The following is a 56,024-nucleotide window of genomic DNA, read 5'->3' as shown; positions in this document are numbered from 1 at the left end:
ACGGCGTGCCCTTCGCCGCGGTGCGCACCATTTCCGATCGCGCCGACGATGCGGCGCATGGCGACTTCACGCGCTTCGTCTCGGCGGTCGCGAGCCGCTACAGCCTGGCGCTGGTCGATGCCTGGCTGGCGACGCTGCCGCCGCCATAAGAACCAGGCCCGCCCAGGCCACTTTGTTCGGGGCACCCGCGGAACCGGCTCTGCCGGGCCGCTGGGTGCGCCCCTTGAGGGGGAGGCGGCTACACGAAGTGAGCAGGCAACGGGGTGGTCACTTCAACCAGCCGCGCCGGCGGAAGTACCACATCGGGACCAGCGCGCTGGCGATCATCAGCACGATCGCGAAGCCGTAGCCATAGCCCCAGTCGAGCTCGGGCATGAACTTGAAGTTCATGCCGTACACGCTCGCGATCAGGGTCGGCGGCAGCAGCGCCACGCTGGCGACCGAGAAGATCTTGATGGTCTTGTTCTGGTTGATGTTGATGAAGCCGACGGTCGCGGCCATCAGGAAGTTGATCTTCTCGAACAGGAAGGCCGTGTGGTTGTCGAGCGACTCGATGTCGCGCAGGATCTGCCGCGCCTCCTCGAACTGCTCGGCATTCAGCATGCGGCTGCGCATCATGAAGCTGACGGCACGGCGCGTGTCCATCACGTTGCGGCGGATGCGCCCGTTCAAGTCCTCCTGGCGCGCGATCAGGCCGAGCACCTCGCCGGCCAGCTCGTCGCTGACGTTGCCCGACAGCACCTTCTTGCCTGCGGATTCGAGCTCGTCATAGATGTTCTCGAGCGTGTCGGCCGAGTACTCGGCATCGGCGTCGAACAGCTTCAGCAGGACTTCCTTGGCGTCTTCGATCAGCCCCGGCGCCCGCCGCGCGCGCATGCGCAGCAGGCGGAACACCGGCACGTCCTCGTCGTGGATCGAGAACAGCACGCCGCAGCTGCGCAGCTCGGCGTTGTGCTGGTTGAGGATGAAGGCCACGCGCACCGAGCGCGGGTTCTCGTCGTCGTCGATCAGGAAGTCGCTGCGGATGTGCAGTTCGCCGTTGTCTTCCTCGTAGAAGCGAGCCGATTCCTCGATGTCCTCGTCCATCGCGTCTTCGGGGATCGACAGGCCGTAGTACTGCTTGATCCAGCGCTTTTCCTCGACCGTGGGCGATTCGAGATCGACCCAGATCGGCTGGAACTTGGAAAGCTCTTCGAGGGCCTCGATCTCTTCCTGGACGAGGCGGCCGTTGGCAAGCGTGAAGATGTTGAGCATGGGCTCACTCCCGTGAAATGTCTGGCGGTTGGGCGAGGGGTGTGGGCGCTTTCAATTCCCTCGCCGACGACGCGTCAGAGGGGAAGTGAAAGCTGCCGAGACGGGTCGATTTCCATGCGGGAGTCTCCGGTTGCAGCGAGGCGCGATTATGTCATCCGGGCCGTGACGGCGCCGCCCTGAGGCTGGACGGACATACAGTACAGTTGCGGCGATGCAGCGCGTTGAGACACCCACTTCCCCCGGCGCCACGAGCCAGGCCGAACGGCTCGCGGAGGCGCTCGCGAAGCTCAACGACGCGCAGCGCGCCGCGGTGCTGCACGGCGTCGACGCCGCGCTCGACCCCGCGCAGCAGGACCCGCGGCCGCTGCTCGTGATCGCCGGCGCGGGCTCGGGCAAGACCAGCACGCTCGCGCACCGCGTGGCGCACTTGATCGCCGGCGGCGCCGACCCGCAGCGCATCCTGCTCCTGACCTTCTCGCGCCGCGCCGCGCAGGAGATGGAGCGCCGCGCGGGCCAGGTTCTGATGCGCGTGCTGGGGCTGGCTTCGCAGACGCCGCCGGCGCTGCCCTGGGCCGGCACTTTCCACGGCATCGGCGCACGGCTGCTGCGCGAGTACGCGGCGCAGATCGGCCTCGGCGAGAACTTCACCATCCACGACCGCGGCGATGCCGAGGACCTGATGGGGCTGGTGCGCCACGACATCGGCCTGTCCTCCATGGCCCGGCGCTTTCCGCAGAAGGGAACCTGCCTCTCGATCTATTCGCGCACCGTCAACACCTGTGCGCCGCTGGCCCGGGTGCTGAAGGAAGCCTTTCCCTGGTGCGCCGAATGGGAGGGCGAACTGAAGAATCTGTTCGGCGCCTATGTAGCGGCCAAGCAGCAGCAGCAGGTGCTCGACTACGACGACCTGCTGCTGTACTGGGAAGGCATGGTGGCCGAGCCCGCGCTGGCCGCCCAGATCGGCGCGCGCTTCGACCACGTGTTGGTCGACGAATACCAGGACACCAACCTGTTGCAAGCCGCCATCCTGCGCGCTCTCAAGCCCGATGGCCGCGGCCTGACGGTGGTGGGTGACGACGCCCAGTCGATCTATTCCTTCCGCGGCGCGACGGTTCGCAATATCCTCGATTTCCCGCAGCAGTTCGACCGGCCCGCGCGCGTCGTCACGCTGGAGCGCAACTACCGCTCGACGCAGCCGATCCTCGATGTGTCGAACGCCGTGATCGCGGCCGCCGCCGAACGCCATGCCAAGACCCTCTGGACCGACAAGCCCTCGGCCGGACGGCCGCAGCTGGTGCTGGTGCCCGACGAGGCCCAGCAGGCGCGCTTCGTCGCCGAACGCGTGCTCGCGCACCGCGAAGGCGGCCTGGCGCTGAAGTCGCAGGCGGTGCTGTTCCGCACCTCGAGCCACAGCGCCGCGCTCGAGCTGGAACTGGCGCGGCGCAACATTCCTTTCGTGAAGTACGGCGGCCTCAAGTTCCTCGAGGCCGCCCACGTGAAGGACCTGCTCGCGGTGCTGCGCTTCGCGCAGAACCCGCGTGGCCGAATGGCCGGCTTTCGCGTCACGCAGATGATCCCGGGTATCGGCCCGGTCACCTCGACGCGCCTGCTCGATGCGATGGCCGAGGCCGCCGATCCCGGCGCTGCGGTGCAGGCCTTCGTGCCGCCGGCCGCGGCGCAGGTCGAATGGGCCCGCTTCGCAGCCATCTACGCCGCCCTGCGCGATCCCGCGCTCGCTTGGCCGGCCGACATGGATCTCGCGCTGCAGTGGTATGTCCCGCATCTGGAGCGCCTGCACGACGATGCCGGCCTGCGCCGCGGCGATGTCGAGCAACTCGCGCGGCTGGCCGCCGGCTATGCCTCGCGCGAGCGCTTCCTGACCGAACTCACGCTGGATCCGCCCGAGGCCACCAGCGACCGGCCCGGACCGCCGCTGCTCGACGAGGACTACCTGATCCTCTCGACCATCCATTCGGCCAAGGGGCAGGAGTGGAGCTCGGTCCACGTGCTGAACGTGGTCGACGGCTGCATCCCGGCCGACGTGGCGCAGGGCGCCCTCGAACTCGAGGAGGAGCGCCGGCTGCTCTATGTCGCGATGACCCGCGCCCGCGACCACCTGCACCTGCTGGTGCCGCAGCGCTTCTACGTCACGCAGCAGGCGGTGCGCGGCGACCGCCACCTCTATGCCGGCCGCACGCGCTTCATCACCGCGGCCGATGCCGAGCTTTTCGAACGCCAGACCTGGCCGCCGCCGCCCGAGCGCGCGCCGCACGTGCCGCCGCCGGCCGCCACGATCGACCTCCTGAGCCGGATGCGGGCCAGCTGGCGCTGACCGGAAGCCCTTCAACTCGCGGGGTCGCTGGCGTTTGGGGCGGACCTGGGTTTGCTTCCAGTCGATCGGCTGCGGCTGCGTGCCCCGGGGCTTGCAAGCTATCAAATCGATAGCGTCTGACAAAGTTCCCTTGATCTGGCGCAGAGCCCTGGCACAGAGGGATTGCAATTCGATGACAGCATGGGCATAGTGAACCGAACCCTCTCGCTTCCCCCCTCTTTTCTTCTCGTCCCTTCCCCTCATCCCCCTCTCGTTTCCCCCGGCTACGCCTTTGTTTCCAGAGGCGCGGCTATTTCCCCCAACCGTCAATTCCAGGAGGTCATTCATGAATCTGACGATCAGCGGTCATCACCTCGACGTCACACCTGCTTTGCGCAACTACGTTACGAGCAAGCTGGACCGGATCACCCGGCATTTCGACCAGGTGGTCGATGTCAAGGTGATTCTCACGGTGGAAAAGCAGAAGGAAAAGGAGCGCCGGCAACGGGCCGAGTGCAATATCCACGTCAAGGGCAACGACATGTTCGCGGAATCGAGCCACGCTGATCTCTATGCTGCCGTCGACGACCTGGTCGACAAGCTCGACCGGCAGGTCGTGCGCCACAAGGATCGCCTGCAGGATCACCACCACGAAGCACCCAAGCGCGTGATGTAGTTCCGCTGTTCGGGCAAATACTCTTGCGGGCCGCCTTCGGGCGGCCCTTTGCTTTTTGTGGGGTGGGTGCATAATCGCCCCCGCCCCAACATGAACCGACTCGCGTCCATCCTGCCGCCCGCTCAAGTGCTCGTGAGCGTCGACGCCACTAGCAAGAAGCGTGCTTTCGAAGAAGCAGGGCTCCTGTTCGAGAACCTGCACGGTCTCGGGCGCGCCCTGATTACCGACAGCCTGTTTGCGCGCGAGCGCCTGGGCTCCACCGGCCTCGGCCACGGCGTGGCCATCCCGCACGGCCGCATCAAGGGCCTCAAGTCGCCGATGGCCGCGGTGTTCCAGCTCGCCAACCCGATCGGCTTCGATGCCCCGGACGAACAACCCGTGGTGCTCCTCATCTTCCTGCTCGTGCCGGAAGCTGCGACCCAGAAGCATCTGGAGATACTGTCGGAAATCGCCGAACTGCTCAGCGATGCTGGCCTGCGCGAGCAGATCAAGTCGAGCACGGATGCGGCGGCCCTGCACGCCCTGATCGCCGGATGGCAATCCGCACAGGTGGCCTGAAGCTCATCGGCGCCGGGCGGTTTCGGAGATGAAGCCGACCGTCATCAGCGCCGATGCGATGTTCGAGGAATTCCGCGGCTCGCTGCGCTGGGAGTGGCTCGCGGGCCTGGGGGCCTCGGAGCGGCAGTTCGACCCCGACGTCATCAGCCGGGCCCAGTCGGCCGCCGACCTGGTCGGCTATCTCAACTACATCCATCCCTACCGCGTGCAGATCCTGGGCGCCCGCGAGGTTGCCTACCTGATGCGCGGTACGCCGCAGGATTGCGCCCGGCGCATCGCGCGGATCGTCACGCTGGAGCCGCCGATGCTGGTGCTGGCCGACGGCCAGGTGGCACCCGACGAGCTGCTGTCGATCTGCGAGCGGGCCCAGCTGCCGCTGTTCGCCACCCGCGAATCCTCGGCCTTCGTGATCGACCTGCTGCGTGCTTACCTTTCGAAGCACTTCGCCGAGCGGACCTCGATGCACGGCGTCTTCATGGACATCCTGGGCCTGGGCGTGATGATCACGGGCGAATCAGGGCTCGGCAAGAGCGAGCTCGGCCTGGAGCTGATCTCGCGCGGCAACGGCCTGGTGGCCGACGACGCGGTCGACCTCTACCGCATCAACCAGACCACGCTGGAAGGCCGCTGCCCCGAACTGCTGCAGAACCTGCTCGAAGTGCGCGGCATCGGCTTGCTCGACATCCGGGCGATCTTCGGCGAGACCGCGGTGCGCCGGAAGATGCGGCTCAAGCTGATCGTGCACCTGGTGCGGCGCGACAGTTTCGAACGCGACTACGAGCGCATGCCTTCGGCGCCGCTGACGCAGGACGTGCTGGGCATCCCGGTGCGCAAGGTGATCATCCAGGTGGTCGCCGGCCGCAACATCGCGGTGCTGGTCGAGGCTGCGGTGCGCAACTCGATCCTGCAGCTGCGCGGCATCGACACCTATGCCGATTTCGTGGCGCGCCACCACAAGGCCATGGAAAGCGCAAGAGACGATTAGCTCGCCCCCAGGTCGGGCTCACTTCGTTTAGCCCTCCCACCCCCTACCGGGGGCAACACCAGCGGCCCGGCGAAGCCGGTTCCGCGGTGTTTCACCAACGGGCCTGGCTGCGCCGGCCGGGGAAAGAAGAAGAGGCGCGGTGCTTGTTCTGCGGCGGCGCGAAGCGCACGCCTGTTCGTGGGCAGTCGCGGAACCGGCTTCGCCGGGCCGCTGACTGCGCCCCCAGCAGGGGGGTGGGCGCCCGGACACGAAGTGCCGGGCAACCTGGGGGGTTACCTCTTGTTCACGCAGGCGGCGCAGAGGCCGTAGAGGGACATTGCGTGGTCCTGCAGGATCCAGCCCTTGTCCTTGGCGATCATCTGCTGGCGGCGTTCGATCTCGGCGTCGTAGAACTCCTCGACCTTGCCGCAGGAGGTGCACACCAGGTGGTCGTGGTGCTTGCCCTCGTTGAGTTCGTAGACCGCCTTGCCGCTCTCGAAGTGGCTGCGCTCGAGGATGCCGGCCTGCTCGAACTGCGTCAGCACGCGGTACACGGTGGCCAGGCCGATGTCGGAATGGTCGTTCAGCAGCACGCGGAAGACGTCTTCCGCCGTCATGTGGCGCTGGCTGCCGTTCTGGAAGATCTCGAGGATCTTCAGACGCGGCAGGGTGGCCTTGAGGCCGGTGTTCTTCAATTCGTCGATGTTGCCCATGGGTCGTTCCTCCGCCGGCCTGGCGGGAGAGGCCCGCCGGGGGCCAGCCGCTACAATGATTCGATCATATCGCCCAACCCTTTCCCCATGCCTGCCATTCCACAACGCCGCCATTGGCTGCTCGTTGGCGCCGTCGCAGTGACCTTCGGTCTCGGCGCCTGCAGCAGCGTCGGTGACAGTGCGCGCGGCGCCCTCACCGCCGTGACACCCTACAAGGTCGAGGTGGTCCAGGGCAATTTCGTGTCCAAGGAGCAGGTCGCGGCGCTCAAGCCCGGCATGTCGCGCCAGCAGGTGCGCGAAGTCCTGGGTACCTCGCTGCTGACCGACGTTTTCCATTCCAATCGCTGGGATTACGTGTTCACGATCCGGCGCCAGGGCGTCGAGGCCCAGCAGCGCCGCCTGACCCTGTATTTCAACGGCGAGGTGCTCGAGCGCTTCGAAGGCGACCCGATGCCGAGCGAGGAAGAGTTCGTCGCCCAACTCGACAGCCGCAAGCGCCACGGCTCGGTGCCGGCGCTCGAGGCGACCGAAGACCAGCTCAAGAAATTCGACCCGCCCAAGGAAAAACCGGTGGACGGCGAACCGGCCGCCGCGACGCAGCCGCTGCCGCCGCTGCCGGCTGCCTACCCGCCGCTCGAATCGACGCGCTGAACGGGCGCCCCGGCCGGAACGTCCGGCCCGCTCGTTCTTTCCCGTTTTCCCGCATTCCCAGAGGCTGAAACGCGTGACCGACTCCTCCGTTCCTACTCCCCCCCTGCGGCGCATCGCGATCGCGGGCGCTTCCGGACGCATGGGCCACATCCTGATCGAGGCCGTGCGCGAGGCCCAGGACTGCCGGTTGGCTGGCGCGCTCGATGTCGCCGGCAGCGATGCGATCGGCCGCGACGCGGCCGCCTTCCTCGGCTTCACGAGCGGTGTGCCGATCGTGTCCGAACTGCGCACGGGCCTGGCGGATGCGCAGGTGCTGATCGACTTCACGCGGCCCGAAGGCACCCTGGCGCACCTGGCCGTCTGCCGTGAACTCGGCGTGCAGATGGTGATCGGCACCACCGGCTTCAGCGATGCGCAGAAGGCCGAGATCGCCGACGCCGCCCGCGACATCGCGATCATGATGGCGCCCAACATGAGCGTCGGCGTCAACGTCACCTTCAAGTTGCTCGAAATGGCGGCCAAGGCGCTGTCCACCGGCTACGACATCGAGATCATCGAGGCCCACCACCGCCACAAGGTCGATGCGCCTTCGGGCACGGCGCTCAAGATGGGCGAAGTGATCGCCGACGCGCTGGGCCGCGACCTCAAGGCATGCGCGGTCTTTGCCCGCGAAGGCATCACCGGCGAGCGCGACCCGTCGACCATCGGCTTCTCCGCCATCCGCGGCGGCGACATCGTGGGCGACCACACGGTGCTCTTTGCCGGCACCGGCGAGCGCATCGAGATCACCCACAAGTCGGCCAGCCGCGTGACCTACGCGCAGGGCAGCCTGCGCGCGGTGCGCTTCCTGGCCGGGCAGCAAGCCGGCCTGTTCGACATGTTCGACGTGCTGGGCCTGCGCTGACGCCCTCGAAATGAGCGTCCTGGCGCTGCTCACGCACGGCGACGGCGTCAGTCGCTCGGTCGCGGCCCTGCTGTTCGCCATGTCGGTGTCGAGCTGGGTCGTGATCCTCTGGAAAGCCTGGCTGCTGCGCGGCGGTACGCGCGACGTGGTGCGCGGCATCGCGGCCTTCTGGCAGTCGGCCTCGCTCCAGGATGCGGAAGCGCGCCTGCAGCCCTTCGATCGCGCCGCGCTGGTGCTGCCGGCGGTGCGTGCGGTCAACAAGCTGGCCCTGCAGGCCGAAAGTTCGACGCTGGGCGGCAAGGTCGACCGTACGCAGCGTCTCACGCGGGTGCTGCGCGACGCGCTCCATGCGGCGTTGCGGCGGCTGCAGGCCGGCCAGATCCTGCTGGCCACGGTCGGCGCCACCGCCCCCTTCGTCGGGCTGCTCGGCACGGTCTGGGGCATCTACGGCGCGCTGGTGGGCATCGCGGCCGAAACGGGCGGTTTCACCATCGACAAGGTCGCCGGCCCGGTCGGCGAGGCGCTGATCATGACCGCCTTCGGCCTGGCGGTCGCCATTCCCGCCGTGCTGGCCTACAACGTCTTCGGCCGCGTGGTCGGCCGCATCGAGGCCGAACTCGAGGGTTTCGCCCACGACCTGCTCGGCATGCTCGGCGAGCCCGCACCGCGCGAGGCGCCGCTGCCGCCGGCGCGGCCGATGCCTGCGTAGCGCCGGAGCCCGGCATGGCCTTCGGTCGCACCTCGCTCGGAAGCACCGCCAGCGGAGGGCGCTCGACCGGCGCCGGCGGCCAGCGTCCGCTGTCCGACATCAACGTCACGCCGCTGGTCGACGTGATGCTGGTGCTGCTGGTGATCTTCATCATCACCGCGCCGCTGATGGCGAGCTCGATCAAGCTCGACCTGCCGCGCACCGACGCCGGCCAGGCCAACGACACGTCCAGGTTCGTCAGCCTCGTGGTCGATGCGGCGGGCAAGGTCTACCTGAACGACCAGCCGGTCACGAACGACGAACTCGCCGCCGCCCTGTCGAAGGCCGCCGCCGACAGCCGAGACACCGAGGTCCAGTTGCGCGCCGACCAGAGCGTGCCTTACGGCCGCGTGGTCGAGCTGATGGGCATCGCGAACAAGGCCGGCCTCAGCCGCATCGGCTTCGTCACGGAGGCACCCCCTTCGGGCTCAGATCCCGGCCGGCGATAGCCGGGCCCTCTCGTGGAACACCGCGGAACCGGCTCCGCCGGGCCGCTGGTGTTGCCCCCGGTAGGGGGTGGGCGGGCTACACGAAGTGAGCCCAACCTGGGGGCGAGCTCACAGACTCACTGGCCGGGTGCGCCATATTTCGTGGGCGTACTGCGCGATCGTGCGGTCCGACGAGAAGGCGCCCATGCCCGCCACATTGAGGATCGCCATCCGTGTCCAGGCATCGGCGTCGCGGTACAGCGCATCGACCTGGTCCTGCGCGGCGACATAGCCCGCATAGTCGGCCAGCAGCAGGTAGTGATCGCCCCAGCTCACCAGGGCGTCGAAGATCTGCTGGTAGCGCGACGGCTCGCCGGGCGAGAACAGGCCGTCGCGGATGCAGTCGAGGGTGCGCTGCAGTTCCGGGTCGGCCTCGTAGAACTGCTGCGGCTGGTAGCCGCTGGCGCGGATGTCGGCGACCTCGGGCGTGGTGTTGCCGAAGATGAAGAAGTTTTCCGGTCCGACCGCCTCGCGCATCTCGACGTTGGCGCCGTCGAGCGTGCCGATGGTCAGCGCGCCGTTGAGCGCGAACTTCATGTTGCCGGTGCCCGAGGCCTCGGTGCCGGCGGTGGAGATCTGTTCCGACAGGTCGGCCGCCGGCATGATCATCTCGGCCAGGCTCACGCTGTAGTTCGGCACGAACACCACCTTCAGCAGCTTGCCGACGCGCTCGTCGCCGTTGATCACCTGGGCCACGTCGTTGATCAGCCGGATCACCAGCTTGGCCATCTGGTAGGCCGAGGCCGCCTTGCCGGCGAACACCACCACGCGCGGCACGTGGCCCGCATCCGGCGCCGCGAGGATGCGGTGGTAGCGCGTCACCACGTGCAGCACGTTGAGCAACTGGCGCTTGTACTCGTGCATGCGCTTGACCTGGACGTCGAACAGCGCGTCGGCGTCGACGTCGATGCGCAGGTGCTCGCCGATCCAGTTGGCCAGCCGCAGCTTGTTCTCGCGCTTGGCGTGGCGGAAGGCGCGCACGAAGGCCGGCTGCTGCGCCATCGGCCGCAGCGCTTCGAGCTGCGTGAGATCGCGCCGCCACCCGCGGCCGATGCGCGTGTCGAGCAGGCTGGCCAGTGGCGGATTGGCCTGCGCCAGCCAGCGGCGCGGCGTGACCCCGTTGGTCTTGTTGTTGAAGCGCTCGGGAAAGAGCTTGTTGAAGTCGGCAAAGATCGATTGCTTCATGAGCTCCGAATGCAGCCCCGAGACGCCGTTGACCGAGTGGCTGGCGAGCACCGCCACGTAGGCCATGCGCACCCGCCGCTCGCCCGATTCGTCGATCAGCGAGAGCCGCCGCAGCAGCTCGACGTCGTGCCCGTGCGCCTGGGTCACGCCGGCGAGAAAGCGCGCGTTCATGTCGAACAGGATCTGCAGGTGGCGCGGCAGGATGCGCCCGAACATCTCGACCGGCCAGGTCTCGAGCGCCTCGTGCATCAGCGTGTGGTTGGTGTAGCTGAAGACCTTCTGCGTGTGGGCCCAGGCGGTGTCCCAGGGCAGGCCGTGCTCGTCGATCAGCAGGCGCATCAGCTCGGGCACCGCCAGCACCGGATGGGTGTCGTTGAGGTGGATGCTGACCTGCTCGGGCAGGTCGTCGAAGCCGGTGTGGTTGCGCAGGTAGCGGCGCAGCAGGTCCTGCACGCTGGCGCTGACGAAGAAGTACTCCTGGTGCAGCCGCAGCTCGCGGCCCGAGGGCGTGGAGTCGTCGGGGTAGAGCACGCGCGAGACGTTTTCCGAGTGGTTCTTGCTCTCCACCGCCTCCATGTAGTTGCCGCGGTTGAAGGCCGACAGGTCGATCTCCTCGGTGGCCCGCGCCGACCACAGGCGCAGCGTGTTGGTGGCCTGGGTGCCATAGCCCGGGATGATGGTGTCGTAGGCCACCGCCAGCACGTCGTGGGTGTCGATCCAGTTGGCGGCGCCATAGGGCGCGCCCTTGCCGTCGCGCCGCTGCACGTGGCCGCCGAAGCGCACGCGGTAGGTGACTTCGGGTCGCTGGAACTCCCACGGGTTGCCGCGCGTGAGCCAGTAGTCGGGCGTCTCCACCTGCTGGCCGTCGACGATGCGCTGGCGGAACATGCCGTACTCGTAGCGGATGCCGTAGCCCAGGCCCGGCACGCCGAGCGTGGCCATCGAGTCGAGGAAGCAGGCCGCGAGCCGGCCGAGGCCGCCGTTGCCCAGGGCGGCGTCGGGCTCGCGCTCGGCCAGCGCCTCGATGTCGACGCCGAAGTCGGCCAGTGCCTCTCTGACGGTGTCCTGCAACTCCAGCGCCAGCAGCGCGTTGGTGAAGGTGCGCCCGATCAGGAATTCCATCGACAGGTAGTAGACGCGCTTGAGCCGCTGCGCGTAGATCGCGCGGGTGGTCGCCATCCAGCGCTCCACCACCTGGTCGCGCACCGCCAGCGCGGTCGCGTGCAGCCAGTCGTCGAGGCTGGCCGCGACCGGGTCCTTACCAACCGCATAGATCAGCTTGTTGGCGACCGCGCGCTTGAAGGCCGCGACGTCGCGATCGGGATGGTCGTACTTGAAGTCTTCGAGGGTCATGGGAGGGTGGGGCGTGGGTGGAGCGGCATCAGGTCAGGGTTTCGGCGTAGACGGCGAGGTAGCGCGCGGCGGCGCTGCCCCAGTCGGCCGGGCGGCCCATCGCGCTGGTGCGCACCGCGCGCCAGTCGGACGGCCGCCGGTAGAGCGCGAAGGCGCGGCGGACCGCGCGGGCGTAGCTGTCGGCGTCGAAGTCCTCGAACGAGAAACCGGTGGCTGTGCCGTCGGCCATGTCCTCCAGCGTGGCGTCGACCACCGTGTCGGCCAGCCCGCCGACCCGGTGCACCAGCGGCAGGCTGCCGTACTTGAGGCCGTACATCTGGGTCAGGCCGCAGGGCTCGAACAACGAGGGCACCAGCGTGACGTCGCCGGCGCCGAACAGGCGGTGCGCCAGCGCCTCGTCGTAGCCCAGGGAGACGCTGACCGACCGCGGCGCGGCCGCCGCGCGCTCGCGCAAGGCCGCCTCCAGCCAGGCGTCGCCGCTCCCGAGCAGGGCCAGTTGGCCGCCCTGCGCCAGCAGCGCGTCGAGGCCGTCGAGCACCAGGTGCAGGCCCTTCTGCTCGGTCAACCGGCTCACCACCACGAACAGCGGCGCGTCGGCCAGCGGCGCCAGGCCCAGCTCTTCCTGCAGCGCCGCCTTGCAACGGGCCTTGCCGGCCGGCCGCTGCAGGTCGTAGCGGTGCGGGATCAGGGCGTCCGTGGCCGGGTTCCAGACCTGGTCGTCGACGGCGTTGAGGATGCCGGACAGCACGCCGGAGCGGCTGCGCAGCAGGCCGTCGAGCCCGCAGCCCTGCTCGGGGGTCTGGATCTCGCGGGCGTAGGTCGGGCTCACGGTCGTCAGGCGATCGGCGAAGCATAGGCCGCCTTTCATGAACGAGAGCTGGCCGTGGTATTCGAGCCCGTCGATCGAGAAGGCCGCCGCCGGCAGGCCGAGTTCGGCGAAATGGGAGGCCGCGAACAGTCCCTGGTAGGCCAGGTTGTGGACCGTGAACACGCTGCCGACGCGCGGGCCGCCGGTGGGCGGCGCGAAGGCCATGTAGGCCGGCGCCAGTGCGGCGTGCCAGTCGTGCGCATGCACGATCTCGGGCTGCCAGGCGGCGTCGAGCCCGTGGGCGAGCTGCGCGGCGACCCAGCCCAGCAGCGCGAAGCGCCGGTGGTTGTCGGCGTAGGGCTGGTGGCGCGGGTCCTCATAGGGATTGCCGGCGCGGTCGTAGAGCGACGGCGCGTCGATCAGGTAGGCGGGGAGGTCCGGCGCGCCGGGGGTCGCGATTCGGCCGAGCAGCAGCTGTGCATGCTCGCCCCAGGGCGCCCTGAACCCGGCCACCGGCACCGCGTCGGCGATGCCGGCCACGATCGCCGGAAAGCCCGGCAGCAGCACCCGCGCGTCCTGGCCGGCCGCCTTCAGTGCCAGCGGCATCGCGCCCGCGATGTCGGCCAGCCCGCCGGTCTTGAGCAGGGGAAAGAGTTCGGCGCTGACCTGGAGGATCTTCATTCATGCCCTTGTTCGATGCACGCCGCCACTCGCGGGCGAAGCGGAGCCTGTTCGTGAAACACCGCGGAACCGGCTCTGCCGGGCCGCAGGTGTTGCCCCCGGCCGGGGGGTGGCGAAGCGACACGAAGTGCGCGAAGACTGGGGGCGAGCTTCATTGCAGGCGCTTGAGCATCTCGCGCGTCACGAGGACCACGCCGCCCTCGGTACGCTCGAAGCGCGCAGCGTCGGCCGCCGGGTCCTCGCCGATCACCATCTCATCGGGGAGCACGCAGGCGCGGTCGATCACCACCCGGTGGAGCCGGCAGCCGCGGCCGATCTCCACGTCCGGCAGCAGCACCGCCTCGTTGATCTCGCAGAAGGAATGCACCCGCACGCCCGAGAACAGCACGGAGCTGCTGACCTTGGAGCCCGACACGATGCAGCCGCCCGAGACGATGGTGTTGACCGTCATGCCGTGCTTGCCGTCGCGGTCGAGCACGAACTTGGCCGGCGGCAGCTGCCGCTGGTAGGTCCAGATGGGCCAGTCGGTGTCATAGATGTCGAGCTCCGGGGTGATCGAGGCCAGGTCCAGGTTGGCTGCCCAGAATGCATCAATCGTGCCCACGTCGCGCCAGTAGGCGTGGGCGTCTCCGCCGCCGCGTCGGGCCCGGGTCACGCAGGACATCGCGAAGGGATGCGCCAGCGCGCGGCCTTCGGCCACCGCGCGCGGGATGATGTCCTTGCCGAAATCGTGGCTGGAGTGGGGGTTGGCGCTGTCCTCCTCGAGCAGCCGGTAGAGGTACTCGGAGTCGAAGACGTAGATGCCCATGCTGGCCAGCGCGATGTCGGGATTCCCGGGCATGGCCGGCGGATCGGCGGGCTTTTCGAGAAAGGCGGTGATCTGGCGCTCGTCGTCGATCGCCATCACGCCGAAGGCCGTGGCCTCCATTCGCGGCACCTCGATGCAGCCGACCGTGCAGCCGCGGCCGCTGGCCACGTGGTCGGTCAGCATGATCGAGTAGTCCATCTTGTAGACATGGTCGCCGGCCAGCACCACCACATAGTCGTGCGGCGTCGAGCGGGTCTGGATGATGTCGAGGTTCTGGTAGACGGCATCGGCCGTGCCGCGGTACCAGTGCTCGTCGCCGACCCGCTGCTGGGCCGGCAGCACGTCGACCATCTCGTTGAGTTCGGCGCGCAGGAAGCTCCAGCCACGCTGCAGGTGGCGCATCAGCGAATGCGATTTGTATTGCGTCACGACCGCCATGCGCCGGATGCCGGAGTTCAGGCAGTTGGAGAGCGCGAAATCGATGATGCGGAACTTGCCGCCGAAATAGACCGCCGGTTTGGCGCGGCGGTCGGTGAGCTGCTTGAGCCGGGAGCCGCGTCCGCCCGCCAGCACCAGGGCGATGGTGCGGCGCACGAGTTGATGGGCCTGCAGGGTCGGTTGCGAGGTGTCCGCCATCTTGAGCCTCCGTTGGTTTTCTTCCGGTGAATCCAGCCTAGCACTCCGGCGCTGATCCGGCCGCGCTGTTTTTCGCCACCCAGAGGCTGCCGGGCGGCACTCGCTGCGTGTCGCCGAGCGGCGAGGCGGGTGGGGCGCCGTCCTTCGAATCGCTCGCCAGCCGGCACCGCCAGCGTCCGGGCGGCAGCCTGAAATCGACCTCGGCCTCTTCGGCGTTGACCAGCACCAGCCAGCTCGCGGGCGCTGTCGCGGCCTCGAACAGGATCGCCAGCGCATGCCGGCCGCCGCGCTCCCAGTCGACGGCAGTCATCGCATGGCCTTCGGGCGCCAGCCAGCGCAGCGCGGTGGCGCCCGGCTCGGGGACGGCCGGCCACCAGCGCGTGCTGCGCAGCGGCCCGGCTTCGCGGCGCAGCGCCAGCACCCGGCCGACGAAGGCGGCCAGGCCGCCGTCGGCGCGGCGCCAGTCCAGCCAGGTGGTGTCGTTGTCCTGGCAGTAGGCGTTGTTGTTGCCGCGCTGCGTGTGGTCGAGCTCGTCGCCGGCCAGCAGCATCGGCGTGCCCTGCGCGAGCAGCAGCGCCGCCAGCAGCACGCGCTGCAGCCGATGCCGCTCGGCCTGTACGGTCGGGTCGTCGGTCTCGCCCTCGACACCGCAGTTGCGGCTCAGGTTGTGGCCGTGGCCGTCGCGGTTGCCCTCGCCGTTGGCGAGGTTGTGGCGCTCGTTGTAGCTGAGCAGGTCGCGCAGCGTGAAGCCGTCGTGGGCGGTGACGAAGTTGACGCTGGCGGTCGGGCTTCGGTCGAGGCGCGCGAATGCGTCGCTCGAGCCGGTGAAGCGCCGGGCGAACTCGCCGAGGCGCGCGCTGCGATGCAGCCAGAAGCCGCGCTGGGTGTCGCGAAAGCGGTCGTTCCATTCGAGCCAGCCGGGCGGGAACTGGCCGAGCCGGTAGCCGTCCGGACCGATGTCCCAGGGTTCGGCGATCAGCAGCGCGCGCGCCAGCACGGGGTCCTGGGCGATGCTGGCCAGCAGCGGCGCCCGCGGGTCGAACTCGCCGCCGCCGCGGCGCGCCAGGACCGGCGCCAGGTCGAAGCGGAAACCGTCGACCCCGAGCTCGGTGACCCAGTGGCGCAGGCTGTCCATCACCAGCTGCACCACCCGCGGCTCGGCGAGGTTCAGGCAGTTGCCGCAGCCGGTCCAGTTCTCGTAGCGCCCGCGGTCGTCCGGCCGCAGGTGGTAGTAGAGCGCGTTGTCGATGCCGCGCAGGCTCAGCGTCGGCCCGAGTTCGTCGGTTTCCCCGCTATGGTTGAAGACCACGTCGATCACCAGTTCCAGGCCGCGGGCGTGGATCGCATCGGCCATGGCGCGGAATTCGGTCGAGGGCGTGGTGCCGGGGCGCCCGCTCCAGTAGCGCGTCTCGGGCGCCGACCAGCCGATCGGGCTGTAGCCCCAGTAGTTGCTGAGGCCCTGTGCGAGGAGCCGCGACTCGTCGGCCCGGTGCTGCACCGGCATCAGGTTCAGCGTGGTGACGCCGAGCCGCTGGAGGTGGTCCAGCACGGCCGGTTCGGCCAGGCCGGCATAGCTGCCGCGCAGGGCGGCGGGCACCTCGGGGTGGCGCCGGGTCTGGCCGCGGACGTGCAGCTCGTAGAGCACGCGGTCGCCTGCGGCAACGCGGGGCCGCCGCGCGGGCCCCGACGGCGGCAGCGGCGCAGTGACGCGGGCCTTGAGCGCGACGGCGGCGTTGTCGCGGCGGTCGCGCTGCGCCGGCTGCGCGGGGTCGTGCCCGAGAAACAGGTCTTCGCCGCCATAGCGGCCGACCACCTCGCGGGCATAGGGGTCGAGCAGCAGCTTGGCCGGGTTGAAGCGCTGGCCCTCGTGCGGCGACCACGGGCCGTGGACGCGCCAGCCGTAGACCAGGCCCGGGCGGGCGCCGGGCAGGCGCATGTGCCAGACGCCGTCGGTGCGGCTGCCCAGCGCGAGGCGCTGCTGCTCGTGCGCGCCGGTGGTGTCGAAGAGGCACAGCTCGACCGCGGTGGCGTTGGGGGCGGCCAGCGCGAAGTTGACGCCGTCGGGGCCCGGGGTGGCGCCCAGGGGGTAGGGGGCGCCGTCGCTCACGCCAGGACCCACATCACGGTCGCCAGCGGCGGCAGCGACATCTCGGCTGACTGCGCCTGCCCGTGCCAGGCCACCGGTTCGCTCGCGATCACGCCATTGCCCACCCCGCTGCCGCCGTAGACGTGGTGGTCGGTGTTGATGATCTCCCGGTAGCTGCCGGCCGCCGGCAGGCCGAGCCGGTAGCCGATCCGCGGCACCGGCGTGAAGTTGCACGCCGCCACCACGAAGCTGCCGTCGCGCGCCCGCCGGACAAAGGAGAACACCGACTGCTCGGCGTCGTTGTGGCAGATCCATTCGAAGCCGGCGGCCTCGCAGTCGAGTTCGTGCAGCGCCGGGTAGTGGCGGTAGACGTTGTTGAGGTCGCGCACCAGCCGCCGAACGCCCTGGTGCGGCGCCTGCTCCAGCAGGTGCCAGTCCAGGCTGCGGTCGGCGTTCCATTCGGCGTCCTGCGCGAACTCGCCGCCCATGAAAAGCAGCTTCTTGCCGGGATAGGCCCAGAGGTAGCCGTAGAGGTTGCGCAGCCCGGCGAACTTCTGCCAGCTGTCGCCCGGCATGCGCCCGAGCATCGAACCCTTGCCGTGCACCACTTCGTCGTGCGACAGCGGCAGCACGAAGTTCTCGCTGTGGGCGTACATCAGGCCGAAGGTGATCTTCTGGTGGTGGTGCTTGCGGTAGATCGGGTTGATGCCGGTGTAGGCCAGCGTGTCGTTCATCCAGCCCATGTTCCATTTGTAGTGGAAACCGAGGCCGCCGTGCTCCGGCGGCCGCGTGACGCCGGGGAAGCTGGTCGACTCCTCGGCGATGGTCACGGCCCCGGGCCGCTCGACGCCGACCACGCGGTTCATGCGGCGCAGGAACTCGATCGCCTCGAGGTTCTCGCGCCCGCCTTCGGCGTTGGGCACCCATTCGCCCGGCTTGCGGCTGTAGTCGCGGTAGAGCATCGAGGCCACCGCGTCGACCCGCAGGCCGTCGATGCCGTAGCGCTCGAGCCAGTAGAGCGCATTGCCGACCAGGTAGTTGCGCACCTCGACCCGGGCGTAGTTGAAGATCAGCGTCTGCCAGTCGTTGTGGAAGCCCTCGCGCGGGTCGGCATATTCGTAGAGCGCGGTGCCGTCGAAGCCCGCGAGGCCGTGCGCATCGGTCGGGAAGTGCGCCGGCACCCAGTCGAGGATCACGCCCAGTCCGGCCGCATGCGCGGCCTCGACGAAGGCGCGGAAATCCCCCGGCGTGCCGAAGCGCGAGGTCGGCGCGTAGAGCCCGATCGGCTGGTAGCCCCAGGAGCCGTCGAACGGATGCTCGCTGATCGGCAGCAGCTCGATGTGAGTGAAGCCCATGTCGCGCGCGTAGGGCACCAGCGTCGCCGCCAGTTCGCGGTAGTCGAGCCACTCATGGCCGTTCTTGCGCCGCCACGAGCCCAGGTGAACCTCGTAGATGCTGAGCGGCGCGTCGCGCGCATTGGCTGCGGCGCGCCCGGGCGGGAGCGGCACCGGCGCCGGCAGCGGTTGCACGACACAGGCGGTATCGGGCCGCAGGCGGGCCGAGAAGCCGAAGGGGTCGGTCTTGCGCAGCACCTGGCCCTGGGCCGACAGGATCTCGAACTCGTAGGCGTCGCCCGGTGCCAGCTGGGGCGCGAAGATCTCCCAGACCCCGCACTCGCGGCGCAGCCGCATCATGTGGCGCCGGCCGTCCCACTGGTTGAAGTCGCCCACCACCGAGACCCGGCGCGCGTTCGGCGCCCAGACCGCGAAGGCGACGCCGCGCACGCCCTCGATCTCGCGCAGGTGCGCGCCGAGCTGTTCGAAGGGCCGCAGGTGCGTGCCCTCGGCCAGCAGCCAGACATCGGTGGCGCCGAGCACCGGCGGGAAGCGGTAGGGATCCTCGAGCAGCGAGCCGTGCGAGCCCCAGTCGACCTCGAGGCGGTAGCCGAGCCGGGCCTGCGAGGCCGGCACCAGGGCCGCGAACAGGTCGCTGTCGCCCTGGCGGTCGAGTTGGGCCAACGGCCAGCCCGAGCCCGAATGCAGCACGGCCACGGCCTGCGCGCCCGGCAGCAGCGCCCGCACCCACAGGCCCTCGCCGTCCTGGTGCGGGCCGAGCACGGCGAAGGGATCGCCGTGCTCGGCTCGCATCAGGGCACGGACCTCGGCTTCAGGCAGCATCGCGTGGCTCTCCGAAGAAGACGCCGAATGGTGGCAACGAGAGTGTGCGCCCATCGAGCTGCGCGCCGTCGAACGGCGACCCGGCCGGCGCCGCGAGCGGCTGGCGCAGAGCCAACTCGGCCGGTTCGGCCGAGAGGTTGAACACCGCCTGCAGCGCCCGGTCGCCCTCGCGGCGCTCGAACCACAGCAGCGGCTCCGGCGCGTCGAAGAATGTCATGGCGCCGGTGTGCAGCAGCGGCTGGCCGCGGCGCCAGCGCAGCAGCGCACGGCTGAAGGCGAGCATCGACCGCGGATCGCCGGTCTGGCGGTCGATCGCCAGCGGCAGGTGGGCCTCGGACACCGGCAGCCAGGGCTGGCCGTGCGTGAAACCCGCATGCGCCTGGCCGGCCAGCCACGGCATCGGGGTGCGGCAGCCGTCGCGGCCCTTGAATTCGGGCCAGAAGGCGAGCCCGTACGGGTCCTGCAGCCGTTCGAACGGCACCTCGGCCTCGGGCAGGCCGAGCTCCTCGCCCTGGTAGATGCTGGCGCTGCCGCGCAGCGACAGCAGCAGCGCCAGCCAGAGCCGATCGCGCCGGGTATCGGCCGAGCCGCTGGTGTTCCAGCGGCTGGCGACCCGCGGCACGTCGTGGTTCGAGACCGCCCAGCAACCCCAGCCGTCGGTGGCCGCCAGGGCGCTGTCCAGCGCCTCGACCTGCTCCCGCAGATGGCGCGCGCTGTGCTCGCGGGTCAGCAGGCTGAAGCTGTAGGCCAGGTGCAGCCGCTTGCCGCGCTCGGTGTAGCGGGCCATCACGGGCGGCGCGTTCTCGTCGCCGACCTCGCCCAGCGCCACCGCGCCGTAGCCGTCGAGCAGGCGGCGCAGCCGCTCGAGGAACAGCAGGTTCTCGGGCTGGCTCTTGTCGTGCAGGTGCTGCTGCATCGCATAGGGGTTGTCGGCGCGCACCGTGCTCACGGCGCCGCCGCCGGCCGGCGGGTTGTCGCGCAATTGCGCATCGTGGAACTGGTGGTTGCAGGCATCGAAGCGGAAGCCGTCGACGCCGCGCTCGCACCAGAAGCGCACCTCGTCGAGCAGCGTGTCCTGCACTGCCGGGCAGTGGAAGTTGAGGTCGGGCTGCTCGGCCAGGAAGCTGTGCAGGTAGTACTGGCGCCGGCGCGAGTCCCACTGCCAGGCCGGGCCGCCGAACACCGACAGCCAGTTGTTGGGCGGCGTGCCGTCGGGCTTCGGGTCGGCCCAGACGTACCAGTCGGCCTGCGGATTCGTGCGGCTGGCGCGGCTGGCCGTGAACCAGGCGTGCTGGTCGGAGGTGTGGGAGAGTACCTGGTCGATGATCAGCTTGAGGCCGAGTGCGTGGGCCCGCGCCAGCAGGGCGTCGAAGTCGTCCAGCGTGCCGAACATTGGGTCGACCGACCGGTAGTCGGACACGTCGTAGCCGAAATCCTTCATCGGCGACCGGAAGAAGGGCGAGATCCAGATCGCGTCCGCCCCCAGATCGGCCACGTGGTCGAGCCGTGCGGTGATGCCCGGCAGGTCGCCGATGCCGTCGCCGTTGCTGTCCATGAAGCTGCGCGGGTAGATCTGGTAGATCACCGCGCCCCGCCACCAGTCATTGACCATGCGTGCCTCTCGGGTTTGAAAACATTGTGGCATGCGAGAAGTGGGCCATCGCGGGACCCGCGATAATTCGCCTTCCCCCGGCCGCCTGGCGCCGGGCTGATTGCCGAGTGCCAATGAACCCCAGCTACAAACCCGCCGACGTCGAGTCATCCGCCCAGGCCCACTGGAATGCGGCCGACGCCTACCGCGTGACCGAGGACGCGCGCAAGAAGAAGTACTACGCCTGCTCGATGCTGCCCTACCCCAGCGGCAAGCTGCACATGGGCCACGTGCGCAACTACACCATCAACGACATGCTCACGCGCTACCTGCGCATGAGCGGCTACAACGTCCTGATGCCGATGGGCTGGGACGCCTTCGGCCTGCCGGCCGAGAACGCGGCGCTCAAGAACGGCGTGCCGCCGGCCAAGTGGACCCAGGAGAACATCGCCTACATGAAGGGCCAGTTGCAGGCCATGGGGCTGGCGATCGACTGGAGCCGCGAGATCGCCACCTGCGATCCGAGCTACTACAAGTGGAACCAGTGGCTGTTCCTCAAGATGCTCGAAAAGGGCATCGCCTACCGCAAGACGCAGGTCGTCAACTGGGACCCGGTCGACCAGACCGTGCTGGCCAACGAGCAGGTGATCGACGGCAAGGGCTGGCGCACCGGTGCCACCGTGGAGCGGCGCGAGATCCCGGGCTACTACCTCAAGATCAGCGACTACGCCGAAGAACTGCTCGAGCACACCCAGCACAAGCTGCCGGGCTGGCCCGAGCGCGTCAAGCTGATGCAGGAGAACTGGATCGGCAAGAGCGAAGGCGTGCGCTTCGCCTTCACGCACAGGATCAAGGACGACCAGGGCCACCTGATCCAGGGCGGCCGCATGTACGTCTTCACGACCCGTGCCGACACCATCATGGGCGTGACCTTCTGCGCCGTGGCGCCGGAGCATCCGCTGGCCGCGCACGCCGCGAAGTCGAACCCCGCGGTCGCGGCCTTCATCGCCGAGTGCAAGGGCGGCGGCACGACCGAGGCCGAGCTCGCCACGCAGGAGAAGAAGGGCGTCCCCACCGGCCTGACCGTGATCCATCCGATCACCGAGGAGCCGATCCCGGTCTGGGTCGGCAACTACGTGCTGATCAACTACGGCGACGGCGCCGTGATGGGCGTGCCGGCGCACGACGAGCGCGACTTCGCCTTCGCCAACAAGTACGGCATCGAGATCATCCAGGTCGTGCTGGTCGACGACGAGCCGCACTTCAACTACCACCGCTGGCAGGACTGGTACGCCGACAAGCAGCGCGGCGTGACCATCAACTCCGACAACTTCAGCGGCATGCATTACGCCGAGGCGGTCACGGCGGTGGCCCACGCGCTCGGACAGAAGGGCCTGGGCGAGATGCAGACCACCTGGCGCCTGCGCGACTGGGGCGTGAGCCGCCAGCGCTACTGGGGCACGCCGATCCCGATCATCCATTGCGAGGAGCATGGCGCGGTACCAGTGCCCGAGAAGGACCTGCCGGTGGTCCTGCCGACCGACTGCGTGCCCGACGGCTCGGGCAATCCGCTGGCCAAGCACGAAGGCTTCCATGCCGGCGTCGTGTGCCCGGTCTGCGGCAAGCCATCGCGACGCGAGACCGACACGATGGACACCTTCGTCGACAGCTCGTGGTACTTCATGCGCTACTGCGATCCGACGAATGACGAGGCCATGGTGGCCGACGGCGCGAAGTACTGGATGCCGATGGACCAGTACATCGGCGGCATCGAGCACGCGATCCTGCACCTGCTCTACGCGCGCTTCTGGACCAAGGTGATGCGCGACCTCGGCCTGGTGAAGGTCGACGAGCCCTTCAGCAAGCTGCTGACGCAAGGCATGGTGCTCAACCACATCTTCTACAAGCGCAACGAAAAGGGCGGCAAGGACTACTTCCCGCCCTCCGAGGTGACGCCGGTGCTCGACGCCCAGGGCCGCATCAGCGGCGGCACCACGGCCGACGGCACGCAGGTCGACTACGGCGGCGTCGGCAAGATGGGCAAGAGCGAGCGCAACGGCGTCGATCCACAGGACCTGATCGAGAAGTACGGCGCCGACACGGCGCGGCTCTACACGATGTTCACCGCGCCGCCCGAGGCCACCCTCGAGTGGAACGACGCGGCGGTCGAGGGCAGCTATCGCTTCCTGCGCCGGGTCTGGAATTTCGGCGTCGCGCAGCATGGCGTGGCGGCCGATGCCGGTAGCGCGGCCCAGCCGCCGGTCTACGGCAAGAATGCCAAGGCCCTGCGGCGCGAACTGCACACCGTGCTGCGCCAGATCGACTACGACTACCAGCGCATGCAGTACAACACCGTGGTGTCGGGCGCGATGAAACTGCTCAATGCGCTGGAAGGCTTCAAGCCGGCGGCGGCCGATGCGGGCGACCGCGCGGCGGTGCGCGAGGGCTTCGGGCTCCTGCTGCGCTGCCTCTATCCGGCGACGCCGCACATCACGCACCAGCTCTGGCACGAGCTCGGCTACGACAAGGACCAGGGCGGGCTGCTCGATGCCCCCTGGCCGATGGTCGATGTCGGCGCGCTCGCACAGGACGAGATCGAGCTGATGCTGCAGATCAACGGCAAGCTGCGCGGCGCGCTGCGGGTGCCGGCCAGCGCCAGCAAGCAGGAGATCGAGACCATCGCGCTCGCCTGCGAGGCCTTCGTGCAGCACGCTGCGGGCGCGGACGCCAAGCGCGTGATCGTGGTGCCGGGCCGGCTGGTCAACGTGGTGCTATGAGCCGGGCGATCGGACGCGCGCCGCTGCCGTCGCGGCGCGGCTTTCTGGCCGTCGCGGCGGCGCTGGCGCTGGCGGGCTGCGGCTTCGAATTGCGCAAGGCGCCGACGTTTGCCTTCAACAGCATCGCCGTGACGGGCACGTCCCCGTTCTCGAACTACCTGCGGCGGCAGCTCAGGGCCGCCGGCACCGTGGAGGTGTTGCCCGCCGACCAGGCCGAGAAGGCCGATGCGGTCCTGGAGCTCCTCGGCGAAAGCCGCAACAACATCGTGCTGTCGACCACGCCCGACGGCCAGGTGCGCGAACTGCAGCTGGTCCTGTCCCTGCGCTTCAGGGTGCGGGGCCGGGGCGGCAAGGAGCTGCTCGGACCGACCGAGATCCAGCAGTCGCGCGACATCACCTACAACGAGACGGCCGCACTCGCCAAGGAAGGCGAGGCCGAGCTTTTGTTCCGCGACATGCAGAACGACATCGCCCAGCAGGTGCTGCGCCGCCTGGCTGCGATCAAATGACGCTCGCCCCCAGGTTGCCCGGCACTTCGTGTCCGGGCGCCCACCCCCTGCCGGGGGCAACACCAGCGGCCCGGCGAAGCCGGTTCCGCGGTGTTTCGCCAACGGGCCTGGCTTCGCCGGCCGGCATGCCGGCGCCTGGTCGGTGTTGGGGCTAGGCGCTGATGCAGCTGAATCCTTCGCAACTCTCCGCCCACCTCGCGAAGCGGGTGGCGCCGCTCTATGCCATCCATGGCGACGAGCCGCTGCTGGCGCAGGAGGCGGCCGATGCGATCCGCGCCGCAGCGCGCACCCAGGGCTATACGGAGCGCAGTGCGTACACCGTGGCCGGCGCGCACTTCGACTGGAGCGCGGTGCTCGCGGCGGGCGGCTCGCTGAGCCTGTTCGCCGACCGCCAGATCGTCGAGATCCGAATCCCCTCGGGCAAGCCCGGCAAGGACGGCAGCGCCGCGCTGCAGCAGATCGCCGAGGCCGCGCCCGGCAACGACAGCACCCTCACGCTGGTGCTGCTGCCGCGGCTGGACAAGGCGACCCGCAGCGCCGCCTGGTTCGCGGCGCTCGAGAACCACGGCGTCAGCCTGCAGATCGAGACCATCGAACGCGCCGCGCTGCCCCAATGGATCGCGCAGCGGCTCGCGCTGCAGGGCCAGCGCGTGAAAGCCGGCGAGGAGGGCCAGCGCACGCTGCAGTTCTTCGCCGACCGGGTCGAGGGCAACCTGCTGGCCGCCCACCAGGAAATCCAGAAGCTCGCGCTGCTGCACCCCGAGGGCGAGCTGGGCTGGGAGCAGGTCGAGGGCGCGGTCAACAACGTCGCGCGCTACGACGTCTTCAAGCTGTCGGACGCCGTGCTGGCCGGCAACCCGCAGCGCGTGGCGCGCATGCTCGAGGGCCTGCAGGCCGAGGGCGAGGCCGAGGTGCTGGTGCACTACACGCTGGCCGAGGACATCCGGGCACTGAAGCGCGTGAAGGACGCGATGGCGGCCGGCCGGCCGCTGCCGATGGCGCTGCGCGAGAACCGCATCTGGGGGCCGCGCGAGCGTGCCTTCGAGCGGGTGCTGCCGCGGCTGGACGATCGGGCACTGGCGCGCATGCTGCGCGCCGCGCACGTGGTCGATGGCATCGTGAAAGGGCTGAAACAGCCCGACTGGCCGGCCAATGGGTGGCAGGCCCTGCAGCGCCTCGCGTTCATGTTGTGCCGGGCCTGCGCCCCGAGGGGATGACCCCCCGAAGCGCCTGACGGCGCCTCCCCCCAAGGGGGGCAACACCAGCGGCCTGGCAAAGCCAGATCCGCGGTGTTCCACCTACGGGCCTGGCTGCGCCGGCCGGGAAAAGAGACGGCGCCGTACCTTTTTTTCGGCTGCGCGCAGCGCGCCCATTGATGGGCAGTCGCGGAACCGGCTAGGCCGGGCCGCCGACTGCGCCCCCGGCAGGGGGTGGGCGCCCGGACACGAAGTGCCGGGCAACCTGGGGGCGAGCGACATAATCCGGGGATGAATACGTTGAATGTCTCCGAGTACGTCCAGACGCTCGGGCTGCAGGCCAAGCAGGCCTCGGCCCTGATGGCGCGGGCCGATGCCGCCACCAAGAACAAGGCCCTGAAGGCGCTGGCGCGCCGGCTGCGCGCCGCGGGCGAGCCGCTGGCCGAGGCCAATGCGAAGGATCTGGCGCGCGCCGAGGGCGCCGGCCTGTCGGCGCCGATGGTCGATCGCCTCAAGCTCACGCCGAAGGTCATCGACACCGTGGCCCAGGGCTGCGAACAGCTGGCCGCGATGTCCGACGTGATCGGCGAGGTCATCGGCATGAAGCAGCAGCCCAGCGGTATCCGGGTCGGCCAGATGCGGGTGCCGATCGGGGTCTTCGGCATGATCTACGAGAGCCGGCCCAACGTCACCATCGAGGCCGCGAGCCTGGCGATCAAGAGCGGCAACGCGGCGATCCTGCGCGGCGGCTCGGAAGCGATCGAGTCGAACAAGGCGCTGGCCCGGCTGGTGGCCGAATCGCTCGAGGAGGCCGGCCTGCCGGTCGACGCGGTGCAGCTGGTCGCCACCACCGACCGCGAGGCCGTGGGCCAGCTGATCGCGATGCCGCAGTTCGTCGACGTCATCATTCCGCGTGGCGGCAAGGGCCTGATCGAGCGCATCAGCCGCGACGCCAGGGTGCCGGTCATCAAGCACCTGGACGGCAACTGCCACGTCTACGTGGACCACACGGCCGAACTCGACATGGCGCTGAAGATCGTCGACAACGCCAAGACCCAGAAGTACAGCCCCTGCAACGCCGCCGAAGGCCTGCTGGTGGCGTCCTCGATCGCCGAGACCTTCCTGCCGGAGATCGGCGCGATCTTCGCGGCCAAGGGCGTGGAGATGCGCTGCGACCGGGCGGCCGCCCACATCCTGCGTGCCGAGAGCGCGCACCTGCCGGCCGACAAGGTGATCGATGCGGTCGAATCCGACTGGTCCGAGGAATACCTGGCCGCGGTCATCAGCATCAAGGTGGTCGAGGGCGTGGACGAGGCCATCGCGCACATCAACCGCTACTCGAGCCACCACACGGATGCGATCGTCACGCGCGACCACATGAACGCCCAGCGCTTCCTGCGCGAGGTGGATTCGGCCAGCGTGATGGTCAACGCCAGCACCCGTTTCGCCGACGGCTTCGAGTTCGGCCTGGGCGCCGAAATCGGCATCAGCACCGACAAGTTCCATGCGCGTGGGCCGGTGGGGATCGAGGGCCTGACCTCGTTGAAGTACGTGGTCCTGGGCCAAGGCGAAGTCAGGACTTGAGCCCCGGCGACCGGCCGGCGTAGCCTGGCCCGTTGGTGAACACCGCGGAACTGGCGTTGCCAGGCCGCTGGTGTTGCCGGCAGGGGGTGGGCGCCCGCACACGAAGTGCTGGACAACCTGGGGGCGAGCCACACCTTTAGATTGTGATCAGGGCGTTCGCCCCCAAATCTACAATTCCGCCTAGCTAGCTTCAGATACAAATCCAACAAGGCCGCCCGCATGGTCCCCCATCTCGTCACCGCCCTGACCGGCCCCATCAACGAACTCGAGCAGCGGGTGCTCGATTCCACGCCCGCCATCGAGCGCTGGTTCCGGCTCGAATGGATGGAGCACACGCCGCCGTTCTACAGCTCGGTCGACATCCGCAATGCCGGCTTCAAGCTGGCGCCGGTCGACACCAACCTCTATCCCGGGGGCTGGAACAACCTGACGCAGGAGATGCTGCCGCTGGCGGTGCAGGCGGCCCAGGCCGCGATCGAGAAGATCTGCCCCGAGGCGCGCAACCTGCTCGTGATCCCCGAGAACCACTCGCGCAACACCTTCTACCTGGCCAACGTGGCGCAGTTGGTGCGGATCTTCCACATGGCCGGGCTCAACGTGCGCGTGGGCTCGATCGACCCGGCGATCAAGTCGACGAAGAAGATCGAGCTGCCCAACGGCGACACGGTGTGCCTGGAGCCGGTGGTGCGCAGCAAGCGCCGGCTGGGTCTGAAGCACTTCGATCCCTGCACGATCCTGCTCAATACCGACCTGTCGGCCGGCACGCCGGGGATCCTCGAGGATCTGCACGAGCAGTACCTGCTGCCGCCGCTGCATGCGGGCTGGTCGGTGCGCCGCAAGAGCAACCATTTCCACAGCTACGAAGAAGTGTCGAAGCGCTTCGGCAAGCTGCTGGGCATCGACCCCTGGCTGATCAACCCGATGTACGCCAGGGCCGCCGACGTCAGCTTCGCCACCGGCCAGGGCATCGACGTGCTGACCAGCCACGTCGACGCGCTGCTGACCAAGGTTCGCCGCAAGTACAAGGAATACGGCATCAACGAGAAGCCCTTCGTGGTCGTCAAGACCGACAACGGCACCGCCGGCCTGGGCGTCATGACGGTGCGCGACGCCAAGGAGATCGAAGCCCTGGTGCGCCGTCCGCGCGCCAGCAAGGCCGGCGCCGCCAAGGAGGGCCAGGAGCTCGGCGACCTGATCGTCCAGGAAGGCGTGCTGACCAACGAGCGGGTGCACAACGGGGTCGCCGAGCCGGTGGTCTACATGATGGACCGCTACGTGGTCGGCGGCTTCTATCGGGTGCATGCCGAGCGCAAGCCGGACGAGAACCTCAACCTGCCGGGCGCCAGCTTCGTGCCGCTGGCATTTTCGGAGAGTGCGCACTTACCTCAGCCCGGTGCCAAGCCCGGTGCCAGCGCGCCCAACCGCTTCTACATGTACGGCGTGATCGGCCGGCTCGCGATGGTGGCGGCCAGCTACGAGCTCGAGGCCACCGACCCGGATGCCGAAGTTTATGAATGATTCCGGTTTATAGCTTGCAGGCGATCGCTACAACGGCAAAATAGCGGCCCCATAACAATGCAAACGACAGGGTGGAAGGCGACGAAGCGGCCGAAGCGGGCCTCCGAGGCGCCGCGCGGTGTGCTGCACGCCCGCGACCCTTTGCACCGACCCCGTGTCCGCCCCTAAATCCTCCTCCGCTGCGCTGATCCTCGCGGCCATCGGTGTCGTCTACGGCGACATCGGCACCAGCGTCCTGTACGCGGTCAAGGAGGTGTTCGGCCACGGTCACGTCCCGTTCACGGTCGAGAACGTCTACGGCATCCTGTCGATGTTCTTCTGGACGCTGACGGTGATCGTCTCGCTGAAGTACGTGGTGCTCGTGCTCAGGGCCGACAACGAGGGCGAGGGCGGGCTGGTGGCGATGCTCGCGCTGGCCTCGCAGGCGGTGGTCGACAAGCCGCGGCTGCGGCGGGTGCTGCTGGTGGTGGGTATCTTCGGCACCTCGCTCTTCTATGGCGACGGCGTCATCACGCCGGCGATCTCGGTGCTGTCGGCGGTCGAGGGCCTGGAGGTGGTGTCGCCGCAGTTCCGCCACTACGTGATCCCGATCACGCTGGTCGTGCTGTTCTGCCTGTTCGTGGTCCAGAAGCGGGGCACCGCCGGCATCGGCCGCTTCTTCGGCCCGGTGACGCTGGCCTGGTTCCTGGCGATCTCGCTGCTCGGCGTGTCGCAGATCGTCACCCATCCCGAGATCCTCAAGGCGATGAGCCCGCATTACGCGCTGCGCTTCATGTGGAACAACCCGGGCACCAGCTTCATCATCCTGGGCGCCACCGTGCTGTGCGTGACCGGCGCCGAGGCGCTCTACGCCGACCTCGGCCACTTCGGCAAGAGACCGATCCGCATCGCCTGGTTCTCGGTCGTCATGCCGGCGCTCACGCTCAACTACTTCGGCCAGGGCGCCCTGCTGCTGGAGAACCCGCTGGCGGTCAAGAACCCCTTCTTCATGATGGCGCCCGAGTGGGCGCTGCTGCCGCTGGTGTTCCTCGCGACGGCCGCCACCGTGATCGCCTCGCAGGCCCTGATCACCGGCGCCTTCAGCGTGACGCGCCAGGTGATCCAGCTCGGCTACCTGCCGCGCATGAACATCGAGCACACCAGTGTCCGCACGGCGGGCCAGATCTACATCCCGTTCGTCAACTGGGGCTTGTTCGTCGCGATCGTGCTGGCGGTCGTGATGTTCCGCTCGTCGAGCAATCTCGCGGCGGCCTATGGCATTGCCGTGACCACCGACATGCTGATCACCACGGTGCTGACCTTCTTCGTGATCCGCTACGCCTGGAAGTACCCGCTGTTCCTGTGCATCGCGGCCACCGGCGCCTTCTTCCTGGTCGACTTCCTGTTCTTCGCCTCGAACCTGCTCAAGCTGTTCGACGGCGGCTGGTTCCCGCTCGTGATCGGCGGCTCGATCTTCATGCTGATGCTGACCTGGAAGGAAGGGCGCAGGTTGATGGGCGAGACCCAACTGGCGGAGGCGATCGACCTGCGCGGCTTCCTCGACTCGGTCTTCGTGAGCCCGCCGGCGCGGGTCGACGGCACCGCGGTCTTCATGACCGCCGAGCCCGGCGTGGTTCCCAATGCGCTGTTGCACAACCTCAAGCACAACAAGGTGCTGCACGACCAGAACCTGTTCGTGACGGTGCGCAACCACGAGGTGCCGTGGATCCCGATGGACAAGCGCATCGAGATGGAGGCCCTGGGCCACCACTGCTGGCAGGTGGTGGTGCACTACGGCTTCAAGAACGAGATCGACTTGCCGCGCGCGCTCGAGAACGCGCGCCTGCGCGGCTGTCAGATCGAGCCGATGGCGACCAGCTACTTCCTGTCGCGCGACGTCGTGATCCCGACGCTGGGCAGCGGCATGGCGCCCTGGCGCGAAAAGCTGTTCGCGCAGATGCACCACAACGCGAGCGGGGCGGCCGACTTCCTCGGATTGCCCAACAACGCCGTCGTCGAGCTCGGCTCCAAAATCGAGATTTAGCTCGCCCCCAGGTTGGGCTCACTTCGTGTAGCCCGCCCACCCCCTACCGGGGGCAACACCAGCGGCCCGGCGAAGCCGGTTCCGCGGTGTTCCTGGAAGGGGGCCGGTCACACCGCGGCACAATCGAATCATGCGTTTCTTCAAGGATCTGAGCCTCTCGGCCTTCAGCGCGGGCTTCGTGGCGGTGCTCGTGGGTTTCACGAGCTCGGTGGCGATCGTGTTCCAGGCCGCGCAGGCCTTCGGCGCCACGCCCGAGATGATCTCCTCCTGGATGTGGGCGCTGGGCCTCGGCATGGGCCTGGCCTCGGCGCTGCCCTCGCTGTGGTGGCGCAAGCCCGTGATGATCGCCTGGAGCACGCCCGGCGCCGCGGTGCTGGCGGTCGCGGGTGCCGGCTACAGCATGAACGAGGCGGTCGGCGCCTTCATCGTCTGCGCCCTGCTGATGACCCTGGCCGGCGCCACCGGCTGGTTCGAGCGCGTGATGAACAGGATCCCGATGGCGCTGGCCTCGGCGCTGCTGGCCGGCGTGCTGGCGCGCTTCGGGCTGCAGGCCTTCATTGCCGCCCAGACGGCGCTGCCGCTGGTGCTGCTGATGCTCGGCACCTATCTTGCGGCCAAGCGCGCGCTGCCGCGCTACGCGGTGCCGCTCACGCTGGGCGTCGGCATCGCCTTCGCCGCTGCGCGCGGCGAACTGGCCTGGAGCGCGGTGCATTTCAGCCTCGCCCTGCCGGTATTCACGATGCCGGTCTTCAGCGGGCAGGCGGTGGTCAGCCTGGCGCTGCCCCTCTTCGTCGTCACCATGGCCTCGCAGAACCTGCCGGGCGTCGCCGCGATCCGCGCCGCGGGCTACCAGCTGCCGGTGTCGAAGCTGATCACGATCAGCGGCCTTTTCACGCTGGTGCTGGCGCCTTTCGGGGCCTTCGCGCTGAATCTCAGCGCCATCACGGCCGCCATCTGCATGGGCCGCGAGGCGCACGAGGACCCGGCGCGGCGCTACACCGCCGCGGTCAGCTGCGGCGCGATCTACGTCGTCATCGGCCTGTTCGGCGCCGCGGTGACGGGGTTGCTGACCGCCTTTCCGAAGGAACTGGTCGCGACCATCGCCGGCCTGGCGCTGCTGGGCACCATCGGCGGCGGGCTGGCGGCTGCGGTGCGCGACGAATCGCATCGCGAGGCGGCGCTGATCACCTTCCTGGTCACGCTCTCGGGCGTCACGCTCGCGGGCATCGGCTCGGCCTTCTGGGGTGTGGCGGCCGGCGCCGTGGCGCTCGGCATCCAGCAGCTCGGCCGCAAACCCCACGCCGGCAAGGACATCGCGCCTGCCGGCAAGATCAGGCTCGACGAGCGATCGGCGGCCGAGCGGCCCGTCGCGACACCCTCCTCCACGGCTTCGGCTCCGGCCGCCGGAAAGACCTCCTGACATGCACATCCTCTTCGTTGCCGACCCGCTGGATCAGTTCAAGATCTACAAGGACACCACCTTCTCGATGATGCGCGAGGCCCAGCGGCGCGGCCACACGCTCTCGGTCTGCGAGCCGCGCCACCTGGGCTGGCAGCGCGGCCAGCCGGTGACCGCGAAGGCGCGTGCGATCGTGCTGACCGGCGACCCCGACGACTGGTTTCGCGAAGAGCCGGTGCAGGAGCGGCCGCTCAAGGGCTACGACGTTGTGCTGATGCGCAAGGACCCGCCCTTCGACGCCGAGTACATCTATGCCACCCACCTGCTCGAGCAGGCCGAGCGCGAGGGCGCGCGGGTGGTCAACAAGCCGCGCTCGCTGCGCGACCACCCGGAGAAGCTCGCGATCATGGAGTTCGCGGAGTTCACCACGCCGACGCTGGTGACGCGCGACGCGGCCTCCGTGCGCGCCTTCCATGCCGAGCACCAGGACATCATCCTGAAGCCGCTCGACGGCATGGGCGGCATGGGCATCTTCCGGGTCAAGGCCGACGCGCTGAATCTCGGCTCGATCGTCGAGACGCTCAACAAGAACGGCGCCGAGACGATCATGGTGCAGCGCTTCGTGCCGCAGATCTCGGAGGGCGACAAGCGCGTGCTCGTGATCGGCGGCCGCCCGGTGCCCTACAGCCTGGCGCGCATCCCGCAGGGCACCGAGGTGCGCGGCAACCTCGCGGCCGGCGGCAAGGGCGTGGCGCAGTCGCTGACCGACGACGACCGCCGGATCGCCGAGGCGATCGGGCCGGTGCTGAGCCAGCGGGGCCTGCTCCTGATCGGCCTCGACGTGATCGGCGGCTCGCTGACCGAGATCAACGTGACCAGCCCGACCTGCTTCCAGGAGATCACCGAGCAGACCGGCTTCGACGTGCCGGCGATGTTCATCGATGCGCTGGAGGCGGAAGTGCAGGGCTGATGGTCGAGCGCATCGCCGCGCGCTGGCGTCAGACCACCGGCGTCGCGCAAGTCCACAGGCCCAGGTAGGCGGCCGCCTTCTCCTTGCCGATGGCCGCGCTGCTGCGCTCGATCGATGCGGGCGACTTCCTCGCGAAGTCCGCGATCGACTGCGACAGGTTCCAGACCTCCGTGCGATCGATCAGCAGCAACCGGTCGTGCAGCGACTTGTGGCGCGCGAGGCGCACTTCGAGCGGGCGCAAGGCCCGGTACTGCGCCTGCCAGCGGCTGGCCGCGGGAGCTGGAGCCGGCTCGCCACGTCGTGCTATACGCCCATTCTGAGCGAGAAGTAGTGTTGCTCTCGATACGGCACGAGCGTCAGTTGGGTTACGGATTGCCCAAGTGATCCACCTGACGGATACTGATGAAGACGGGCGGCGACCAGCCGCCGGTTGCCGCCGTCGTGAACCCTGTCAACCTTGGGTCCCAGGCGGTTGTTGTGGTCTGACCTCTGCTGATGGCGAGGCGAATCGACCGCCAACTCCCAAGGAAGGTTACGCAATGAGCAAACTTCTCGCAGTCATGATCGCCGGCCTGTTCGCGGCAGGCGCCTATGCCCAGAATCCGGCCGGCACATCGTCGGAACAGCAACCGGTGACGAACAGCAAGGCGCAAAACCGCGCCCAAACCAAGGTGGATGCGCGCCCCCAGCGGCCGCCCCCCCCCCGCGGCAGGCCAGAACAAGGCCAACGCCAAGCCCCAGGGCATGGTGAAGAAGCCGACGGGCGACGAAGCCAACAGTTCTGAACTCAATCCTGAGGCCAGCGGCGGCAAGGCCGCGAAGGCAGGGCAGGCCAAGGTCGACGCGCGCGATGCCAAGGCGGCGGCCAAGAAGCAAGCCCCCACAAACTGACCGGCATCGGTGTTTGCTCGAGCAAGCGCCCCAGTGGCGCTTGTTCGATCTCCGGGCGCGGCGCTATCCGCGCCGCTGCCCGTCCACGAACACAGCCAGTTCCTGGGGCGCGAACGCCGTCCAGGTTTCGTTGGTCGTCAGCGGCGCGGTCACCACCACCGCCACGCGATCATTCGGCGTCGTGTGCTGGGCGAAGTCGATGCTCAGGTCCTCGTCCGACAGCTCCGCGGTCAGGAAGGGATGCCGGCGTTCGACGTACCAGAGGTGGGTCGAGGCGTGGGCCCACAGCGCTTGCCCGTTCGACAGCATGAAGTTGAAGGTGCCGTGCGCCGCCAGCCGCGGCGCCAGCTCGCGCAGCGTGAGGGTCAGCTCCTCGACGCTCGGCACGTCGGCGTGCGACTTGGCAAGCTCCTGCATCAGCCAGCAGAAGGCGTGCTCGCTGTCGGTGCTGCCGACGGGATGGAAGTTGCCGTGCAGGCGCGGGCGGAAATCCTTCAGGTCGCCGTTGTGGGCGAACACCCAGTAGCGGCCCCAGAGCTCGCGCACGAAGGGGTGGCAGTTCTGCAGGTTCACCGCGCCCTGGGTGGCCTTGCGGATATGGGCGACGACGTTGCGGCTGCGGATCGGATAGCGGCGTATCAGCTCGGCCACCGGCGATTCGCAGGCCGGCTGGTGATCGACGAAATGCCTGAGGCCGCGGTCCTCGAAGAAGGCGATGCCCCAGCCGTCGGCGTGGTGGTCGGTGCGGCCGCCGCGCTGGGCGAAGCCCGTGAAGCTGAAGGTCACGTCGGTCGGCGTGTTGCAGTTCATTCCGAGCAGCTGGCACATGAGGTCTATTAGACCGCAGCCGCGCGCTCAGTTCTCAGGGGCCGGCGTCTTCACTCTCAATTGCCAGGCCGCGACGATGGCCAGCGCGCACAGGCCGGCCAGCATCGCGAACACCTCGTCGAAGGCCGCCAGCCGGGCCGCGCTGGTGGCCGGGTTGGAGAGCGAGTCGCCGTGTGCGGCCAGCCGCCATTCGAGCACGATCGCGCACAGGCTCACGCCGGCGGCGCCGCCGAGCATGCGCAGGAAGCTGATGGCGCTCGCGCCCTGCGGGATCAGCGGCTTGGCCAGCGGGCGCATCGCGCCGAGATTGAGCGAGGGCAGGATGAAGCCCAGGCCGATGCGCCCGATGATCGCGAACGCCACCAGCAGCCACAGCGGGCTGGCCAGTCGCAGCACCACCATCAGCGCGAAGGAGGCGGCCAGCAGCGCCAGGCCGATGCTGACCAGCAGGTAGGTCGGATGCCGGTCGGCCAGCCTGCCGACGCCGGCGATGGTCAGCGCGAGCACGATGCCAGCCGGCAGCAGGATGGTGCCGACGTGGGAGGCCGACAGATGCAGTCCGACCTGCATGTAGACCGGCAGCAGGTAGGTCGATCCGAACAGCGCCGTGCCGTAGATGAAGGCGACCACGCTGCCCATGGCGAACTGCCGGTATTGGAACAGCGCCAGGTTCATCAGCGGCGCGCCGCCGCCGGCGGCCAGGCGCTTCTGCCAGGCGACGAAGGCGCCGAAGGCGATGCCGGCGCCAGCCAGCAGCAGCGCGGCGTGCAGCGCCGAGTCGCCGCGCAGCGCCACCAGGCCGTTCAGCAGGCACAGGGTGCCGACGGTGCCCAGCCCCAGGCCGCGCCAGTCGAGTCCGTCGCTGCGCGCCGCCACCACGCCGCCCGGCGCCGTGGTCGGCACGAACTTGTAGGCCAGCCAGATCGAGGCGAGGCAAAAGGGCACCACCATGAAGAAGATCGAGCGCCAGCCGAACAGGTCGACCAGCACGCCGCCGATGCTCGGGCCGATGGCCGGCGCCAGCACCACGCCCATGCCGAAGATGCCGCTGGCCCGCCCCTGCTCGTGGGGCTGGAAGGCGCGCAGGATGATGATGGCCGGGATCGGCTGGACGACTCCGGCGGCCAGTCCCTCGACCACGCGCGCAATCAGCACCAGCGAGAAGTCGGTCGCCAGCCCGCCGGTCAGGCCGCCCGCCAGCAGCATCACCATGGTGCCGACGTAGGTCCGCCGGTAGCCGTAGCGCGAGAGCAGCCAGGGCGTGGTCAGCATCGACACGGTCGTCGCCACCATGAAGCCGGAGCTGACCCACTGGGCGCGCTCCTGGCCGAGGGAGAAATGGTGGCTCAGGTCCGGAATGGCGACGTTGACGATGGTTGACGACATGATCGATGCCATCACGCCCACCATGACGGAAAGAAGCAGGTACCAGCGGTAGCGCGCGCCGTAGCGGCTGCTCAGGGACTGCAAGGGAGGATTGTTCATGGAGGGCGGGACGCCCGGGCTCGGGCTGTCCTACAAGGATATCGGCGTTTTCCTGCGCGGCGCACAGCGGACGCCCACAATCAACCGACATGGAATCTCCGACCGACGATCGCGCTGCGCCCCCCGCAGCCGCCGAAAGCGGCCCCTCGCTGGCGGCCGAACTGCAGGCCCCGACACTGACGCGCGCCTACCGGTGCCAATGCGGCCGGCCGGTCTTCCTGCGCAACAGCCAATGCCTGGCCTGCCTGACGCCGCTGGGCTATGTGGTCGAGCGCCTGGGCGTGGTTCCGCTCGCGCCGGCCGACTTCCAGGGCGCCGAGGCAGACACCTTCACGCTCTTCGGCGAGACCCACGGCAAGGCCTACCGCCGCTGCGCCAACCTGATGACCCCGGCGGCCTGCAACTGGATGGTGCCGGCGCCGCGAGGGGGCGACGATCCGGCTTTCGGCATCGACGGCCTGGTGCCCGGGCTGTGCCTGTCGTGCAGCGTCACGCGCACCATCCCCGATCTTTCGCGCGAGGGCAACGGCGCGCTGTGGCGGAGCCTCGAACTGGCCAAGCGCCGGCTGATCTCACAACTGCTCGCGCTGGGCCTGCCGGTGGTCACGCGCCTGAGCGATCCGGTGCACGGCCTGGCCTTCGACTTCCTGAGCCACATGCCCGGCGGGCCGCACGTCATGACCGGCCACGAGATGGGCGTCATCACGCTCAATGCCGAGGAGGCCGAGGATGCCGTGCGCGAGCGCATCCGGGCCGAGATGCGCGAGCCCTACCGCACCTTGCTGGGCCACTTCCGGCACGAGATCGGCCATTACTACTGGGACCTGCTGGTGGCGCCGACGCCCTGGATCGAGGACTTTCGCCGGCTCTTCGGCGACGAGCGGGACGACTACGCCACGGCCTTGCGCAACCACTACGACAACGGCCCGCCGGCCGACTGGGCCGATCGCTTCGTGACCAGCTATGCGAGTTCGCACCCCTGGGAGGACTGGGCCGAGACCTGGGCCCACTACCTGCACATGGCGGATACCGCCGGCACCGCGATGAGTTTCGGCGTCGACGCGCAGTACGTCGAACTCACCAGCGACCTGTTCGGCCTGTCCGACCTGTGGCAGCCCGAGCATCCGGACGCGGCGCGCTTCCTCGACTTCCTCAACGGCTGGGTGCGCCTCACCAACGTGCTCAACGAGCTGTCGCGCAGCATGGGCCAGCCCGACTACTACCCCTTCGTGCTGCCGCGCACGGCGGTCGGCAAGCTGCAGTTCATCCACCAGGTGGTCACCGGGCCGCGAGAGGGTGCCGGGGTGCCGGCGCCGCCGAACGCTCAGCCCTGAACCGCCTCTTGCGCCTCTTGCGCCTCTTGCGCCGCGCAGCACGCGCAGATGCAGGCCAGCCGGCGCTGGGCGGCCGGCACGCGTGCCAGCAAGGCTTCGCTGAAGTCGGCCGCCATGCACCAGCAGGGCGGCTGCGCCTGGCCGGTCTCGCGCTCGATCTCCATGGCGCAGCGATTGGACTCGCCGCACAGGGGGCAGCGCGAAGGGTCGGGGCGTGTTCCTGCTTCCATCAGGCGACCTCGAAGGCCGGCAGCCTCTTCGGGACCGCGACGTTGTCGAGCGTCACGTAGACCGGCAGGCCGTCGCGGTAGGCCGGGTAGTCTTCGCCCTGGATCAGCGGCAGCAGATAGCGCCTGCACTTGTCGGTGATGCCCCAGCCGTCGTCCGAGATGAAGTCGCGCGGCATGAACTTCTCGGCGTTGGCCACCGCATCGAGCGGCGCCGTGCCGATGCGATACGCATAAGGCAGGTCCGAAGTGCGTTCGATCGTCGGCATCACCGCGTTGCGGCCTTCGAGCGCGAGCTCGACCGCGCGCTGGCCGAGTTCGTAGGCCTGCCTGACGTCGGTGGCGGAGGCGATGTGCCGGGCCGCGCGCTGCAGGTAGTCGGCCACCGCCCAATGAAACTTGTGGCCCAGCGCCTCCTTGATCATCTGCGCCACCACGGGCGCCGCACCGCCGAGCTGCGCATGGCCGAAGGCGTCCTTGCTGCCCTGCTCGGCGAGGAAGCTGCCGTCGGGGTGGTGGCAGCCTTCGGACACCACCACCGTGCAGTAGCCGTGGTACTTCACCAGCGCGTCGACGCGCGCGAGGAAAGCCGGCTGGTCGAACGGAATCTCGGGGAACAGGATCACGACCGGAATGCCCTGCGCGTCGACCAGCCCGCCGGCCGCGGCGATCCAGCCGGCATGCCGGCCCATCACCTCGATGACGAACACCTTGGTCGAGGTCGCGGCCATCGAGCGCACGTCCAGCGAGGCCTCGAGGGTCGACACCGCGACGTACTTGGCGACCGAGCCGAAGCCCGGGCAGCAGTCGGTCAGGGGCAGGTCGTTGTCGATGGTCTTGGGCACGTGGATCGCCTGCAGCGGATAGCCCAGCGACTGCGACAGCTGGCTCACCTTGAAGCAGGTGTCGGCCGAATCGCCGCCGCCGTTGTAGAAGAAATAGCCGATGCCGTGGGCCTTGAAGACCTCGATCAGGCGCTCGTACTCGCGCCGGTTTTTCTCGAGCGACTTGAGCTTGTAGCGGCAGGAGCCGAAGGCGCCCGAGGGCGTGGTGCGCAGGGCGGCGATCGCCTCGGCCGATTCACGGCCGGTGTCGATCAGGTCCTCGGTCAGCGCGCCGAGGATGCCGTTGCGCCCGGCGTAGACGCTGCCGATGCGGTCCGGATGCCGGCGGGCTGTCTCGATCACGCCGCAGGCCGAGGCGTTGATCACGGAGGTGACGCCGCCGGACTGGGCGTAGAAGGCGTTGAGCGTGGGCATGGCGCATTGTCCTGCAGCCTCTCCGCGCATGCCAGTGGCGGCGTTCAGCGCCCGGGCAGCCCCATCGCGCGGGTGATCACCTCTTTCATGATCTCGTTGGTGCCGCCGTAGATGCGCTGCACCCGGGCATCGGCGTAGGCCCGCGTGATCGGGTACTCCCACATGAAGCCGTAGCCGCCGTGCAGTTGCACGCATTCGTCCATCACCTTGCACTGCAGGTCGCTGGTCCAGTACTTGGCCATGCTGGCGGTCGCGGTGTCGAGCTTCTCGACCATCAGCAGTTCGATGCACTTGTCGACGAAGACCTGCGCGACCTGCACCTCGGTCTGCAGTTCGGCCAGCGTGTAGCGGGTGTTCTGGTAGGCCCCGACGGGCTGGCCGAACACCTTGCGTTCCTTCACGTAGGCCACGGTCTGGTCGATGGCCGACTGCGAGGCGGCCACCGCGCTGATCGCGATCTGCAGCCGCTCCCAGGGCAGCTGCTCCATCAGGCAGACGAAGCCGCGGTTCTCCTGCGCCGCGCCGCCGAGCAGCGCCTCGGCCGGCAGCCGCACGCCGTCGAAGAACAGCTCGGAGGTGTCCTGCGCCTTCAGGCCCAGCTTCTTCAGCCGCTTGCCCTTCTCGAAGCCGGGCGTGCCGCGCTCCACCAGGAACAGGCTGGTGCCTTTGGCGCCGCCGGCCGGATCGGTCTTGGCGACCACGATCACCAGGTCGGCGTGCCAGCCGTTGGTGATGAAGGTCTTGCTGCCGTTCAGCAGGTAGCTGCCGTCGGCCTGCTTCAGCGCGGTGCTGCGCACCGCCTGCAGGTCGCTGCCGGCGGCCGGCTCGCTCATCGCGATGGCGCCGATCATCTCGCCGCTGGCGAGCCTGGGCAGGTAGTGCTGCTTTTGTTCCTCGGTGCCGTAGCGAAGGATGTAGGGCGCCACGATCTCGCTGTGCAGCCCGAAGCCGATGCCCGTGAAGCCGCGGGCCCAGAGCTCCTCGAACTGGATCACCGAATAGAGCAGGTCGGCACCCGAGCCGCCGTGTTCTTCCGGCAGCGACATGCACAGGAAGCCGTTCTCCCCGGCCTTGTTCCAGACCGTCCGGTCGACGTAGCCCTGCTCCTCCCAGGCCTCGTGGAAGGGTGCGATCTCCTTGTCCAGGAAGCGGCGGAAGGAATCGCGGAAGGCCTCGTGGTCGGGGCCGAAGAGGGTGCGTTCGATCATGGCCTGTTCACCGTTTCGGAAAGACCGGCGGGCGCTTCTGCAGGAAGGCGGTCACGCCCTCGGCGAAGCTCGGCTGCTCGATCAGCTGGCGCTGGCGCTCGCTCTCGTAGTGCAGTTGCTCGGGCAGCGTATGGCGCTCCGACCGCTCGATGGCGCGGCGTGCCTCGAGCACCGCATGCGCCGGCAGGCGCGCCAGGCGCTGCGCGATCTTCAAGGCATCGAGCAGCAGCAGGTCGTCGTCGATCGCGGCCCAGATCAGGCCCCATTGCGCGGCGGTCTCGGCGCCGAGCTTCTCGTCGAGCAGCGCCATGCCCAGCGCGCGCGCCGGGCCGATCCGGCGCGGGATGAACCAGGTGCAGCCGAGGTCGGGCACGATCCCGAGCTTGGGCAGGAAGGGCAGGTAGAAATACGCGCTGCGCGCCGCCAGCACGATGTCGCAGGCCAGCGCCAGGCCGACCCCCGCACCGGCGGCCGGGCCGTTGACCGCGCAGACGACCGGCACCGGCAGCGTGCGCAGTTCCTCGATCAGCGGATTGCTCGTCGACTGCATCCAGTCGGCCGTCTGGTCGCCCAGCGTCTTTCCGGCTTCGGGCTCGCGCATCGCGCTCAGGTCGGCGCCGACGCAGAAGGCCTTGCCGGCGCCGGTGAGCAGCACGGCGCGCACTTGGCTGTCGCCGCGCACGCGCGCGAAGCACTCGCGCAGTTCCTGCTGCAGGTCGAGCGCGATCGGGTTGAGCTTGGACGGCAGATTGAGCGTGAGCGTCGCGATGCCTTCGTTGAGTTCGTAGAGCACGGCGCTCATGTCACAGGCGCTCCACGATGGTGACGTTGGCCATGCCGCCGCCTTCGCACATGGTCTGCAGGCCGTAGCGCTTGCCGCGCTGCCCGAGCGCATGGACCAGCGTGGTCATCAGCTTGGTGCCCGAGGCACCGAGCGGATGGCCCAGCGCAATCGCGCCGCCGTTCACGTTGAGCCTCGCCGGGTCGGCGCCGAGCTTCTGCAGCCAGGCCAGCGGCACCGGCGCGAAGGCCTCATTGACCTCGTAGAGGTCGATGTCCTCGATCTTCAGGCCGGCCTTCGAGAGCGCCCGCGCGGTGGCGGGGATCGGCGCCTCCAGCATGATCACCGGGTCGTGGCCCATGACGCTCATGTGGTGGATGCGCGCGAGCGGCTTCACGCCCAGCGCCTTCAGGCCGCGCTCGTTGACCACCAGCACGCCGCTGGCGCCGTCGCAGATCTGGCTCGCGGTGGCGGCGGTGCAGCGGCCGCCCTCGGCGATCAGCTTGACGCCGGCGATGCCTTCGAGCGTGGCGTCGAAGCGGATGCCTTCGTCGACCGTGTGCATCTCGCCGCTGGCCGAACCGTCGGCCAGGCGCACCTCGATCGGAACGATCTCGCCAGCGAAGGCCTGCTCGCGGCTGGCGGCGATCGCGCGCTGGTGGCTCTCGAAGGCGTAGCGGTCGAGCATGTCCTTCGTGAGGCCATAGTTCTTGGCGATCATCTCGGCCCCGGTGAACTGGCTGAACTCCACGCCCGGGTAGCGCCGCTGCATTGCGGGGCTCATGTAGGTGCCGAGGCCGGCCTTGGCCGGCAGCGCATTGGGCGTGAACATCGGCACCCGCGTCATGCTCTCGACGCCGGCCGCGATCACCGCGTCCATGCTGCCCGACATCACGGCCTGGGCCGCGAAGTGCAGCGCCTGCTGCGACGAGCCGCACTGGCGGTCGACCGAGGTGCCCGGCACCGACTCGGGCAGCTTCGAGGCCAGCACCGCGTTGCGTGCCACGTTGGTCGCCTGCTCGCCGACCTGGCTCACGCAGCCGAGGATCACGTCCTCCACCGCGGCCGGGTCGATGCCGCTGCGCGCCACCAGCGCGTCGATGACCTGGGCGGCCAGGTCGACCGGGTGCCAACCCGAAAGCCTGCCGCCGCGACGGCCGCCCGCGGTGCGCGCGGTGGCCACGATGAATGCCTCTGCCATGGTGTGTCCTTCCTCCGAGAAATGGGGGGCCCGGAGCGGACGGCGCCGCACGCCGATCGAACGGCGGCGGCGGATGGGCGTCTTCCCTGGCCACGAGCGTCGATGGTTCAACGCCCGGGCGTTCGGGTCAAGCCGGGGACATCCCGTGGGGCCACAGTCGCCAAGGTGACCGTGCCGCCGATGCCGGGGTGGCCGCGACCGAGAGCTTGGCGGCGCTGAAGCGCAGGCAGGACGGCTCCAGCGCCGCCACCAGCGCCCGGCGGTGCGAATCGCTGCGGAAGCGCTCGCCCGGTTCGAGCACGATGTCGCGCCGGTCGTGGTCGAGCGTGATCCAGACGGCGCCGCTGGTGCATTCGATATCGACCTCGTGGGCGTCGGGCAGGGTGAAGACGGCCTTCTTGGGCAGGCTGAGACTGAGGCGTTGGGTGCGGGGGGTCATGATGGGCTCCTTTGCATTCGTCTTGCGAATGAATATAGTGAGCGATGCCGTGCTTGTCATACGGTCATTTGGAACTCGTTGCATGCATGCAGAGAATGTGAAAGCCCTTTCTTCCGACGCCGGACTGCCACCGCTGGAGTTGCTGCGCAGCTTCGAGGCGGCCGCCCGCACGCTGAGCTTCACGCAGGCGGCGGCCGAGGTGTTCCTCACGCAGTCGGCCGTGAGCCGGCAGATCCAGCAACTCGAAGCCAGCCTCGGTGTCCTGCTGTTCGAGCGCCGCCATCGCGCGCTGGCGCTGACCGAGGCCGGCCGCGTGCTGCAGCGCGCCGTGGTCGAGAGCCTGGAGCGGCTGCGGGACGCCACGGCGCGCGTGCGTGCCGCGCCGGTGCTGCGCCAGGTCGCGATCACCACCACGCCGGGCTTCGCCTCGCTGTGGCTGATCCCGCGGCTGGCGCGGTTCACCGCCGACCATCCGAGGGTTGATGTGCGCGTGTCGGCCACGCTCGAGGTGCAGGACCTCGAGCGCAGCCGGATCGACGTCGCGGTGCGCTTCGTGCCGATCGCCCGGGGCACCGGCCCGACCCTGTTCGAGGAGTCGGTGATGCCGCTGTGCGCGCCGCGCATCGCCGCCGCCCTGGCGTCGCCCGGCGACCTGCCGAACCAGACCCTGCTGACGGTCGACCTGCCGAATCACGCCGAGTCGCCCACCGCCGACTGGGAGCCCTGGCTCGAGGTGATGGGCCTCGCCGATTTGCGCATGAAGAACACGCTGCGCTTCACGCAATACGCCGACGCGGTGGCGGCCGCGGTGGCGGGCCAGGGCGTGGTCATCGGCCGGCTGCCGCTGCTGCGCGAACTGGTGCAGACCGGGCAGCTGGTGGCGCCTTTCGGAGAAGGCGCGGCGTCGCGGCGCGGCTATTTCATCGAGACCTCGCGTCGAGCGGCCGGCAATGCCGATGCCCAGGATTTCGTGCGCTGGCTGCGGGCCGAAGCCGAGGCGGCGCAACAGGGCTGAAAGCCAGCCCCCACGCTCCCCCACTGCGTGTGGGTCGCTGCCCCCCGAGGGGGCCGCAGGCCGCCTTGGGGCGGCCCGGCGTCGGCCTGAGCCCGGGGGCATTAAAGTCGGGGCACGCAAGGCCCGATGTGGCACCGATTCCGCAGACCCCAAATCCCGATGAATTCGACGACTGATACCGCACCCGCTCCCAAAGCCGCCAAACAGGGCGGCCGCGAGCGGCAGAACGCCAGGCAGAAGCCGCGGCAGCAGGCGCCGCAGCGCCCCGCCCGCAAGCCCAACCCCGTGCTCGAGAAGCTGTTCGAGCTCTACCCGAAGATGTTCGGCGCCCGCTTCCTGCCGCTCAAGCTGGGCGTCTACCAGGAACTTCTGGCGCTGCATCCCGACGAATTCAAGAAGGAAGATCTCAAGATCGCCCTGGGCCAGCATGCGCGCTCGACCCGCTACCTCGATGCCGTGGCGGCCGGCGAGAAGCGCCATGACCTGCACGGCGTGCCGGTCGAGGAGGTGGCGCCCGAGCATGTGCACCACGCGATCCTGGAAGTGTTCAAGCGCCGCCAGGCGCGCACCGAGGAAGATTTGCGGCCGAAGCTGCGCGTCCGCCTGGTCGAGGCGATCGAGGCCTCGGGCCTCTCGCGCGAGGACTACGTGCTGGCCGTGCGGACGCAGGACGAACTGACGAACGCGGTGCTCGACGAAGCCTTCGCCGAGGTCGGCGCGCGCACCGCCAAGCGCGAGGCGCTGCTGCGGGCCTTCGAGGCCAGCGGGCGCAGCGTCGCCGAGTTCGCGGAGACCCCCCGGGGGGGCGGGGGGCGGCCTGGGGGGGCCCCGGCGCCGGCCCTGAGTTCCGGCGGGATCAGCCTCAGGCCGAGGCGGCCTTGACCTTCAGCCGCCAGGCGTGCAGCAGCGGCTCGGTGTAGCCGCTGGGCTGCTCGATTCCCTTGAACACCAGGTCCTGGGCCGCCTTGTAGGCAGCCGAGGTCGCGAAGTTGCCGGCCATGTTCCGGTACAGCGGGTCGCCGGCGTTCTGCTGGTCGACCACCGCGGCCATGCGCTCGAAGGTGGCGTTGACCTGTTCCTTGGTCACCACGCCGTGCAGCAGCCAGTTGGCGATGTGCTGGCTCGAGATGCGCAGCGTGGCGCGGTCTTCCATCAGGCCGATGTCGTGGATGTCCGGCACCTTGGAGCAGCCCACGCCCTGGTCGATCCAGCGCACCACGTAGCCCAGGATGCCCTGCACGTTGTTGTCGAGCTCCTGCTGGCGTTCGGCCGCGGTCCAGTCCACCTTGGGCGCCACCGGCACCTGCAGCAGGCCGTCGAGGAGGTTGTCGCGCTCGGCGTTGGCGTCGATCTTCTCGAGCTGCTGCTGCACCTCGGCGACGTTGACCTGGTGGTAGTGCAGCGCGTGCAGCGTCGCGGCGGTCGGCGAGGGCACCCAGGCGGTGTTGGCGCCGGCCTTGGGGTGCGCGATCTTCTGTTCGAGCATCGCGGCCATCAGGTCCGGCATGGCCCACATGCCCTTGCCGATCTGCGCCTTGCCGCGCAGGCCGCATGACAGGCCGACCAGCACGTTGTTCTTCTCGTAGGCCTGGATCCACGGCGTGGTCTTCATGTCGCCCTTGCGCAGCATCGCGCCGGCCTGCATGGCGGTGTGCATCTCGTCGCCGGTGCGGTCGAGGAAGCCGGTGTTGATGAAGGCCACGCGCGCGGCGGCCTCGGCGATGCAGGCCTTGAGGTTGAGGCTGGTGCGGCGCTCCTCGTCCATGATGCCGAGCTTGACCGTGTTGGCGGGCAGGCCGAGCAGCTGCTCGACGCTCGCGAACAGCGCGCTGGCGAAGGCGACTTCGGCCGGGCCGTGCATCTTCGGCTTCACGATGTAGACGCTGCCGGTGCGCGAGTTGCCCTTGCGCTTCAGGTCGATGGTCGCGATGGTGGTCGTGATGACCGCGTCCATGATGCCTTCGGGGATCTCCTTGCCGCCGGCGTAGAGGATGGCCGGATTGGTCATCAGGTGGCCGACGTTGCGCACGAACATCAGCGAGCGGCCGTGCAGCTTCACGGGCTGGCCGTCGGCGCCGGTGTATTCGCGGTCGGGGTTGAGGCCGCGCGTGAAGGTCTTGCCGCCCTTGGCGACGTCCTCGGTCAGGTCCCCCTTCAGGATGCCGAGCCAGTTGGAGTAGGCCAGCACCTTGTCGGCGGCGTCCACCACGGCCACCGAGTCCTCGAGGTCGAGGATGGTCGAGAGCGCGGCCTCGAGCACGACGTCGCTGATGCCGGCCGGGTCGGTCTTGCCGATGGCGGTCGAGCGGTCGATCTGGATGTCGAGGTGGATGCCGTTGTGCTTGAGCAGCACCGACTTCGGCGCCGCCGCCTCACCCTGGTAGCCGATGAATTGGGCCGGGTCCGCCAGGCCGGTGCTGCTGCTCTGCAGCGCCACCACCAGCTTGCCACCCTCGACCTTGTAGCCGGTCGCGTGCTTGTGCGAGCCGTTCTCCAGCGTCGCGGCCTGGTCGAGCACGTTGCGTGCGAACTCGATCACCTTGGCGCCGCGCGCCGGGTTGTAGCCCTTGCCCTTCTCGGCGCCGCCGGTCTCGGGGATCGCGTCGGTGCCGTAGAGCGCGTCGTAGAGCGAGCCCCAGCGCGCGTTCGCGGCATTGAGCGCATAGCGTGCGTTGAGGATCGGCACCACCAGTTGCGGACCGGCCTGCAGAGCGAGTTCGGCGTCGACGTTGGCGGTGGTGGTCTTGACGTCCTTCGGCTGCGGCAGCAGGTAGCCGATCGACTCGAGAAAGGCGCGGTAGGCCGGCATGTCGGCGATCGGGCCCGGGTGTGCCTTGTGCCAGGTGTCCATTTCAAGCTGCAGCCGGTCGCGTTCGGCCAGCAGCGCCAGGTTCTTCGGTGCGAACTCGCTGACGATGGCGTCGAAGCCCTTCCAGAAGACATCGCTGGCGACGCCGGTGGCGGGCAGGACCTTCTGCTCGATGAACTGGTGCAGTTCGGTGGCGACCTGGAGGCCGTGGGCAGGGGTGCGGGCGGTCATGAGTCAGTTCTCCTTGATAGATGCGTCCCGGGGACTGTATTCGATACCTGACTGGCCAGTAAGAGCCGAAATCGGGTTTTATCAATGACAAAAATGAAGGTAATACCGCCGTCGGGCGGCCTGTCCAAGGGTACGCCGTGACGCAGGAAAAGTGCCCGCGGCGCTTCGCGGTCAGACCTGGCCGTTGAGCCTTCGCGCAGCGGCCCGGACCGGCTCGATGTGCTGCGGGTCGTAGCGATGGGCCGGCATGGTCAGCGTGAGCGCGGCTGCCAGGCGGCCATCGGCCCGGAACACCGGCGCCGAGATGCCGGCCAGCTCGGCCGTGCGGTCGCCGACCAGCGCACAGTAGCCCTGTTCGCGGATGGTCTCGTAAAACGCGCGATCGCGAGCTCCGCGCGGTCTTTCGGCCTCGGGGCCGAAGGCGATCAGGATGCGGGCGCCGGCGCCGCGGTCGGCCGGCAGCAGGTCGCCGGCGCGCACGTGGTCGCGCACCACGTGCGGCGAGTCCACCCGGTACAGGCACAGGCGGGTCCAGCCCTCGCCCTGCGGCTGGCGCACGTGGTAGGCCGCGCTTTCGCCGGTGGCGGCGACCAGGTCGCGCAGCACCGGCGGCACGATACCGTCGAGCGAGAACGAGGCGGCATACAGGGCGTGCAGGCGCGCGACTTCGGCGCCGAGGGCGTAGCGGCCGTCGTCCTGCCGGCGGATCAGCCGCGCGTTCTCCAGCGAGGCCAGCAGGCGCAGCACCGTGCTCTTGTAGAGCTGCGCGCGCTCGGCGAACTGCGTCAGCGTGAGCGCATCATCGCCGGCCCGGAAGGCCGACAGCAGGCTCAGCGCGCGATCCACCGCCGCGGCGCCGCCGGGCGCGGCGTTCAGGTCGGAGACCGATTCGGTGTGGGATTTGCGTGGCATGGGCGTGGCTTGACAGGCTGCGCGCTCACCGGTCTAATTCTGTTTGTCGGAATATAGTTCTGCAAGATAGAACAGTCAAGCTCATTCGAAAAAAGGAGGCAGGAGCGATGACAGCCCCTGATGTGCTCATCAGCGAGGTCGGCCCGCGCGACGGCCTGCAATCCGTCAAGGCGACGATGCCCACGGCGGACAAGCTGCGCTGGATCGATGCTCTCCATGCAGCCGGCGTCAGGGAGATCGAGGTCGCCTCCTTCGTGCCGGCCCGGCTGCTGCCGCAGATGGCCGACGCCGCCGAGGTGGTGCGCCATGCGATCACGCTGCCCGGCCTGACCGTGATGGCGCTGGTGCCGAACCGCAGGGGCGCCGAAGCCGCGCTCGCGGCGGGCGTCCACAAGCTCACGGTGCCGGTGTCCGCCAGCGCGGCCCATTCGCTCGCCAACGTGAGGAAGACGCGCGAGCAGATGGTCGACGAGGTCCGCGCCATCGCCGATCTGCGCCGCGCACTCGCGCCGCAGGTCAGGCTCGAAGCCGGCATCTCGACCGCTTTCGGCTGCACGCTGCAGGGCGAGGTGCCTGAGGACGACGTGATCCGGCTGGCCGCGCAGTGCATCGCGGCCGGCGCCGACGAGTCGGGCCTGTCCGACACCGTGGGCTATGCGAACCCGGCCCAGGTTCGCCGCCTCTTCAGGCGTCTGCGCGCCGAGATCGGCGACCAGGCCGGCGCGGCCCACATGCACAACACGCGCGGGCTCGGCCTCGCGAACTGCCTGGCCGCCTTCGAAGAGGGCGTGCGCACCTTCGACGCCTCGCTCGGCGGTCTGGGCGGCTGTCCCTATGCCCCCGGCGCCTCGGGCAACGTGGTGACCGAGGACCTGGTCTTCATGTTCGAGGCCATGGGCGTCGCGACCGGCATCGATCTCGCCAGACTCATCGCGGCCCGTGCGCCGCTCATCGCCGGCCTGCCGGGCGAACCGGTCTACGGCATGACGCCCGAAGCCGGCCTGCCCAAGGGCTTCAACCAGCGAAACCAGGGAACCGCACATGTCTGAATCCTCCTCTGCACCGCTGCCGTACGCGGGCGTCCGCGTCGTCGAGTTCACTCACATGGTGATGGGCCCGACCTGCGGCATGCTGCTGGGCGATCTCGGCGCCGAGGTGATCAAGGTCGAGCCGATCGAGGGCGACAACACGCGCCGCCTGCTGGGCTCGGGGGCCGGCTTCTTCCCGACCTTCAACCGCAACAAGAAGAGCATCGCGCTCGACCTCAAGAAGCCCGAGGGCGTCGAGGCCGCGCTGCGCCTGATCGCGACCGCCGACATCGTGAGCGAGAACTTCAAGCCCGGCACGATGAAGAAGCTGGGCCTCGACCACGACCGCCTGAGCCGGCTCGATCCGCGGCTGATCTACGTCAGCCACAAGGGCTTCCTGCCCGGCCCCTACGACCACCGCACCGCGCTCGACGAGGTGGTGCAGATGATGGGCGGCCTGGCCTACATGACCGGCCGCTCGGGCGATCCGCTGCGCGCGGGCACCAGCGTCAACGACATCATGGGCGGCATGTTCGGCGCCATCGGCGCGATGGCGGCGCTGCGCCAGCGCGAACTCACGGGCAAGGGCTGCGAGGTGCAGTCGGCCTTGTTCGAGAACAACATCTTCCTGGTCGCGCAGCACATGATGCAGTTCGCCGCCACGGGCCGCGCCGCCGACCCGATGCCGAGCCGGATCTCGGCCTGGGGCATCTACGACGTCTTCACCGTGAAGGCGGGCGAGCAGATCTTCCTGGCGGTGGTCAGCGACAAGCAGTGGGCCATCTTCTGCAAGGCCTTCGGGCTAGAGGAGATGCTGGCCGATCCGCGCCTGAAAACCAACAACGACCGGGTGCTCGCGCGCGAATGGATGATGCCCGTGCTGCGCTCGCACCTCGCCGGCCGCAGCGCGGCCGAACTCAGCGCCGTGTTCGAGCAGCACGAACTGCCGTTCGCGCCCATCGCCAAGCCGCAGGACCTGTTCGACGACCCGCACCTCAACGCCACTGGCGGCCTGGCGCCGATCCGCATGAACGACGGCAGCCAATCGAAGGTGCCGCTGATGCCCTTCACGCTCGGCGGCGAGCGTCCCGGCATTCGCCTGCAGCCGCCGCTGCTCGGGGAGCACACGAGCGCGCTGCTCAAGGAAGTGGGCTACAGCGACGCCCAGATCGCCGCGCTCAAGACGCACGGCATCACGACCGGAGACTGAGCCTAGGCCAGCTCTTCGTGCAGGCAGAGGATGTTGCCTTCGGGGTCTTCGAACCAGGCCGCCTTCTCGGAGCCCAGCACGCAGACATGCTCGACGGTCTTCAGCCCCGGGAGGTCGTAGTCCGCGAAACGCACGCCGCGCTGTTCCAGCGCGGCCACCGCGTCGCCGATGCGCTCGACCCGAAAGCTCAAGGCCGTGTGCTCGGCCTTGGTGCCTTCGGGCTTGGGGAACAGGGCCAGTTCGGTGCCGCCGCAGCGGTAGATGAACTTGCCGTCCGGCTTGGCGCCGAGCGGCTCCAGCCCGAGCACCTGCTCGTAGAACCGGCGTGCGCGGGCAAGATCCTTCACGGGCAACATGCAGGTGACGCTGCTGGCGGCGAGTGGGTTCACGGTCGGCGCTCCCGGAGTCTTCCTCCGCCTTGTAGGCGCTTTGCGATTGACGCGCCATGGGGAGGAACGCGCAGGCATGGTCAGGTCCAGGCGCGGCAGATGAGGCTGTTTCGCTCACGGCCGAGGCTCTCTGGCCGACGCTCGTGATAATCGCCGGCGATGGACCGCCTGAAGCAACTCGAATCCTTTGTCGCGATCGCCGCCCGCGGCAGCCTGACAGCCGCGGCCAAGGCCGAGGGCGTGGCGCCGGCGATCATCGGCCGTCGGATCGACGCGCTGGAAGAGCGGCTGGGCGTCAAGCTGCTGCTGCGCACCACGCGCCGCATCACGCTCACGCACGAGGGGAGCGCCTTCCTGGAGGACTGCCAGCGGCTGCTGGTCGAGCTCGCGAACGCGGAGGCCAGCGTGAGCGCGGGCGGCGTCAAGGCCAGCGGCCACCTGCGCGTGACCGCGCCGGCGGGCTTCGGCCGGCGCCACGTGGCGCCGCTGGTGCCGCGCTTCCACCAGCTGCATCCCGAGGTCACGATCTCGCTCAACCTCAGCGACCGCGTGGTCGACATGGCGGGCGAGAGCTTCGATTGCGCGGTGCGGGTCGGCGACCTGCCCGATTCCTCGCTGGTGAGCCTGCGCCTGGCGGACAACCGGCGCCGCTGCGTCGCCACGCCCGAGTTCGTGCGCCGCCACGGCGCGCCGCGCCATCCGGGCGAACTGGCGCGCTTCGCCTGCCTCAGCCTGTCGAGCGACGCCTCGCAGACCCGCGGCTGGGCCTTCCGGGTGCCGGCGGCCGGCGGCGAGCACGAGGTGATCCACCTGAAGCCGACCGGACCGCTCGACTGCTCCGACGGCCAGGTGCTGCACGACTGGTGCCTGGCCGGCCACGGCATCGCCTGGCGCAGCACCTGGGAGGTCGAGGCCGAGATCGACGCCGGCCTGCTGGTGCCGCTGCTCGACGAGTTCGCCGCGCCGCCCAACGGCATCTACGCCGTGTTCCCGCAGCGCAAGCACCTGGCCCTGCGGGTGCGGCTGTGGCTGGACTTCCTGAAGGCGCAGTACGCGCGGCCGGAGTTCTGGGGCGGCACAATCGCAGCGCCCAAGAAAACCAAGGAATCCCCCCGATGACGCTCGAAGCCATCCTCGCCTACCTGCACCTGCTGGCCATCCTGACGATGGTGGTGTTCATCGCCAGCGAGGCGGCGCTGTGCCGCGTCGAGTGGCTCAACGCGGCCGTGGTCGAGCGCCTGGCCAAGGTCGACCGCATCTACGGCATCGCCGCGGTGGCGGTCATCGCCACCGGCGTGGCGCGCACCTGGTGGGGCATGAAGGGCACGGCCTGGTACTGGACCAACCCGCTGCTGCACCTGAAGCTCACGCTCTTCATCATCGTCGGCCTGATCTCGATCTTTCCGACGATGCGCTACCTGCGCTGGCGCAAGGCGCTGCGTGCCACCGGCGCGCTGCCGGCCGAGGCCGAGGTCCGCAAGACCCGCAAGCTGGTGATGATCCAGGCCCACCTGATCGCGCTGATTCCACTGGTGGCCGTGTTCCTGGCCCGCGGCTTCGGCGCCAGGAGCTAGCCCGATGAAGCCGGCGTACGTCAAGGCCCTGTTCGCCGGCACCATCTTCACCAGTGCCTTTTTGCTGTTCCTGGTCCAGCCGCTGATCGCCAAGCAGATCCTGCCGTGGTTCGGCGGCTCGGCGGCGGTCTGGTCGGTCTGCATGGTGTTCTTCCAGGTCGTGCTGCTGGCGGGCTATGCCTACTCCGACTGGATCACGCGCCGGCTCAGCGCCCGCGCACAAGCCAGGCTGCATGTCGGCCTGTTGCTCGCGAGCCTCGCCTTCCTGCCGATCGTGACCCACGCGCGCTGGAAGCCGAGCGGCGCCGAGGACCCCACGCTGTGGATCCTGGGCCTTTTGCTCGGCACCATCGGCCTGCCGTACTTCCTGCTCTCGACCACCGGGCCGCTGGTGCAATCCTGGGTGGCGCGCACGCCGTGGGGGGCGCAGGTGTACCGCTATTTCTCGCTCTCGAACCTGGCCTCGCTGGTGTCGCTGCTGAGCTACCCGGTGCTCATCGAGCCGCGCAGCTCGCTGTTGCAGCAGGCCTGGGGTTGGTCGGTGGCCTACGGCGTCTTCGTGCTGCTGTGCGCCGGCACCACGCTCTACGTGTCGCGCCACTGGGCGAGCGCCGCGGCGCCTGCCGTCGCGCCGCGGCAGGTCGACGCGACGCCCGCAGTACGACCGCGCACCGCCGACCATCTGATGTGGCTGGCCCTGCCGGCCCTGGGCTCCTGGCTGCTGCTCGCCATCACGAACCACATCACGCAGAACGTGGCGGCCATTCCCTTCCTGTGGGTGCTGCCGCTCTCGGTCTACCTGCTGACCTTCGTCCTGACCTTCGAGAGCGACCGCTGGTATCGCCGCCCCCTGTTCGTCCCGCTGGCCGCTGCGATGCTGGCGCTGTGCGCGTTCGGGCTGCAGCACAGCCTGGGCTCCGACCTGCGCACGGCGCTGCCGATCTACATCGTCGGCCTGTTCGCGCTGTGCATGTTCCTGCACGGCGAAATGGCGCGCCTGCGCCCCGGTGGCGCCTACCTGACGCGCTTCTACCTGATGCTGTCGCTGGGCGGCGCGCTCGGCGGCATCAGCGTCGGGCTGGTGGCGCCGCACGTGTTGCCGGCCTACTACGAACTGGGCGTCGGCCTCGTGCTGTGCGCGCTGATCGCGGCCGTGCTGTGGCGCCGGCGGCGCATCGGCATGGCGGCTTCGCTGGCGCTGGCGGGAGCCTGTGCCTGGTTTCTGGCGCTGCAGGTCGAGGTCGATGCGACCGGCGCGCGCCGCATGCAGCGCAACTTCTACGGCACGCTGGTCACGCTCGACGCCGAGCGCGGCGTCGCCGGCGACAAGGTACGCCAGATGTTCCACGGCTCCGTCAAGCACGGCGAGCAGTACCTGGCGCCGTCACGCCGGCGCGAGCCGACCGCCTACTACGGGCCGAGCTCGGGGGTCGGCCTGGCGATCGCGGCGGCGCCGGCCACGCCGCGCCGCGTCGGGCTGATCGGGCTGGGCGCCGGCACGCTGGCGACCTACGGCCGGCCCGGCGACACCTACCGGGTCTACGAGATCAATCCGCAGGTGTTCGAACTCGCTGACAGCGAGTTCAGCTTCCTCGCCGACAGCCCGGCGCGCATCGAGCGGGTGCTCGGCGATGCCCGGCTGGCGCTGGAAGGCGAGAGCCCGCAGGCCTTCGACGTGCTGGCGGTCGACGCCTTCTCGGGCGATTCCGTGCCGGTCCACCTGATCACGGCGCAGGCGCTGGACCTCTATTTCAGGCACATGCGGCCGGGCGGCATCGTCGCCTTCCACGTCACCAACCGCTTCCTGGCGCTGGCGCCGGTGGTCGAGAAGATCGCGCTGGCCAAGGGCCTGCACGTGGCGCTGGTGCACGACGAGCCCAGCGCCGAGGGGCTGCGCAACACCGACTGGGTGCTGGTCGCCCGCGAGCCGGGCCGGCTGACCGAGGGCGCCATTGGCCTGGCCAGCTCAAGCATTCAGCAGATCGCAGGCCTGGAGCCCTGGACCGACGACGCCAACAACCTCTTCGGCGTCCTGAAGTAGCGAGCCGCCATCGAGGCCGGCGCAGCCAGGCCCGTTGGTGAAACACCGTGGAACCGGCTCCGCCGGGCCGCTGGTGTTGCCCCCGGTAGGGGGTGGGCGGGCTACACGAAGTGAGCCCAACCTGGGGGGGAGCTCAATACACCGCGGAACTGGCTTTGCCAGGCCGCAGGTGTTGCCCCCGGCAGGGGGTGGGCGCCAGGACACGAAGTGCCGGGCAACCTGGGGGCGAGCTACCCCTTCGCGTCCGCTTCGCACTTCTTCATGAAGCTGGTCTTGGCGGCCCCGGCCAGCGGCTTGCCGTTCTTGTCGATCGCCTTCGTCGCGCAAGTCGGCGCGGCTGCGGCCGCGGCGTCCTTTTCGCACTTCTTGACGAAGCTGGTCTTGGCCGCGCCATTCAGCTTCTTGTCCGCCGCCTGGGTGTCGCAGGTGGATGCGTGCGCGACGCCGAACGAGAGGGAGGCGCCCAGAGCCAGCAGGGAAATGAGCTTTTTCATGATGGAGGAGTCCTTGGGAGTTGGGCTGTGACGGTTTTCCCCGCCCCGGGGTTGCCCATCCTAACGGCCGATGTTCACCGTTGGATGACGCTTGTTACGGCCGGCTTTCGGGCCCCCGGTAAAATTCGCCGATGCTATTGGTCAAACAGGAGCTGCTCGCGGCGCTCGCGAACACGCTCGAATCCCTCTCGCCCGGCGCCGGCGTCAAAGCCGCGTTCGAGTCGCCCAAGGTGGCGGCCCATGGCGATCTCGCCAGCACCGCCGCCATGCAGCTGGCCAAGCCGCTGCAGCGCAAGCCGCGCGAACTCGCCGAAGAACTCGCGGCCGCATTGCAGGCCACGCCCGCCTTCGCCCAGTGGGTGGAGACGGTCGAGATCGCCGGCCCCGGCTTCCTGAACATCCGCCTCAAGACCGTCGCCCGGCAGCAGGTGGTGCGCGAGGTGCTCGCCGCCGGCGCCGCTTTCGGGCGGCAGCCGGCCCGCGAGGAGCGGGTGCTGGTCGAGTTCGTCTCGGCCAACCCGACCGGGCCGCTGCACGTCGGCCACGGCCGCCAGGCCGCCCTCGGCGACGCCATCTGCAACCTGCTGGCGACGCAAGGCGACCAGGTCTGGCGCGAGTTCTACTACAACGACGCCGGCGTGCAGATCCAGACGCTGGCCACCAGCACCCAGCTGCGCGCCAAGGGCTTCAAGCCGGGCGACCCCGAATGGCCCGAGCAGGCCTACAACGGCGAGTACATCGCCGACATCGCGGCCGACTTCAAGGCCAGGAAGACTGTGCGTTCGGACGACCGCGAGTACACGGCCAGCGGCGACGTCGACGACCTCGACTCGATCCGCCAGTTCGCGGTCGCCTACCTGCGCCATGAGCAGGACCTCGACCTGAAGGCCTTCCAGGTCCGGTTCGACAACTACTACCTCGAGTCCAGCCTCTATACCAGCGGCCGGGTGGCGGCCACGGTGCAGAAGCTCGTCGATGCCGGCAAGACCTACGAGCTGGACGGCGCCCTGTGGCTGAAGTCGACCGACTACGGGGACGACAAGGACCGCGTAATGAGGAAGGGCGACGGCACCTACACTTACTTCGTGCCCGACGTGGCCTATCACATCGCCAAATGGGAGCGCGGCTTCCACAAGGTGGTCAACATCCAGGGCACCGACCACCACGGCACGATCGCGCGCGTGCGCGCCGGGCTGCAGGCGGCCGGGGTCGGCATCCCGGCCGGCTACCCCGACTACGTGCTGCACACCATGGTGCGCGTGGTGCGCGGCGGCGAAGAGGTCAAGATCAGCAAGCGCGCCGGCAGCTACGTCACCCTGCGCGACCTGATCGAATGGACCAGCACCGATGCGGTGCGCTTCTTCCTGCTGAGCCGCAAGCCCGACACCGAATACACCTTCGACATCGACCTGGCGCTGGCGCAGAACAACGACAACCCGGTCTACTACGTGCAGTACGCCCACGCGCGCATCTGCTCGGTGCTGGCGGCCTGGGGCGGCGATGCCGCGACGCTCGACGGCGTGGACCTGTCTGCGCTGCAAAGCCCGGCCTCGCAGGCGCTGCTGCTGCAACTGGCCAAGTACCCCGAGATGCTGACCGCCGCGGCCAGGGATTTCGCGCCCCACGACGTCACCTTCTACCTGCGAGAACTGGCCGCGAGCTACCACAGCTACTACGACGCCGAGCGCATCCTGGTCGACGACGAGCCGGTCAAGCGGGCCCGCCTGGCGCTGGTCGCGGCGACCGCGCGGGTGCTGCACAATGGGCTCGCTGTTCTGGGCGTCAGCGCGCCGCAAAAGATGTGATTCCCTCCTCCACCATGAAAAAACGACAAAGCGGCAACATCGTCATCGGGATGATCGTGGGCCTGGTGCTGGGGCTCGGCATCGCGCTCGGCATCGCGGTCTACGTGACCAAGGTGCCGATCCCGTTCATGACCAAGACCCAGCGCGGCGGCGCCGAGCAGGACGAGGCCGAGGCACGCAAGAACCGCGACTGGGATCCGAACCTGCCGCTGGCCGGCAAGGCCGGTGCCGCGGCGCGTGCGCCGGCGGCCGCGGGGCCGGTCGCGCCCGCCCCCGTGGCGGCGCCCAATCCGCC

The 56,024-nt window shown here is 69.1% G+C and carries 48 protein-coding genes and 1 pseudogene (1 of these 49 running past the window's edge); 28 read left to right on the top strand and 21 right to left on the bottom strand.

Annotated features, from left to right (window positions below; all coding sequences use genetic code 11):
- Nucleotides 1-149 carry the end of a 5'-methylthioadenosine/adenosylhomocysteine nucleosidase gene (locus AC1DYK_RS30330; RefSeq protein ID WP_478169686.1) on the top strand. It extends 610 nt beyond the left edge of the window, so only the last 149 of its 759 coding nucleotides appear in the window; the start codon falls outside the window, past its left edge; the stop codon is at nt 147-149.
- A gap of 118 nt (nt 150-267) precedes the next feature.
- Here the strand turns inward: AC1DYK_RS30330 and corA are convergent, their stop codons facing one another.
- Nucleotides 268-1,254 carry a magnesium/cobalt transporter CorA gene (gene corA, locus AC1DYK_RS30325; RefSeq protein ID WP_478169685.1) on the bottom strand — a complete coding sequence of 329 codons (987 nt, stop codon included), beginning with the start codon at nt 1,252-1,254 and terminating at the stop codon, nt 268-270.
- A 211-nt stretch (nt 1,255-1,465) separates the two neighbouring features.
- Here corA and AC1DYK_RS30320 point away from each other — a divergent pair, with 211 nt between their 5' ends.
- The 4 genes from AC1DYK_RS30320 to hprK all read left to right on the top strand — a co-directional run bounded on the left by AC1DYK_RS30320 (nt 1,466) and on the right by hprK (nt 5,784).
- On the top strand, nt 1,466-3,586 hold the full coding sequence (locus tag AC1DYK_RS30320) for an ATP-dependent helicase (RefSeq protein ID WP_478169684.1): 2,121 nt from the start codon (nt 1,466-1,468) through the stop codon (nt 3,584-3,586).
- A gap of 325 nt (nt 3,587-3,911) precedes the next feature.
- On the top strand, nt 3,912-4,241 hold the full coding sequence (gene hpf / locus AC1DYK_RS30315; RefSeq protein WP_442287578.1) for a ribosome hibernation-promoting factor, HPF/YfiA family: 330 nt from the start codon (nt 3,912-3,914) through the stop codon (nt 4,239-4,241).
- A gap of 90 nt (nt 4,242-4,331) precedes the next feature.
- Complete coding sequence (locus tag AC1DYK_RS30310) at nt 4,332-4,799, top strand: PTS sugar transporter subunit IIA (protein ID WP_478169683.1); 468 nt, start codon at nt 4,332-4,334, stop codon at nt 4,797-4,799.
- Nucleotides 4,800-4,827: 28 nt separating this feature from the next.
- Nucleotides 4,828-5,784, top strand: a complete 957-nt coding sequence (hprK, locus tag AC1DYK_RS30305) for an HPr(Ser) kinase/phosphatase (protein WP_478169682.1) — start codon at nt 4,828-4,830, stop codon at nt 5,782-5,784.
- Between the two features lie 272 nt (nt 5,785-6,056).
- Here the strand turns inward: hprK and fur are convergent, their stop codons facing one another.
- Complete coding sequence (gene fur / locus AC1DYK_RS30300; RefSeq protein WP_478088027.1) at nt 6,057-6,476, bottom strand: ferric iron uptake transcriptional regulator; 420 nt, start codon at nt 6,474-6,476, stop codon at nt 6,057-6,059.
- An 87-nt stretch (nt 6,477-6,563) separates the two neighbouring features.
- Here fur and AC1DYK_RS30295 point away from each other — a divergent pair, with 87 nt between their 5' ends.
- The 4 genes from AC1DYK_RS30295 to AC1DYK_RS30280 all read left to right on the top strand — a co-directional run bounded on the left by AC1DYK_RS30295 (nt 6,564) and on the right by AC1DYK_RS30280 (nt 9,228).
- Complete coding sequence (locus AC1DYK_RS30295; protein ID WP_478169681.1) at nt 6,564-7,127, top strand: outer membrane protein assembly factor BamE; 564 nt, start codon at nt 6,564-6,566, stop codon at nt 7,125-7,127.
- Between the two features lie 103 nt (nt 7,128-7,230).
- Nucleotides 7,231-8,031, top strand: coding sequence for a 4-hydroxy-tetrahydrodipicolinate reductase (dapB, locus tag AC1DYK_RS30290; protein ID WP_478088033.1), 801 nt, complete (start codon nt 7,231-7,233; stop codon nt 8,029-8,031).
- 10 nt (nt 8,032-8,041) lie between these two features.
- Nucleotides 8,042-8,740 carry a MotA/TolQ/ExbB proton channel family protein gene (locus AC1DYK_RS30285; RefSeq protein ID WP_478169680.1) on the top strand — a complete coding sequence of 233 codons (699 nt, stop codon included), beginning with the start codon at nt 8,042-8,044 and terminating at the stop codon, nt 8,738-8,740.
- 14 nt (nt 8,741-8,754) lie between these two features.
- Nucleotides 8,755-9,228 (top strand): ExbD/TolR family protein, encoded by a 474-nt coding sequence (locus tag AC1DYK_RS30280; RefSeq protein ID WP_478169679.1) that lies wholly within the window; start codon nt 8,755-8,757, stop codon nt 9,226-9,228.
- 108 nt (nt 9,229-9,336) lie between these two features.
- Here the strand turns inward: AC1DYK_RS30280 and AC1DYK_RS30275 are convergent, their stop codons facing one another.
- The 6 genes from AC1DYK_RS30275 to AC1DYK_RS30250 form a co-directional block, all read right to left on the bottom strand.
- Nucleotides 9,337-11,805 (bottom strand): glycogen/starch/alpha-glucan phosphorylase, encoded by a 2,469-nt coding sequence (locus tag AC1DYK_RS30275; RefSeq protein ID WP_478169678.1) that lies wholly within the window; start codon nt 11,803-11,805, stop codon nt 9,337-9,339.
- 28 nt (nt 11,806-11,833) lie between these two features.
- Nucleotides 11,834-13,294, bottom strand: a complete 1,461-nt coding sequence (glgA, locus tag AC1DYK_RS30270; protein WP_478169677.1) for a glycogen synthase GlgA — start codon at nt 13,292-13,294, stop codon at nt 11,834-11,836.
- Between the two features lie 151 nt (nt 13,295-13,445).
- Nucleotides 13,446-14,738, bottom strand: a complete 1,293-nt coding sequence (glgC, locus tag AC1DYK_RS30265; protein WP_478169676.1) for a glucose-1-phosphate adenylyltransferase — start codon at nt 14,736-14,738, stop codon at nt 13,446-13,448.
- A gap of 37 nt (nt 14,739-14,775) precedes the next feature.
- Nucleotides 14,776-16,845 carry a glycogen debranching protein GlgX gene (gene glgX / locus AC1DYK_RS30260; protein ID WP_478169675.1) on the bottom strand — a complete coding sequence of 690 codons (2,070 nt, stop codon included), beginning with the start codon at nt 16,843-16,845 and terminating at the stop codon, nt 14,776-14,778.
- Complete coding sequence (gene glgB / locus AC1DYK_RS30255; protein ID WP_478169674.1) at nt 16,842-19,001, bottom strand: 1,4-alpha-glucan branching protein GlgB; 2,160 nt, start codon at nt 18,999-19,001, stop codon at nt 16,842-16,844. The genes glgX and glgB overlap by 4 nt, the downstream gene beginning before the upstream one ends.
- Complete coding sequence (locus tag AC1DYK_RS30250) at nt 18,991-20,613, bottom strand: alpha-glucosidase (RefSeq protein ID WP_478169673.1); 1,623 nt, start codon at nt 20,611-20,613, stop codon at nt 18,991-18,993. Before AC1DYK_RS30250 ends, glgB begins: the two co-directional genes overlap by 11 nt.
- 113 nt (nt 20,614-20,726) lie before the next feature.
- Here AC1DYK_RS30250 and leuS point away from each other — a divergent pair, with 113 nt between their 5' ends.
- From leuS to gshB, 8 genes are all read left to right on the top strand, one after another.
- The gene (gene leuS, locus AC1DYK_RS30245; RefSeq protein WP_478169672.1) at nt 20,727-23,369 is read left to right on the top strand and encodes a leucine--tRNA ligase; all 2,643 of its coding nucleotides are present in this window, start codon (nt 20,727-20,729) and stop codon (nt 23,367-23,369) included.
- On the top strand, nt 23,366-23,878 hold the full coding sequence (locus AC1DYK_RS30240) for an LPS-assembly lipoprotein LptE (RefSeq protein ID WP_478169671.1): 513 nt from the start codon (nt 23,366-23,368) through the stop codon (nt 23,876-23,878). The genes leuS and AC1DYK_RS30240 overlap by 4 nt, the downstream gene beginning before the upstream one ends.
- Before the next feature lie 161 nt (nt 23,879-24,039).
- Entirely contained in the window at nt 24,040-25,095 is a 1,056-nt protein-coding gene (holA, locus tag AC1DYK_RS30235) for a DNA polymerase III subunit delta (RefSeq protein ID WP_478169670.1), read from the top strand.
- A 270-nt stretch (nt 25,096-25,365) separates the two neighbouring features.
- Nucleotides 25,366-26,658, top strand: coding sequence for a glutamate-5-semialdehyde dehydrogenase (locus tag AC1DYK_RS30230; protein WP_478169669.1), 1,293 nt, complete (start codon nt 25,366-25,368; stop codon nt 26,656-26,658).
- A 219-nt stretch (nt 26,659-26,877) separates the two neighbouring features.
- Nucleotides 26,878-28,176, top strand: a complete 1,299-nt coding sequence (gene gshA / locus AC1DYK_RS30225) for a glutamate--cysteine ligase (RefSeq protein WP_478086709.1) — start codon at nt 26,878-26,880, stop codon at nt 28,174-28,176.
- 154 nt (nt 28,177-28,330) lie between these two features.
- Nucleotides 28,331-30,199 carry a potassium transporter Kup gene (locus AC1DYK_RS30220; protein ID WP_478169668.1) on the top strand — a complete coding sequence of 623 codons (1,869 nt, stop codon included), beginning with the start codon at nt 28,331-28,333 and terminating at the stop codon, nt 30,197-30,199.
- Between the two features lie 130 nt (nt 30,200-30,329).
- Nucleotides 30,330-31,619 carry a benzoate/H(+) symporter BenE family transporter gene (locus tag AC1DYK_RS30215; protein WP_478169667.1) on the top strand — a complete coding sequence of 430 codons (1,290 nt, stop codon included), beginning with the start codon at nt 30,330-30,332 and terminating at the stop codon, nt 31,617-31,619.
- A 1-nt stretch (nt 31,620) separates the two neighbouring features.
- Entirely contained in the window at nt 31,621-32,568 is a 948-nt protein-coding gene (gene gshB / locus AC1DYK_RS30210; RefSeq protein WP_478169666.1) for a glutathione synthase, read from the top strand.
- 28 nt (nt 32,569-32,596) lie between these two features.
- On the opposite strand, the gene AC1DYK_RS30205 is transcribed toward gshB, so the two are convergent.
- Nucleotides 32,597-32,809: a hypothetical protein gene (locus AC1DYK_RS30205; protein WP_478169665.1), complete on the bottom strand. Its 213-nt coding sequence runs from the start codon at nt 32,807-32,809 to the stop codon at nt 32,597-32,599.
- 503 nt (nt 32,810-33,312) lie between these two features.
- Here AC1DYK_RS30205 and AC1DYK_RS30200 point away from each other — a divergent pair.
- Nucleotides 33,313-33,459, top strand: coding sequence for a hypothetical protein (locus AC1DYK_RS30200; protein WP_478169664.1), 147 nt, complete (start codon nt 33,313-33,315; stop codon nt 33,457-33,459).
- Nucleotides 33,460-33,522: 63 nt separating this feature from the next.
- Here the strand turns inward: AC1DYK_RS30200 and AC1DYK_RS30195 are convergent, their stop codons facing one another.
- Together AC1DYK_RS30195 and AC1DYK_RS30190 are read right to left on the bottom strand one after the other, a co-directional pair.
- Entirely contained in the window at nt 33,523-34,287 is a 765-nt protein-coding gene (locus AC1DYK_RS30195) for a class II glutamine amidotransferase (protein ID WP_478169663.1), read from the bottom strand.
- Between the two features lie 27 nt (nt 34,288-34,314).
- Nucleotides 34,315-35,772, bottom strand: a complete 1,458-nt coding sequence (locus AC1DYK_RS30190) for an MFS transporter (protein WP_478169662.1) — start codon at nt 35,770-35,772, stop codon at nt 34,315-34,317.
- 89 nt (nt 35,773-35,861) lie between these two features.
- On the opposite strand from AC1DYK_RS30190, the gene AC1DYK_RS30185 reads away from it, so the two are divergent.
- Entirely contained in the window at nt 35,862-37,106 is a 1,245-nt protein-coding gene (locus AC1DYK_RS30185; protein WP_478169661.1) for a zinc-binding metallopeptidase family protein, read from the top strand.
- Here AC1DYK_RS30185 and AC1DYK_RS30180 read toward each other — a convergent pair.
- The 6 genes from AC1DYK_RS30180 to AC1DYK_RS30155 form a co-directional block, all read right to left on the bottom strand.
- Complete coding sequence (locus AC1DYK_RS30180) at nt 37,097-37,336, bottom strand: cysteine-rich CWC family protein (protein ID WP_478169660.1); 240 nt, start codon at nt 37,334-37,336, stop codon at nt 37,097-37,099. The two genes, AC1DYK_RS30185 and AC1DYK_RS30180, sit on opposite strands and share 10 nt — an antisense overlap.
- Complete coding sequence (locus AC1DYK_RS30175; protein WP_478169659.1) at nt 37,336-38,592, bottom strand: 6-phosphofructokinase; 1,257 nt, start codon at nt 38,590-38,592, stop codon at nt 37,336-37,338. Before AC1DYK_RS30175 ends, AC1DYK_RS30180 begins: the two co-directional genes overlap by 1 nt.
- Nucleotides 38,593-38,636: 44 nt before the next feature.
- Nucleotides 38,637-39,800, bottom strand: a complete 1,164-nt coding sequence (locus AC1DYK_RS30170) for an acyl-CoA dehydrogenase family protein (RefSeq protein WP_478169658.1) — start codon at nt 39,798-39,800, stop codon at nt 38,637-38,639.
- A gap of 7 nt (nt 39,801-39,807) precedes the next feature.
- Nucleotides 39,808-40,602: an enoyl-CoA hydratase-related protein gene (locus AC1DYK_RS30165; RefSeq protein WP_478169657.1), complete on the bottom strand. Its 795-nt coding sequence runs from the start codon at nt 40,600-40,602 to the stop codon at nt 39,808-39,810.
- Between the two features lies 1 nt (nt 40,603).
- On the bottom strand, nt 40,604-41,782 hold the full coding sequence (locus tag AC1DYK_RS30160; protein WP_478169656.1) for an acetyl-CoA C-acetyltransferase: 1,179 nt from the start codon (nt 41,780-41,782) through the stop codon (nt 40,604-40,606).
- A gap of 127 nt (nt 41,783-41,909) precedes the next feature.
- Nucleotides 41,910-42,221, bottom strand: a complete 312-nt coding sequence (locus AC1DYK_RS30155; RefSeq protein WP_478169655.1) for a DUF2917 domain-containing protein — start codon at nt 42,219-42,221, stop codon at nt 41,910-41,912.
- A gap of 97 nt (nt 42,222-42,318) precedes the next feature.
- Here AC1DYK_RS30155 and AC1DYK_RS30150 point away from each other — a divergent pair, with 97 nt between their 5' ends.
- Nucleotides 42,319-43,236 carry a LysR substrate-binding domain-containing protein gene (locus tag AC1DYK_RS30150; protein ID WP_478169654.1) on the top strand — a complete coding sequence of 306 codons (918 nt, stop codon included), beginning with the start codon at nt 42,319-42,321 and terminating at the stop codon, nt 43,234-43,236.
- 159 nt (nt 43,237-43,395) lie between these two features.
- Nucleotides 43,396-44,118: a ProQ/FINO family protein gene (locus tag AC1DYK_RS30145; RefSeq protein WP_478169653.1), complete on the top strand. Its 723-nt coding sequence runs from the start codon at nt 43,396-43,398 to the stop codon at nt 44,116-44,118.
- Here AC1DYK_RS30145 and AC1DYK_RS30140 read toward each other — a convergent pair.
- Nucleotides 44,099-46,276, bottom strand: coding sequence for a malate synthase G (locus AC1DYK_RS30140; RefSeq protein WP_478169652.1), 2,178 nt, complete (start codon nt 46,274-46,276; stop codon nt 44,099-44,101). The two genes, AC1DYK_RS30145 and AC1DYK_RS30140, sit on opposite strands and share 20 nt — an antisense overlap.
- A 171-nt stretch (nt 46,277-46,447) precedes the next feature.
- On the bottom strand, nt 46,448-47,188 hold the full coding sequence (locus AC1DYK_RS30135; RefSeq protein ID WP_478169651.1) for an IclR family transcriptional regulator: 741 nt from the start codon (nt 47,186-47,188) through the stop codon (nt 46,448-46,450).
- Between the two features lie 107 nt (nt 47,189-47,295).
- Here AC1DYK_RS30135 and AC1DYK_RS30130 point away from each other — a divergent pair, with 107 nt between their 5' ends.
- The gene (locus AC1DYK_RS30130; protein ID WP_478169650.1) at nt 47,296-48,237 is read left to right on the top strand and encodes a hydroxymethylglutaryl-CoA lyase; all 942 of its coding nucleotides are present in this window, start codon (nt 47,296-47,298) and stop codon (nt 48,235-48,237) included.
- The gene (locus AC1DYK_RS30125) at nt 48,230-49,426 is read left to right on the top strand and encodes a CaiB/BaiF CoA transferase family protein (RefSeq protein ID WP_478169649.1); all 1,197 of its coding nucleotides are present in this window, start codon (nt 48,230-48,232) and stop codon (nt 49,424-49,426) included. The genes AC1DYK_RS30130 and AC1DYK_RS30125 overlap by 8 nt, the downstream gene beginning before the upstream one ends.
- 2 nt (nt 49,427-49,428) lie before the next feature.
- Here the strand turns inward: AC1DYK_RS30125 and AC1DYK_RS30120 are convergent, their stop codons facing one another.
- Complete coding sequence (locus AC1DYK_RS30120) at nt 49,429-49,782, bottom strand: VOC family protein (protein ID WP_478086712.1); 354 nt, start codon at nt 49,780-49,782, stop codon at nt 49,429-49,431.
- Nucleotides 49,783-49,974: 192 nt separating this feature from the next.
- On the opposite strand from AC1DYK_RS30120, the gene AC1DYK_RS30115 reads away from it, so the two are divergent.
- From AC1DYK_RS30115 to AC1DYK_RS30105, 3 genes are read left to right on the top strand one after another with little or no spacing between them, the layout of a single operon-like run.
- Nucleotides 49,975-50,934, top strand: a complete 960-nt coding sequence (locus tag AC1DYK_RS30115; protein ID WP_442286279.1) for a LysR family transcriptional regulator — start codon at nt 49,975-49,977, stop codon at nt 50,932-50,934.
- Nucleotides 50,931-51,389, top strand: a complete 459-nt coding sequence (locus tag AC1DYK_RS30110) for a DUF2214 family protein (protein WP_478169648.1) — start codon at nt 50,931-50,933, stop codon at nt 51,387-51,389. The genes AC1DYK_RS30115 and AC1DYK_RS30110 overlap by 4 nt, the downstream gene beginning before the upstream one ends.
- Before the next feature lie 4 nt (nt 51,390-51,393).
- Nucleotides 51,394-53,430 (top strand): spermidine synthase, encoded by a 2,037-nt coding sequence (locus AC1DYK_RS30105; RefSeq protein WP_478169647.1) that lies wholly within the window; start codon nt 51,394-51,396, stop codon nt 53,428-53,430.
- Nucleotides 53,431-53,660: 230 nt separating this feature from the next.
- Here the strand turns inward: AC1DYK_RS30105 and AC1DYK_RS30100 are convergent, their stop codons facing one another.
- Nucleotides 53,661-53,924 carry a hypothetical protein gene (locus tag AC1DYK_RS30100; protein WP_478169646.1) on the bottom strand — a complete coding sequence of 88 codons (264 nt, stop codon included), beginning with the start codon at nt 53,922-53,924 and terminating at the stop codon, nt 53,661-53,663.
- A 131-nt stretch (nt 53,925-54,055) separates the two neighbouring features.
- Between AC1DYK_RS30100 and argS the strand changes: the two genes are divergently transcribed.
- Nucleotides 54,056-55,729 carry an arginine--tRNA ligase gene (gene argS, locus AC1DYK_RS30095; protein ID WP_478169645.1) on the top strand — a complete coding sequence of 558 codons (1,674 nt, stop codon included), beginning with the start codon at nt 54,056-54,058 and terminating at the stop codon, nt 55,727-55,729.
- 14 nt (nt 55,730-55,743) lie between these two features.
- A pseudogene (locus AC1DYK_RS30090) lies at nt 55,744-56,024 on the top strand (SPOR domain-containing protein); the annotation flags it as partial.

Source organism: Variovorax sp. P2_H12 (genome assembly GCF_056403395.1).
The sequence above is the reverse complement of the archived record's forward strand: the minus strand, read 5'-3'. Positions and strand labels throughout refer to the sequence as shown.

What these genes read in the sequence shown, in the direction of transcription:
- AC1DYK_RS30140 (WP_478169652.1), bottom strand. Translation starts at nt 46,276, where the DNA reads ATGACCGCCCGCACCCCTGCCCACGGCCTCCAGGTCGCCACCGAACTG.
- AC1DYK_RS30135 (WP_478169651.1), bottom strand. Translation starts at nt 47,188, where the DNA reads ATGCCACGCAAATCCCACACCGAATCGGTCTCCGACCTGAACGCCGCG.
- AC1DYK_RS30160 (WP_478169656.1), bottom strand. Translation starts at nt 41,782, where the DNA reads ATGGCAGAGGCATTCATCGTGGCCACCGCGCGCACCGCGGGCGGCCGT.
- glgB (WP_478169674.1), bottom strand. Translation starts at nt 19,001, where the DNA reads ATGCTGCCTGAAGCCGAGGTCCGTGCCCTGATGCGAGCCGAGCACGGC.
- AC1DYK_RS30180 (WP_478169660.1), bottom strand. Translation starts at nt 37,336, where the DNA reads ATGGAAGCAGGAACACGCCCCGACCCTTCGCGCTGCCCCCTGTGCGGC.
- AC1DYK_RS30175 (WP_478169659.1), bottom strand. Translation starts at nt 38,592, where the DNA reads ATGCCCACGCTCAACGCCTTCTACGCCCAGTCCGGCGGCGTCACCTCC.
- AC1DYK_RS30145 (WP_478169653.1), top strand. Translation starts at nt 43,396, where the DNA reads ATGAATTCGACGACTGATACCGCACCCGCTCCCAAAGCCGCCAAACAG.
- AC1DYK_RS30295 (WP_478169681.1), top strand. Translation starts at nt 6,564, where the DNA reads ATGCCTGCCATTCCACAACGCCGCCATTGGCTGCTCGTTGGCGCCGTC.
- AC1DYK_RS30130 (WP_478169650.1), top strand. Translation starts at nt 47,296, where the DNA reads ATGACAGCCCCTGATGTGCTCATCAGCGAGGTCGGCCCGCGCGACGGC.
- hpf (WP_442287578.1), top strand. Translation starts at nt 3,912, where the DNA reads ATGAATCTGACGATCAGCGGTCATCACCTCGACGTCACACCTGCTTTG.
- AC1DYK_RS30165 (WP_478169657.1), bottom strand. Translation starts at nt 40,602, where the DNA reads ATGAGCGCCGTGCTCTACGAACTCAACGAAGGCATCGCGACGCTCACG.
- AC1DYK_RS30285 (WP_478169680.1), top strand. Translation starts at nt 8,042, where the DNA reads ATGAGCGTCCTGGCGCTGCTCACGCACGGCGACGGCGTCAGTCGCTCG.
- AC1DYK_RS30115 (WP_442286279.1), top strand. Translation starts at nt 49,975, where the DNA reads ATGGACCGCCTGAAGCAACTCGAATCCTTTGTCGCGATCGCCGCCCGC.
- AC1DYK_RS30250 (WP_478169673.1), bottom strand. Translation starts at nt 20,613, where the DNA reads ATGGTCAATGACTGGTGGCGGGGCGCGGTGATCTACCAGATCTACCCG.
- AC1DYK_RS30100 (WP_478169646.1), bottom strand. Translation starts at nt 53,924, where the DNA reads ATGAAAAAGCTCATTTCCCTGCTGGCTCTGGGCGCCTCCCTCTCGTTC.
- AC1DYK_RS30195 (WP_478169663.1), bottom strand. Translation starts at nt 34,287, where the DNA reads ATGTGCCAGCTGCTCGGAATGAACTGCAACACGCCGACCGACGTGACC.
- gshA (WP_478086709.1), top strand. Translation starts at nt 26,878, where the DNA reads ATGGTCCCCCATCTCGTCACCGCCCTGACCGGCCCCATCAACGAACTC.
- AC1DYK_RS30105 (WP_478169647.1), top strand. Translation starts at nt 51,394, where the DNA reads ATGAAGCCGGCGTACGTCAAGGCCCTGTTCGCCGGCACCATCTTCACC.
- AC1DYK_RS30230 (WP_478169669.1), top strand. Translation starts at nt 25,366, where the DNA reads ATGAATACGTTGAATGTCTCCGAGTACGTCCAGACGCTCGGGCTGCAG.
- AC1DYK_RS30185 (WP_478169661.1), top strand. Translation starts at nt 35,862, where the DNA reads ATGGAATCTCCGACCGACGATCGCGCTGCGCCCCCCGCAGCCGCCGAA.
- AC1DYK_RS30310 (WP_478169683.1), top strand. Translation starts at nt 4,332, where the DNA reads ATGAACCGACTCGCGTCCATCCTGCCGCCCGCTCAAGTGCTCGTGAGC.
- AC1DYK_RS30280 (WP_478169679.1), top strand. Translation starts at nt 8,755, where the DNA reads ATGGCCTTCGGTCGCACCTCGCTCGGAAGCACCGCCAGCGGAGGGCGC.
- holA (WP_478169670.1), top strand. Translation starts at nt 24,040, where the DNA reads ATGCAGCTGAATCCTTCGCAACTCTCCGCCCACCTCGCGAAGCGGGTG.
- corA (WP_478169685.1), bottom strand. Translation starts at nt 1,254, where the DNA reads ATGCTCAACATCTTCACGCTTGCCAACGGCCGCCTCGTCCAGGAAGAG.
- AC1DYK_RS30215 (WP_478169667.1), top strand. Translation starts at nt 30,330, where the DNA reads ATGCGTTTCTTCAAGGATCTGAGCCTCTCGGCCTTCAGCGCGGGCTTC.
- AC1DYK_RS30200 (WP_478169664.1), top strand. Translation starts at nt 33,313, where the DNA reads ATGGTGAAGAAGCCGACGGGCGACGAAGCCAACAGTTCTGAACTCAAT.
- AC1DYK_RS30240 (WP_478169671.1), top strand. Translation starts at nt 23,366, where the DNA reads ATGAGCCGGGCGATCGGACGCGCGCCGCTGCCGTCGCGGCGCGGCTTT.
- AC1DYK_RS30170 (WP_478169658.1), bottom strand. Translation starts at nt 39,800, where the DNA reads ATGATCGAACGCACCCTCTTCGGCCCCGACCACGAGGCCTTCCGCGAT.
- glgC (WP_478169676.1), bottom strand. Translation starts at nt 14,738, where the DNA reads ATGGCGGACACCTCGCAACCGACCCTGCAGGCCCATCAACTCGTGCGC.
- leuS (WP_478169672.1), top strand. Translation starts at nt 20,727, where the DNA reads ATGAACCCCAGCTACAAACCCGCCGACGTCGAGTCATCCGCCCAGGCC.
- argS (WP_478169645.1), top strand. Translation starts at nt 54,056, where the DNA reads ATGCTATTGGTCAAACAGGAGCTGCTCGCGGCGCTCGCGAACACGCTC.
- AC1DYK_RS30320 (WP_478169684.1), top strand. Translation starts at nt 1,466, where the DNA reads ATGCAGCGCGTTGAGACACCCACTTCCCCCGGCGCCACGAGCCAGGCC.
- AC1DYK_RS30155 (WP_478169655.1), bottom strand. Translation starts at nt 42,221, where the DNA reads ATGACCCCCCGCACCCAACGCCTCAGTCTCAGCCTGCCCAAGAAGGCC.
- fur (WP_478088027.1), bottom strand. Translation starts at nt 6,476, where the DNA reads ATGGGCAACATCGACGAATTGAAGAACACCGGCCTCAAGGCCACCCTG.
- glgA (WP_478169677.1), bottom strand. Translation starts at nt 13,294, where the DNA reads ATGAAGATCCTCCAGGTCAGCGCCGAACTCTTTCCCCTGCTCAAGACC.
- AC1DYK_RS30120 (WP_478086712.1), bottom strand. Translation starts at nt 49,782, where the DNA reads ATGTTGCCCGTGAAGGATCTTGCCCGCGCACGCCGGTTCTACGAGCAG.
- hprK (WP_478169682.1), top strand. Translation starts at nt 4,828, where the DNA reads ATGAAGCCGACCGTCATCAGCGCCGATGCGATGTTCGAGGAATTCCGC.
- AC1DYK_RS30110 (WP_478169648.1), top strand. Translation starts at nt 50,931, where the DNA reads ATGACGCTCGAAGCCATCCTCGCCTACCTGCACCTGCTGGCCATCCTG.
- AC1DYK_RS30125 (WP_478169649.1), top strand. Translation starts at nt 48,230, where the DNA reads ATGTCTGAATCCTCCTCTGCACCGCTGCCGTACGCGGGCGTCCGCGTC.
- AC1DYK_RS30275 (WP_478169678.1), bottom strand. Translation starts at nt 11,805, where the DNA reads ATGACCCTCGAAGACTTCAAGTACGACCATCCCGATCGCGACGTCGCG.
- AC1DYK_RS30190 (WP_478169662.1), bottom strand. Translation starts at nt 35,772, where the DNA reads ATGAACAATCCTCCCTTGCAGTCCCTGAGCAGCCGCTACGGCGCGCGC.
- gshB (WP_478169666.1), top strand. Translation starts at nt 31,621, where the DNA reads ATGCACATCCTCTTCGTTGCCGACCCGCTGGATCAGTTCAAGATCTAC.